Here is a 57,671-nt window from a genome sequence, read left to right on the forward strand (position 1 = left end):
CGGACACATGACATGCAACTAACCGACCAATCGTTTCAGCACTCAACAACGGCATATCGCATGGCAGCACAATGTACCGATCCGCCTCGACCGTTTCCATTCCTGATAAAATCCCAGCAACCGGTCCTTGTCCAGCAAACGCCTCCACATCTGTAATTACAAAAAGCTCACTTGGAAATGCATCCACTAATTCCGGCCGCGTCACAATGACAACCTCGTCACAAAACGGGCTCAATGCACGCAGGGACAACTCATAAAACGAAGCGCCATTCCATTTCGCAAAAGCTTTTGGCGATCCGAACCGTCTTGATAAACCGCCTGCTAGGAGGATACCAACCGTTTTCATCAGCCACCACTCACCGGCGGAATAAACGCACACACATCGCCCGAATGGATGACATCACCTTTCAATGCATACTCTTCATTCACCGCCACTTGAATCGTGTCTGCACCAAATCCAGGATACGTCGCCTCCGCCCAGTCCAACAGTTCACTGACTGTCATTGAATCGCGATGGAGTGTCTCCTGTCCTTTACCGGTCAATTCCCGCAGTCTCGCGAAATAATGCACTTGAATCATGCTTGCTCCACCCCCTTTTCCGGATACTTCTTTTGTGCCCCAATCCATTCTTCTCCGTCTTCCCAAATTTCCTTTTTCCAAATCGGAACAATTTCTTTAATCCGTTCAATCGCATATTCATTCGCTTCATATGCCGCCTTTCGATGAGGGGACGAAACCGCGATGACGACCGCAATATCCGAAATTTGCAGCTCACCGATCCGATGGGCAATAGCAACTCGGATGCCCGGCCATTTCGCTTCCATCTCCGCCCCGATTTGTGCAAGCTTCTTTTCCGCCATAGGTATATACGCTTCATACGCAAGGTACAACGTTTTTACGCCATGCGTCCACTCTCTCACGTTACCTGTGAAGATTGTGACGGCACCTGCTGAAGGGTGCAATACATAATCAGAATACTTCTGGATATCAATCGGTGTTTCGACAATTTCAAACGGTTTCATTGCCATTCCCCTTTCCGATCCACTCTATGAACCAGTCATCGATTTGTTCAACGTGCTCACGTGAATGAATATGTATGCACTCAACGTTCATTGGCGCATAACCGATGACAAGTTGCCGACCTTGCACGTGCCGAAGCGTTTCCCATTCCGCATCATCACGAACAAAAACGACTTTATCACCTACTTCTCCTTTATACCCTTCAATCAATAACACGTCGGGCGTTCCGTAACGAGCCAACTGCTTTAATTGCACAAAATCCGGCTCTTCATTCCAAACAAACTGCACGGCCCCGCCACCTGCTACAAGCGTGGCGTCAGCACCATTCGCCATAAACTGCATCGTGTCCGTTTTTCGATCCGGCATATCGGGTTTGCCACCATGTCCGTGATGCTTCAATACAGCAACCGTAAAGCCCTTCTCCTTCAATAAACGGATCCACCGACTCATAAGCGTCGTCTTCCCGCTGTTTTTGTAGCCGACGACATGGAGCGTTTTCATAACGTCCACTCACGAACGCCTTGTTCACTGCCAAGTAGGAGAATATCGACGACATCTCCCGCTTCATAACCGCGTGTTCCGCTCGGTAATACAATGAGACAATTCCCTCGTGCAATCGAAGAAACGGCATTTGATTTATTAAACCCCGCAGGTACTGCCACAACCCTATCCGGTGTGTATGTCCAAGTAGCACGTATGAACCGCGTAAACGGATTTGGTTTCGTGAAATCTTCGCCCAATGTCGCGGCCATCCTCGGCATATAAGGGGCTGTATCACCCATCATCTGAAGAATCGCAGGTCTCGTAAACAGCTCGAACCCCGTAAAGCACGCAGACGGATTGCCTGAAAGTCCGAACAGCAATTCCCCGTCCAACACCGCGACAGTCGTTACACTCCCCGGACGCATCGCGACTTTATTGAACAACACTTTCGCTCCGAGCCGCTCATAAATGACAGGCAAGTAGTCGTAATCGCCGACAGATACCCCGCCCGTCGTAATGAGGAAATCCGTCTCTTCCAGCGCCTTCTTCACGACTGTTGTGCAATGATCGAGCTCATCCGCCGCCATCCCGTAAGAACGGTACGCGATGCCCATCCGCTCGAGTTGTGCACGAATCATCGGGCCATTGGAATTGCGAATTTTCCCCGGTACAAGCGCTTCCGACACATCTAATAATTCGGTTCCTGTTGATAAAATACCGGCAACCGGTCGTTTCGCCACTTTCACTTGTGCATAGCCGAAAGTGGCAAGCAAAGCAATTGTTCCTGGATGAATAAGCGTACCCGCTTCGATCAGCTGTTCACCTTTCTTGCAGTCTTCACCTTGATAAGAGATGTTTTCACCTGACTCAAACGGCTTACGCAACGTGAATCCAGTAGCTGTTTCCACCGTCTGCTCCAACATGACAACAGCGTCCGCGTTTTCTGGCATTTGCGCACCCGTCATAATCCGATATGCTTCCTTTTCACCGATCGGCCGCTCTCCAACATAACCGGCACCAATTTCACCGACAACGTTGAAAGTGATTCTAGAATCGCCCGTCGCTCCAGCGGAATCGATCGCACGAATTGCAAATCCATCATAAGGCGATCGATCAAAAGGCGGTACATCATGTTTGGCGATAATGGGTTCAGCTAAAACGCGGCCATACGCATCTTCCAAATCAATTACTTCCGTACCAATAGACACCACTTCATTCATGACACGCTTCACAGCTTCTGCAACACGTATCGGCTTTCTCATTTCCACCATACGATTCGTCCCCCTTCTCTGCTATACTACGAATAGATTCAATGTATAAGATTATGTATGATTTTATTTACAACCCTCACGAAAGGAATGAACAACATGTCCGAACTCACACATTTTAACGAACAAGGTCGGGCCAAAATGGTCGACGTATCCGACAAAGCAGTCACAACACGAACAGCCATCGCCATTTCTTCCATCCGTGTAAATGCAGCAATCCATGCGCAAATAACAGATGGGACGAATAAAAAAGGAGATGTCTTTGCCGTTGCACAAGTTGCCGCGATCATGGCAGCTAAAAACACGGCATCACTCATTCCGATGTGCCACCCGATTCCATTAACAGGTGTAAATGTTCACTTCGACTGGCACATCAACGAAGCCGACAACCTTTACGAAATCCACATTCAAGCAGAAGTGAAGACGAAAGGTGTCACCGGTGTCGAGATGGAAGCCCTCACCGCCGCATCCGCAGCCGCATTGACCATATACGACATGTGCAAAGCAGCAGGAAAAGAAATGGTCATCGGGCCCACGATGTTAATGAAAAAAACAGGCGGCAAAAATGGCGACTTTGAGCGAACGACTGATTAATGAAGCTTATTTATCGGGTTCAATATAGAAAAAATTAACTCCATCACCGAAGCTTGGTCACTCACAATCCGAGAATTGTCGCCTCCATGGAATTAAAGTCAAAAGCCCTTTATGTAGGCAATCTACTTAGCATTTTCGACGTGCAAGTCTTTATCTCAAATGCTTTGTCAACTCGTGAACGATATGGTGCAATTCAGGGAGGATCAACTTATCCATCGCCAATTCTACCGCTTTGGAAGAACCCGGCAACGCAAATAACACCTTTTCCTCTATTGCACCCGCCGTCGCACGGCTTAGCAGCGCTTTGGATCCGACATCTTCCGTATAACTTAAAAATCGGAACAATTCTCCGAATCCATCAATTATTTTGGAGAATAAAGGCGTCACCGCTTCAATCGTAATATCACGCTTGCCGATTCCAGATCCGCCCGTGATGATAATTGCTTCAATTGTAGCATTTTTCGACCATTTTTTCACGATGTCTGTAATCTCTTCCTTTTCATCAACACAAATCTTGTAATCTTCAATCTGATGTCCAGCCGCCTCAGCCTTTTGGATAATCGTTCCACCACTTTTATCCGTTTCCTTCGTCCGCGTATCACTAACTGTCAACACAGCGATGCCAATCGAGCTTTTCTTATCCATTTCATGCAGATGTGACAATGATTTCACTCCTTTATCCAAACAATTGATGGTACAGTTTCCGTCCTTCATGCCGATCTCTTAATCCGTGAATTAATAAACGGCCGTTTTCAAATAACACACATCGATACCCTTCTGCGTGGAATTCAATGAAATACTTCGTTGTTCTATAGGTAGAACCAAGCCGTTTTGCCACACGTTCTCCATCTTGAATGGACAATCGTCGATTGCTAGCAGGAATGACTTGGACCGTATCTCTTCCGCAAAGCACCGCATAGTTTGTCGCTTCCGTTTGTTGAATCGATGGATAAGTTGGTGCCGCGCCACACGTTTCGCACTGGGCATTTTGCAAACGAGCGATGCCTGCTTCCACTTGTGTATTATGCCAAACATCAAAATGGAGAAGCTTTGTCATCATCGCATCCTCATTGCCCGTCAACCATTTCAACGCTTCCGCAGTCTGTCTTGCCGCCACTGTTTGTACAGCTGGCGCAATGATACCCGCCGTATCACACGTTTCATTCACAGCCGGAAGAACAGGAAGTAAACAACGAAAACAAGCAGTCTTACCAAGAATAAATGGAAAAACCGTCCCCGAACTGCCGACGCATGCGCCATAAATCCAAGGAATTCCACGCTTCCAAGCGACATCATTCATGAGCAGACGCGTTTCAAAATTGTCCGTCGCATCCATAATAATAGCTGCATCCTTGACGAGTTCTTCAAGAAGCGATCCATCAACGTGATCTAACACAGTACGAATCTCGCAATCTTGGCGAATCTCCTTCAGTTTTCTTGCTGCAGCAACTACTTTTGGCACGCCGTCCAACGCATCCTGTTCTGTAAACAATTGCTGTCGTTGCAAATTGGATATCTCTACATAGTCACGATCTGCGATGGTTAGCTTTCCAATTCCAGCACGTACTAGCATTTCCGCAATTGGCGAGCCTAATGCGCCACAACCAATGACAACAGCATGCGCTTGTTTTAACCGTTGTTGTCCCTCCTGCCCAATCGGTTTGAACAACGTCTGACGTGAGTATCGATTTTCCATGTCCTATTCACCCCCACATTCTCACTATTATCCAGCAATCGCGCAGCTTCGTTAATTGAATCATTCCCCGAATAAACCCTTAGTTTGTCGAAGGCATTTAGCGCGAGAGGAAACTCCACCAACAATAAATTCCCGCGCTACTACTATCAGCACATATCCAGTCAATCGCGGCATAAATCATTGGAACTCCGCATTAACTCGCCAATCGCGGCATACTTGACTAAAACGGCGCATATTCCACCAAAACGCCGCATACTTCTCAAAATCGCCGCATAATCTAGCTAAACGCCGCATATCCAGGCCGCCCTCTATAAGTAAACCCTTAGCTTGTCAAAGGCATTTAGCGCGAGAGGAAAGTCCAGCTACAATAAATTCCCGCGCTACTACTATCAGCACATATCCAGCCAAACGCGGCATAAATCAATGAAACTCCGCATTAACTCACTAATCGCGGCATACTTACTTATAACGGCGCATATTCCACCGAAACGCCGCATACTTCTCAAAATCGCCGCATAACTAACTAGCCTACACTTTGTACAATTCCTTCACCATTCAAAAAGTCAAAAACTTCTTGCGCAAGGCATATTCAACTAGCTCTGGCCGACTTTTCAACTGAAGCTTTTCCATCAATTTCGCCTTATGCGCTTCCACTGTTTTCACGGATACATACAACATTTCAGCGATTTCTTTATTGCCATAGCCTTTGGCGACGAGCGGCAAAATTTCAATTTCCCGTTTCGACAAAATCTTATACGGATCCGTTTCTCCATCCTGCTCTCGATTGTCAAGTCGTGTAACGAACGAATTAGCCATTGACTGCTGGATGTATTGTCCACCTTGATATACCGTACGAATTGCATGAAGCAACTCTTCGTCAGGCGCATTCTTCAACACGTAGCCCGACGCCCCGTTCTTCATGACGTGATGCAAGTATTCTTCATCGTCATACATCGTCAAGATAACGATTCGTGTTTCAGGAAAATTTTCTTTAATTTTCCCCGTGGCAATTAACCCACTTTCCCCGGGCGGCATGCTCAAATCCATCAACAAGATGTCCGGCTGGTATTTTGCCACTACATCATACGCTTCCAAGCCATCCGCCGCTGTCGCTACAACTTCCATATCTTTTTGGAAATTAAGGATATGCATGAAGCCACTGCGCACGACCGCATGATCATCTGCAATGACTATTTTCATGTTTTATCTCCCCCTTTCACAGGCACTTTCAGCAAGATGACAGTACCTTTCCCTACTTCTGACCGGATCTTAAATTCGCCATTCACAAGATCCGCCCTTTCTTGCATGCTATAAATACCAAGCCCCGTACCTTTCGGAGACATCTCTTGCATCTGGAACCCCTTCCCTTCATCCGCGACGAATAAATGAAGGTAACCTTCTTCCTCATGCAAACGAACGACAACTTCATCCACTTCCGCATACTTCAATGCATTAAAGACAGCCTCCTGGCAAACGCGGTAAACGACTGTCTCAATTTCATTTTCATAACGCTTCGTCTCTAAAGCTGCTTGAAAATTCACGTGAAGTCCATAATTCTTCTCAATCCACTTGAAATGCGTTCGGAACGCAGCCTCTAATCCTAAATCATCCAAAGTTGCCGGCCTTAATTCGACAGACAAGTGACGGATATCGTCCAACAAACGCATTAGCGATCCTTCTGTCTGTTGCACTTTCTGCAACACATCTTCTTCGATTGTCATATATTTCAACACACGCAAGTCGACTAACGAACTGAGCATCTCCTGCGCAACTCCGTCATGCAGCTCACGCGACAACCGTTTCCGCTCATCTTCCTGCGCTTTAATGACCCGTTTCATCATCATTTTCCGGTTCAACTCGTCTTGTGTCCGATACTGATCCGTCAAATCACGTAACATGAACACCCGAACACCCGTCGCTTCATCGATCGTCTGAATACTCGCCGAATAAGGAATGACACCCCTTCCCTTCGTCTCAAAATACACTTGAAACGAGCCAATATCCTGATTTGGTTCGGACATATAACACGCATGGCAAGTCTGCACTTCATCCGCACTCATATACCCTTTACACGTCCGACAAATCGCCTTCGTGCTCCCCGCCATCATTTGCTCATATACATCTTTCTCCAAGATATTTTCTGCTGCCGCATTCATCGACAGCACCTTCCCCTGCCGATCAAAAAAGAAAATCGCCTCATCCGACTTCCCATACAGCTGCAAAAGCAAATTGGACAACTGCTCATTCGACGCATTCATCATTTAAAAACTCCTTCACTCTTGGCACTCATTCTTAACGCACCCGAAAAATCGTCCTTCTATACAGAATATACCGCCTATAAATATTATTCAATGGCTTGAGTTGGAATCGTAACTACTAACGATGTAGTCGTTGCTGTAACAACGTGAGAAGTTCGAGATTCTCCGTTATCACCGTTTCCAAACACTTTACCACCGATTCTCGAGCCGTTACCACCGTTTCCAAGCACTTTACCACCGATTCTCGAGCCGTTACCACCGTTTCCAAGCACTTTACCACCGATTCTCGAGCCGTTACCACCGTTTCCAAGCACTTTACCACCGTCTCCACGAGTTAACCTCAGTTTTGAGACATCACTCTCTCTCCCTATCAATTATCCTCCTTTTCCCCTAAGAAATTTCGTAACAATACAAAAACTGTTATACTGAATAGAAAATAGAGATTTTTGTAGAAATGAGGAATGTTCCGTGTCACTCCAATTTATTAACGCGGAAAAAAGAATTCATGATGCAATCATTTTCCCTGCATTTGATTTATCAGTCATACCTGGGAAAACGGTGGCGATTTATTCAAGTGTAAATGTGCGTGAGCAACTGATGAACCTTTTACTTGATAAAACAAGATTATCTACAGGTGAAATCCGTGTCGATGAGCAGACAATCTCCAACCATAAACGACGAATTGGTTACTTCTTTTTACATGCCGGACTTTATGAACGATTATCAATAGAAGAAATGCTACGATTTACTAAGCGGATCTATGAGACTTCAATATGTATTGACGATGTAATTGAATTAACGCATTTGGAAACGAAGCGGAACATAAAAATTAAGCACTTATCCTATTCAGAGAGAAAGCGTGTACAACTTGCCTGTCTTCTCATCCAAGATTCATCAATCTATGTGCTGGAAGAGCCTGACCAAAATCTTGATTTGGAATCAAAACGGATCTTATTATCAACGATTGAACGACTCAAAAAACAAAACTTAACAACTTTCATCATTACAGGGAATATGGAGAGCGCCGTGACGATGGCGGATGAAATTTTCCGGTTAGACGAAAATGGGCTTCGTGCCATTTCTACGAAGCTTGCTATTCATGAAGAACCCTCCTTGGAACGTGAAGAAACGATACAGGAATCAATCGTTCCAGTTCGTCTCGAAAAAATTCCGACGAAGGTGAATGACAAAATCGTTCTATTTGATCCACCGGAAATTGATTATATTGAAAGTAATGACGGACAATCTTTCTTACATATTAAGGGAGAATCGTTTCCTTCCGTGTCGACATTAAACGATTTGGAGACAAGATTGTTGCCATTTGGTTTCTTTCGATGCCACCGATCCTATATCGTAAACTTACAAAAAGTACGTGAAGTCATTACGTGGACTAGAAATAGCTATAGTCTTGTGCTAGATGATAAAGACAAATCGACAATTCCTTTATCAAAATCCAAGATGATCGAGCTAAAAGAGATGCTTGGACTCTAAACCTGTTGGAAATTGTATTATTTCCTCGGAAATAATACGACAATTCCCACGCATTAAGCGCAAATTTTTCATCGCTAAACAGAGCATTGAAGAGACCAGTTTCAAGGGTTCTGTTTAGTGCTTTACTAGTTGCCAAAGTAAATGCTTTATTGTAGTTAAGTACCGTAACCCAATCCTACAAATACGGTACCCATCCATCACATGACGTAACCTATCATCGTTCCAAGCTTTTCAAGCAAAGGGTTCTCCATGTGCTATGAAACAACCATTTACTGTTCCAACTCAACCGTGGAAATAGCGTTTTTCACTCTACATGTGGCTAGACGTACAAAATTCCTATGCTATTATCCGTTCATTCAACTCTTTTTATGCTCCATTCAACTTCACGTGTGCTCTTTTCACCTGAATTCAAATGCACTTCCTTTTATCTTTGCTTATGCTAAGAGTACGAAATGAATTGCGTAAGCGATCGACTTAGGAGGATGAAAATGGACAACATAATTGAAGTGAGCGGTTTAGCGAAAGTTTTTGGGAATCAAACAGCTATTGAAAGTGTCGACTTTCATGTGAAGAGAGGAGAAATATTTGGCTTCCTAGGGCCGAGCGGATCAGGGAAAACAACGACGATTAAAATATTGACCGGGCAACTTACTCCTACAAATGGAGTTGCGACCGTATTTGGTGATCCTGTTGCTCAGATGAAGAAACCACAATACAAAAAACGCTTTGGTGTACTGACAGATAACAGTGGCTTGTACGGAAGATTGTCAATCCATGATAACCTTAAGCTCTATTGTGATTTATATGACCTGCCCCATTCAAAGATTAATGAAGTACTCGATACTGTGAATCTAAGAGAGGCAAAACAGAAAAAGGTTTCTACGTTATCGAAAGGGATGGCACAACGTGTGACGTTAGCACGGGCACTCATACACGAGCCGGAACTACTATTCCTAGATGAGCCAACATCTGCACTCGACCCGACAAATTCCTTGCATATCCACGAAGGTTTGCGAGCGCTTAATGTGAAAGGAACCACCATTTTTCTCACAACGCACGACATGCAAGAGGCAGAAGCGTTGTGTGACCGCGTTGCCTTTTTAAATAAGGGCAAAATTCAGCTGTTGGATCAACCAGATAAACTTAGAAAAATGTACTCTGATTCGACACTCACTGTCGAATTAGTAAATGAGGAGAAAGTAATCTTACCTGCAGGAGCTGAAGGTGCACAGCAACTCTTCGACTATATGAAGAACAACCAAGTTGTAACCATACACTCAAACGAACCGACGCTTGGTCAAATTTTTGTAGAAGTGACAGGGAGGAAATTGGCATGAACATTTCATTAAAACGTGTTAACGCAATCTTTCAAAAGGATTTCAAGGATTTTTCACGAAACTGGGCGGTTTCTTCCGTGTTATTCGTTCCGATTGGCTTAGGCTTTATGTATGGACGTGCAGGTGTGGAAGATCTCACCTCTCATTATTTATTAATCAACTTAGCAATGGCAATGGTAGCAACTTTCGTCCAATGTTGTTTAATTGCTGAAGAAAAAGAAAAGAATACATTGCGCGGACTGATGCTATCGCCAGCTAGTACAATGGAGATTATTGGTGGAAAAAGTTTGCTTAGTTTCATTTTGACGTTGGGCGTCATTGTGCTAACTTCGTATTTATCCGGATACCAACCGGCTGATACAGCAGTCATCGTTGTTGCTGTCGTGTTATCTTCTTTATTTTACATCGCGATCGGAACCATTCTAGGTCTCTATTCAAAATCGGTAATGGAAGCTTCATTGATTGTGATGCCTGTCATTCTCATCTTTTCGCTTGGATCGTTTATTACACAATTAGCGGATAGTTATCCAATTTTGAAATTCACTTTGTACTTGCCGAACATCCAACTCATTGAATTAGCGACAAAAGTGGAAGCTGGCGGTAGTTTCGGTGATGTACTTGTTGAATTAGGAATCATCGCTGCATGGGTCGTTGTGTCTTTCATTGTAACCAATATCATTTACAGAAAAAGGATGATAGATTAAGATGAAACAAGTTATAAAGCTATTCATAAGCTTTTGCATCGCTGTTCTTCTCGTGTTCATTTACAAAACTGTTTTTAACTAATCTGAGGTGTTTATTTTGAAAAATTTGTCGGCCTTTATGGTTGGTGGATTGATTGGGTTTTTGGCAGTCCTTTACTTCATCATCTACCCAGAACCGTGGTCCATCCGATCAGCGGCAGTCGTCATTGTAAGTCTTTTTGCCAGCATCTTTCTTGGCATTTTATTGCACGAAATGGGACACTTCATCGCAGGGCGTGGCCAAGGGATGCAGTTACTCAATCTAAGTGTCGGCCCATTCGTCATCGAACGGTATAAAGGAAAGTTGTATTTCCATCTCGTCCCCTCGGTTCTTGGGTACTTAGGCAGAGCCATGATGGTATTTCCTGAACAGTTGGATAAGCACATTATGCGTAAAAAACTCATTCGTTATGTCTATGGGGGACCTATCACAAACATTGTGCTAGGTGCCCTTTCACTCGCGCTTGCTTTCTTCACGTGGCACGAGCCATTCTTTCTTATCTTTGGTCTACTAAACATTCTGTTAGGCACAATGAACTTGAAGCCTGCTATGGCAAGCAGCGTCATGACGGATGGGTTGGTCTTACAAAAGCTGAAAACAGAGCAAGATACCGTCATGCTTACGGGGTATACCATGGCGACGAAAAGTTTGCAAGTGGAAGACGTGAAGGAGTGGTCACCAGCATTCATTCAGAAACTAGAATTACTCGTTCAATCCGACGACCCTATGAGTAAAATCTACTTGCAAACGATCGGGTATTACTATTTTCCGAATGAAGCAAGCCGCGTAACCGCCCTTGCGCAACCGGTTATTGACAATCTAGCCGTCAACAAACCTGACTATTATGCTGATATGGCTGCAATTACTTTTACGACAGCTTTGTTGTTCGAAGGAAAGCTGACAAGTCATCCAGGAGTCGAAGCACTTCTCCAATCAATCAGTAAAGTCGACAAAGTGATCGACTTCAAACGACAGGCGCTACAATTGTATCGACAAGGCGATCTAAACGGTGCAATTGGCAAGTTGCACGATGCACATCATGCACTTGGTAAATGGCATCCATTGTATTTACGTGGAGAGATGGAGAAACGGTTACTGTTAAATTTAATCAAGATGTTGGAAAATCGTCCAAACGAAGCTACCTATTTTAATTAATCATTTCCTTCAATCATCAAATCGCGTGAAAAATAGCCTCTTATATCCATTTCACGCGGTTTGCTGTTCTCCTTCTTTATACTTCGACATTTATCGACATTACATGTCGTCTGCTTCTTACGACGAACGATACGAGCTCATTTGTCTTCTTCTAGTCGTTTTATCTGATTCCTCAGTGCAATCATTTCCCTTCTAATGGCTTGCATTTGCTTAGACGTATCAATGCCTATTCGAACAGCATACGTAATGACAAAAAACACTGCGACGAGTGCAATTGCCCCTAAAAAGTAGATTTCCATCTCTCTTTCCTCCTAATTGTTGGTATTGATAGTTTATCATATAGATCCATTTCCTGTTAATTGAGATTCGCCCTTTAAATCTTCATTAACTAGCCTCAATTTGCACACAAAAAAGAAGGACCCCTTCCCACATCGAAAAGGTGTCCTTCCCTACTAGTCACTATACTCTACCTTACAAATCATCAAACCCGTTCAAATCGCTTGTCTTCACATACTGTCTCGATGTTTGCTCAAAGAAATCGGTTTTTGTATCGTCAAAACTATCGACATACGCGCGGATCCACTTCATCGGGTTATCCGTGTACGCTGGATAGATTTCGCTTAGTCCGAGCATACGCAACATTTTGTTTGCTCGGTATTTGACGTAGCCAGCCATTTCGTCCAAGTCGATCCCTTCGATTCCACCTAGCACATAGTTACTCCAGATGATTTCCTGTTCAACGGAGTGGCGGAATTGGTCGTAAATCCATTCCGTAAATTCTTCTGTATTGTAGGCAGGATTTTCGGCAAGGGTTGCGCGGAAAATGTCACTAATTGCTTTTCCGTGCTGTAACTCGTCGCGATTAATATACGAAATCATAGTAGACGTTCCGACCATCTTCTGGTGTCGTGCAAGATTGTAGAAAAACGCAAAGCCACTATAGAAGAATAGGCCTTCCAATAGCGTCGTATAGACCATCGCCTTTAAGACAGTTTCAATCGTCGGATTCTCTGCGAATTCGTTGTAAATGTCGACAATCCGTTCGTTTCGCTTCATGAGCACTTCATCGCTACGTCCCATTTCAAATGAAGCCATCTGCTTGTCCAATGTCGTGACGGATGATAACACGTAAGCATAACTGTGGTTGTGCTCACTTTCCTGATCGGCAATTGTTGCCATGATCGATTTTACCGAAGGATCAGTTGCAAAGTCTGCAATTTTCATCGCAATGACCGTTTGCGGTCCGTCAAGTGTCGCCAGCAAACCGATAATTTTCAAAAATGCTTCCTGCTCGGCTTTCGATAAGTTGCCGAACTGCTTAACATCTTGTGTCATATCGACTTCATTCGCCGTCCAAAATAGTGAACGGATTTTTTGTCGTAATGTATAGAAATGTGGATGTGCAAGGTCATTCCAATTCAGGATGCCGCTCGCTTTTCCACCAAAAATCGCTGTTGATTTATTTGGATTTGCTGGATTCAGCACTTTAACGCGTGTGAGTGTTTCCATTGTTGTAAAACTCCTTTCGCCCAGTCAATGACGGTCTGTTCTTGCGCGCCACGTGGACTTTGTTCAATTTTCAGGGGAGCCATGCGTGACGCGTAAAACTTCGCGAGCTTCACTGCAGCATTGCAAAACAGGTCGTCTCCGCCAAACTGCGTATCACCCGTTCCAAATACGTATACATTGTCCGGCTTATATCCGACGTCCAAGACAAAATCTTTCACTTCGTCCGGCGTCGCCCCTTTATCCCATGTGAATGAACCGACGATTATCGCATCGAATTGGCGGGGATCTGGTACAGGCCCTAAACCAATCCGATGCACAGTCACATCCATTCCTTCACGCAGCAACGTTTCCTCTACTAGTTCCGCCACTTCTTGCGTATTGCCGCTCCACGAAGCATACGCAATTAGGAATGACACCATTCGCACTCCTCAATGTCGGAAGCCGTCGAACGTGTATAATAGGTCGTTTTCATGCCGGACTTCCAAGCTTGCATATGCAAATCGAGCAAGACGGACGCACGGATGTTGTTCGGCACGTACACGTTAAACGAAATGGATTGGTCGACATGACGTTGTCGAGCCGCATTCTGCTTAATCGACCAACGTTGGTCCACAATATACGCGGAGCGGCGGTACACATCGTACGTGTTGTGGTCCAAATCCGGTGCAATGACCGGTAACTTGTAATCCTTTTTCTCCTCGTGATAAAACGGCTTGAAAATCGGGTCGATGGAAGCTGTCGAACCTGCGATGACCGAAGTTGAGCTATTCGGCGCAACCGCCATCAGATAGCCGTTTCGAATCCCGTTTGCTGCGACATTCGCACGTAGCTCCTGCCATTCTTCCGATTGGTAATCGCGTCTTTCGAAATAAGAACCAGTGTGCCAATCAGAGCCTTCAAACAATGGATAAGCCCCTTTTTCACTCGCCAATTCCATTGAAGCTTTAATCGTCAAGAAGGCGATTTTTTCATAGAGTTCATCCGCGTACGCCACTGCTTCATCGGATTCCCATTGAATATTTTTCAATGCTAACAAATGGTGCCAACCGAATGTTCCAAGTCCGATTCCACGGTAACGGGAATTCGTCCGTTGCGCTTGGACAACCGGAATTTTATTCAAATCAATGACATTATCAAGCATGCGCACTTGAATCGTAATCAATCTTTCCAAAACGTCAGCCGGTACAGCACGACCAAGGTTAACTGAAGACAAGTTACAAACGACGAAATCGCCTGGTTTTGAACGTGTGACGACAATATCATCTTCGAGCGTTACGGACTCAAATTGCGTCGCACTCATATTTTGCATGATTTCTGAACAAAGGTTACTCGAGTACACCATACCTTCGTGTTTGTTCGGGTTCGCCCGGTTTACTTCATCACGATAAAACATGAATGGCGTCCCTGTTTCCAGTTGGCTACGCATGATGCGCTTCATAATTTCAATCGCAGGAACTGTCTCTTTCGTCAATGAAGGATGGTTGACACATTCCTCATATTTTTCGCGGAAACTGCCTTGCCCTTTTGACTCGTCATAGAAATCTTCGAGCGAATACCCCATCACTGTACGGACTTCGTGCGGGTCGAATAAATGCCACTCGGCACGCGCTTCCACTTGTTCCATGAAAATATCCGGCATACAAACGCCTGTAAAAATATCATGCGCGCGCAGACGGTCATCCCCGTTGTTCAGTTTCAGGTCAAGGAATGTGAAAATGTCTTTGTGCCACACGTCAAGATACACTGCGATCGCACCTTGGCGTTGGCCAAGCTGATCGACACTAACTGCAGTATTGTTCAGTTGTTTAATCCATGGAAGCACACCACTGGATGCTCCTTTGAACCCACGGATAGAGGACCCACGTGAACGGACTTTCCCCATATATACACCAATTCCACCGCCATATTTCGACAAATTGGCAATGTCCGTGTTGCTGTCATAAATACCTTGTAAGGAATCATCAACCGTGTCGATGAAACAGCTTGATAGCTGACCATGTGGCTTCCCTGCATTCGACAAAGTAGGTGTTGCAACGGTCATGTACAAATTGCTCATCGCCCAGTACGCTTCAGCAATTTTCCCTAGACGATTGTCCGTTTCGTTTTGCATTAGCGTCATGGCAATGATCATCCAACGTTCTTGTGGCAACTCGACCGGTTGTTTATCAAAATTCACTGCCGCATAGCGATCCATCAGTGTCTTTAGCCCGATATATGTAAATAGCTTGTCCCGCTCCGGTTCAAGGAAACGACCGAGCTCATTCAACTCATCATGTGAATATTTTTCTGTCAGTACAGGTGTGTACAAACCTTGTTGCACCAGTTTTTCGACATTTTTCGCGAAATCTGTATACACTTCGACACCACGCGCTTGTGTTTGGCGTGCATACACATCATCTAAATAAATGCGTGCCGCGACGAATGTCCAATAAGAAGACGCCTCATCAATATTGCTCAAGCACTCCAGAATCATCGCTTTCGCCCATTCCGAACGGCTCGCTTCCGGATGACGCTCGTTCCAACGTTCGCTCGCTAGCAGTAATGGTTGTAATTTCTCCGTTCCGAATTCGGCTTGCAGCTTGTCCAGCAGATCAGCTCCGCTTGTCTGTTCACGCATGATTGTCAAAATAATCCCGCTCCTTCTATACTAGTTACCGGCGTTGCCGGGAATTAAAGAATTTAAGTGTTAATTAAAAATAAAAAAAGCCATGAGTCAACCTTCCCAAGGAGTCATCGCTTTGTTGTAAGTTGTAGAAACAAATCGGAACAATGCTTACATATAAGCATTACACGGATTCACTTCCACTTCTCAACCCCCGAAGAAAGTGTCGCTCGACGATGAATGGCAGGTCTACTGGCTGACGTTTCATCCTTCCGTCTCCCCTTCCCGCAACGTGCTTGTCACAGTGGTCATGAGGCGGTCGTCTACGTTCACAGTTGCGGGGACAGCTCCGACTAGCGGATTCCCTATTAAACCGAACTTGGTACCATTTCATCGCAAATACTATATATAGTGTTCTTTTCTCTTTAACTACCCTAACATGTTGTGTTCTAATCGTAAATAGCTAAAAAGTTATAATTGAATTTCAAACTTTCAAAAGGGCAGTAGGATTTTAGGGAAGATGATTAATAGAAACAGAAATTGTAAATGAGGAATAGTCGTAACGAATCGATTCATAAGGGGAACGTATATTTTTTGTTGAATTTTGTAGAAGTTACTTTTGAAGCAAAGAACATGTATGAAAATAATAAGGTGGATTTGACCTATTTTTTTGGTGGAGATTTGGGAGTTTTATTATGGGTAAATGGTCGGCTCGGAAATTGTCGAGCGGCGAGGGGATTAAAGGAGATTGTGCTTAATAATAGGGAGTTTTCCCGTTCTCACCGGTTCATGAGCAGTTACCACCGATTCGGACGGGTTTACCACCGATTCTAAGCACTTTACCACCGATTCGCCTGTTTTCAGTAGAATTCCAACTTCAACCTCTGCCCAGAAACAACCTTTTTCCCGTTATCACCGGTTCAAACGGGTTTATCACCGATTCGGAGCGTGTTATCACCGATTCTAACGGCGTTATCACCGATTCTCGAGCTGTTATCACCGATTCCAACCACTTTACCACCGATTCGCCTGTTTTCAGCTGTAATTCAACTTCAACCCCTGCCCAGAAACAACTTTTTCCCGTTATCACCGGTTCAATAGGATTTATCACCGCTCATCGGCACTTTATCACCGCTTGTAGACCGTTTATCAACGCTTATCAGCACTTTATCACCGCTTAACCTCTCTTTATCACCACTCGCCCAGTTTTTAGGCGACGATTTTATCCCAAACAAACAACCGCTCCTAAAACAGAGCGTTCGCAAATTGGAAACTCATTATCTATCAAATATATTTTTTGATTTATCATAATTTTATTGATAATAAACTCTTACTTATGTTACCATATTACTATTAATTACAAAAAAGGAGATTTTTAAAATGAGCTATAAGGTTTTTTTGTTAATGGTATCCTTATTCCTCCTTCTTTTCGGATGCTCACCCAATGACGAAGGCGAAGCAAAATTGCCTGGAGATACAGAGCAGACACTCAGTGAAACGTTAGAAAGACCTGAGATTTTTGTCGGTATTAAAGATCCAGAGGAAGAGGGTGGGGCCACTTATGCAATACGTGATAAATCTTGTTGGGAAGAAGAAGGAAAGGAATGCAATAACCTCCAACCTCATGATCCAGAAGAGTTAGTGAAAGGCTATCCTGCGATGATTGTTCAGCAAGAGGATGAACTTGTAATCATGAAGCTAAACTCGAGTTTTAACACCCCCGATGCAACATGGTATATAGATGAACCGGAGATTATCCAACATTTTAAAGGCGAAGAAACAACAGTTGAAACCATAGATGAGAACAATGGCAGCCACACTTTCAAAGCCCCTCAGGAACCGGGGAGATACTTTTTTTCCGCTATCCTTCGATGGAATGGAGAGATTAAGGGAGAAGCAATCTTCGCATTTTCTTTTTTCGTAAAGGAATAATTTCCATTGGAATCCATCTACTCGCAGTGCCTATTGACATCGCACTTCCATTTTGGTACATTCAGATACAATATCGATGATGAAGAGAGTAACGGTCTTTTATTTCTGTAGCGAGCTGGGGGTGGTGGGAGCCTGGTGAAGGGAGATCGTGAAGCGCACTTCGAAGATGCTTTTCTGAGTTCAGTAGGAGAAGCCGGTGTCTCGCCGTTAGGAGAAAGGGGCCTGGATTGCAGGCAATTTGAGTGGTACCGCGGAACAAGCTTTCGTCTCAATCGTTTGAGATGGAGGCTTTTTATTATGCCTAAAAAGGAGTTTAGGAAATGAAAAATGTGATTTTGGAAATTTTACAGTCCGTCAGTCCGATCCCGTTGGAAGAGCATGCGTTGGAGCGTCCTGCTTATGCACATCTAGGTGACTTTGCCTTGCCTTGCTTCCCATTTGCAAAGATCCTTCGAAAATCACCTGCAATGATTGCAGAAGAAATCGCTGCTTCTATACAGCACCCTTCCATTCGCAAAGCAGAAGCCGTGAATGGGTATGTAAATATATTTTTGGACCGAAATGGTGTTTCAAACGATATTTTGCATACGATTGTCACGCAAGGTTCCACTTTCGGATCGTCAAATGAAGGCAATGACGGCGTTGTGACAATTGATCTTTCATCACCAAATATCGCGAAGCCTTTTTCCATGGGGCATTTACGGTCTACGGTCATTGGGAATTCCATTGCTTTATTGCTGAAGAAAAGCGGGTTTAAACCTGTAAAGATCAACTATATCGGTGACTGGGGCACCCAATTCGGAAAGTTGCTAACTGCTTATCGGAAATGGGGCAATGAGCAAGATGTTCGGCAGGCACCTATTGAAACATTGTTGAAGCTGTACATCCGGTTCCATGAAGAAGCGGAGCAGGACGCTTCCTTGAATGACGAAGGCCGTGCTGCTTTTAAAGCATTGGAAGATGGCGATGCCGATGCGCTTGCTTTATGGAAATGGTTCAAAACGGAATCGCTGAAGGAATTCCAACGCATTTATGACTTGCTAGGTGTGGAGTTCGATTCGTATAACGGAGAAGCGTACTACAATGATAAAATGCTACCTGTCGTAGAAGAACTCGAAGAAAAGGGTTTATTAGTTGAATCTGACGGTGCGCAAGTTGTCGATCTCGGTGAGACGATGCCGCCTTGTTTAATCAAAAAATCAGACGGGGCTACGTTGTACGCCACACGCGACTTGGCTGCAGCAATCGACCGTAAAAACACGTATGATTTCGTCAAATCCATATACGTCGTGGGGAATGAACAAAGTTTGCATTTCACTCAAGTGAAGCATGTGCTCAGTAAGATGGGCTATGCATGGGGAGAAGAGATGCACCATGTACCGTTCGGGCTTATTTTACAAGGTGGAAAGAAAATGTCCACGCGTAAAGGAAAAATCGTTTTGCTAGAACAAGTACTGACAGAAGCGATTGAGTTGGCGCAACGGACGATTGAAGAGAAGAATCCGACACTTGCCAATCAATCCGATGTGGCAGAAGCTGTCGGGGTCGGGGCAATTTTATTCAGCGACTTGAAACAACACCGCAAACACGATATCGAATTCAACTTGGAGTCGATGTTGCAAGTCGAAGGTGAAACCGGACCGTATATTCAATATACGAATGCCCGCGCGCACTCCGTTTTGCGAAAAGCAGGTATGGTTGATTCATTCGAAGTGACTGAAGTGAATGACTACGAATGGGAAACGATTAAGTTGCTTGAGCAATTCCCGCAAGTCGTCAAGCGTGCAACGGACGAATTAGATCCCTCCATTATTGCAAAATATGCCGTCGATCTCGCACAAGCATTCAATTCGTTCTACGGAAATGTAAAAGTGCTCTCCGATACAGCCCAACTTCCTTATCGTACTGCACTCATCCATAGTGTGACCATTGTGCTGACGGAAGCAATGCGACTGTTAGGCATGCAAGCACCTCAAGAAATGTAAAAAGGAAAAACCGATCGTCCCGTCAGAGGGAGCGATCGGTTTTATTTGCGTCACAGTTCGTGTTTATCTTCCCAACAGTCCGCGCCTTTTAACCCAGGCACTGAACTTGCTTTAAATACGGATCCTTCCCTTGATTGCGTTGCGTAGAAAAATCATCCAACACTTTAAAAGCGACTTTCCCAAGCAACAGAATGACAACTAAGTTCAGAATCGCCATCATGCCCATGAATAAATCCGCCATACTCCAAACGATATCCACTTTCGCCAATGCACCAAACATGACCATGCCGAGAACCGCTACTCGGTACACTACCATCCAAGACTTATGCGCATTGATGAATTCAATATTCGTTTCACCATAATAATAGTTTCCAATAATGGAGCTAAATGCAAAGAACATAATAGCGATCGCAATGAAGTACGGCGCCCAAGATCCGACATGCACTTCCATAGAAGCCTGCGTCAAAATGATGCCACTTTCTTCACCTTTATCGTAAAGACCTGCAAGAATAATAATGAAGGCAGTCGCAGAACAAACAATGATCGTATCAAAGAACACGCCTAAACTTTGCACAAGTCCCTGCTTCGCCGGGTGTGAAACGTTTGCAGTTGCCGCTGCGTTCGGCACACTACCCATCCCTGCTTCATTGGAAAATAAACCACGACGGACACCTTGCATTAACGCTGCTCCGACACCGCCGCCTGCCATTTCCTTAATCCCAAATGCATGCTCAAAAATCAATGCAATCATTGCAGGAATTTCACTACTATTCATTAACACAACAAAGAGTGCAATTAAAATATAAAACGTCGCCATAACCGGTACGATCGATTGTGTCACTTTCACAATCCGCTTAACGCCACCAAAAATAATGACAGCCGTCAACAGAACGAGCGCTACTCCAACAGCCCAAAAAGGAAGATTAAACACATCATGAAACGACTGACTAATCGTATTCGACTGCACAGCGTTAAAGATGAATCCAAAACAAAGCGTCAATAAGATAGCAAAAACAATACCTAACTTGCGGAAACCTAACGCCTTTTCCATATAATAGGCAGGACCCCCACGGAATGTGTCGCCATCCTTCACTTTATACACTTGCGCAAGCGTACTCTCTACAAACGCAGTCGCCATACCAATCAACGCTATGACCCACATCCAAAAGACAGCACCAGGACCACCAATTCCGATTGCCAACGCAACCCCCGTCACGTTTCCGGTTCCAACCCGAGACGCCGCACTAATCGTGAATGCCTGGAACGCAGATACGCCATCATCGCTCCCCTTCTTCTCCACGATGAGCCGGAACATTTCCCGGAACAGACGAAATTGCACAAACTTCGTCCGGAACGTAAAATACAAACCGCCCGCTAATAAAAGCCCGATCAATATGTACGTCCACAAAAAATCATTGGCCGGTCCAACGAGCCATTCCAACACTTTCATCGTCATCACTCCTTAAGCAATAAATTTATCACATCTCCTTCGTCTTTACCCTATCTACATAAAAAATACCTCTTTTCAAATAAAAGCCTAAAACGCCGAGTCACACGGACACGACGTTTTGAGATGATTTCTATATATTGTGCGGGAACGAAGGAGTTGTCGTTATTGCGGGATGGAGTTAACAGATAGTTTCCTTTTACGATAGGTTGCATGGTTGTAGCTGTATTCCTCCGTTATCACCGGTTCGGAGGTGGTTATCACCGGTTCTCGAGTCGTTATCACCGATTCGGAGCACTTTATCACCTGTTCTCGAGCAGTTATCACCGATTCTCGTCACTTTATCACCGATTCGCACTTTTCCAGTCAGTTTCTCTCTAAGTAATACAGCATGGTGAAGGCATATTCCCGTTACCACCGATTCGCTGGTGATTACCACCGTTTCTCAGCAAGTTACCACCGATTCAAGCGACTTTACCACCGATTTGAGCCATGTTACCACCGATTCTAGACACTTTACCACCGATTCGCGTGCTTTCAGGGAATTTCCTACAAATCTCGTTGGGCTCAATCGGCTTTTTGCCGTTATCACCGATTTGAGCCCCGTTATCACCGATTGGGAGCACTTTATCACCGATTCTCGGCACTTTATCACCGATTCTCTTGTTTTCAGGAAATTTCCTACAATCCTCTTTTCGCCCATCTAGTTTTCCGGTTACATGGATTCCAGCCACTCTCCCCTATCGTTGCAAGAAACCTTATCACCGCCCACAAATCATTCCACCCCTCAAAAAGCTGCTTTCACTGTTTTACGGTAATACCCTACTGTCAAGAAGCAGAACATGATGTAAATGAGTGCGTAAATACTCATTGCAATCGACGCGGGCACAGTAATATCGGACATGAACATGAAAGATGCTGCCTTAATCGCAAAGATAGAGTGTAGCAGTCCAATCAGTAACGGTACTCCGAAGACAAATAGTTGTTTGCGAATAATGCCACCCATAATGTCTTGTACCGTGAAGCCTAACTGGCGCAACGTCGCATAACTTCTCTTCTCCTGGTCCGCCTCCGTCATTTGTTTGAAATACAGGATGCTGCCCGTCGAGATCAAGAAGACTAACCCTAAAAATCCGGCGATGAAAATGAGCAGGCCAGTCGCCTGGATGGCATTCTGATACATCGAGTAAAAATCGACGCCGCGAGCCCATGTGCCTTCCTCCCAGTGTTGGGTTCGGATTGCTGAAGCTTCAGCGAGCTGCTCCGGATTCACAATGTTGACGACAACAACATTCCATAGCTCGGCTTCCGTAGGCATGACTCTCTTGTATGCTTCATAATCGGCTTCACTTACGACAAATTGCGCTTCATATCGGTCGTTCAGCACATCCCCTTCTCCCGGTTTTCTTACCGTAAAGGCTTTCTCTCCATCACGCGTGTTCAAGAAGACGCCGAATGGAAAATGGATATCTTTTGCCATCACACTCATGGACGCACTGTGGTAGATGGCCTCTCCCTTAGCAGGCGTTTCAACGGAAAGACCCGCTTCCTGTAGCTTCTCGGCGCTTATTAAAATAGCACCGTATAGTTCATCCGACGAGCGAATGAAAGCAGGGAATACCCCTTTCTCATAACGGCCTCCTACATTGAGATACTCTATTGCCGTGGTCGTATAGGCAATACCCTCTTTTTTCAGTTCCTCTTCAAAATCCCCGACCTGCATATCTTCCGCATAAAACCGCGGAGACAATTCCCCTTCAAACATGAAGTCAAACGGCATCGCAAAGCGCGTCTCTTTTTCTGTCGAATAAAACAAAGAATATGCGCCAGCCAGCATCGTCAGCGTCATGGCAGACAATACCGTAATAATCGTCAACGAATTTGCGTTGCCTTTCATCCGGTGCATAATCGGCGCGATTGACAAGCTGTTGACCAATCCCAGATGACCTTGTTTCCGCTTGCGAATCTGGTAAAAGAGCCAGCTGATCGTCACACGGAAAATGAGAAAGGTCCCAAGGATGGTCGTTGCCAATACTGCGATCATATTGAAGAAAAGGAGTGTGTTCAGCATACGCCCCGACAGCCAATAGCCGAATGCAATAAGGGCGATACCAAGTAGTGCAAGAAAAGCCGATCGAAAAGTTTTTGGCTTTTTCGGATGTTCACCTTGCTTTTCGGCATTAAAAAGGCCAAGCAATGTTGTACGACGCACTGCAATAAGCATTTGCACGGAAGTTAGGATAATGATTGCAATGAACACAACAACCGTCTGCAAAACTGCCGTGTTCGAAAATGTCAGCTCAATAAATCCATCAAACCCAACTAATTTCATGAGCAACAATAAAAACACACGTGACACGAGGATGCCAGCACCGATTCCAATTGCCAACGCCCCTGCACTAAGCAGCGTATTTTCCAAAATTAACAGTCGTGCAACTGCACCTTTTGTTAGCCCGATCAACTGGTAAAGACCGATTTCTCGGCTTCTTCTTTTTAGAAAAATTGCATTCGCATAAACGACGAAAATCCCTGCTATAAACAGCAACAGAATACCTGCAGCCTTAAACGCAGTTCCCATTTTTCCACCCGATTGTTCAACAACCGCCGGATCATGCTGCAACGTAGCAAATACAAAATACAACACAACACTAAAAATGAGCGCAAAAAAATACAAATAGTAGTGCTTGATATTCTTTCGCATACTGCGAACGACGAGATCAAAGAGCGTCAACGCTGTCACCCCCGAGCACACCTTGCACTTTCAGGATTTCCTGGAAGAACGCTTGTCTCGTTTTATCACCCCGGTATAATTCGGAATAAATATTTCCGTCTTTCAGGAAGACGACACGGCTGCAGTAGCTTGACGCAACAGGATCATGAGTGACCATCATGATCGTGACACCACGTTGTTTATTCACATCTTCCAATGTTCCAAGCAGTGAAGAAGCTGATTTTGAATCGAGCGCGCCTGTCGGTTCATCCGCAAATACCATCGATGGCTTATTGATAAGCGCGCGTGCTGCAGACGTCCTCTGCTTCTGACCACCTGAAATTTCGTGTGGGTATTTATTCGCCAACTCTTTAATACCTAACAAATCCGCAATGGTATTGAACTGATCCTCCGCCACGCGCTTTTTCATCTTTCCGAGCGATACGGGCAATAAAATATTCTCTTTCACAGTCAACGTATCGAGCAAATTATAATCTTGGAAGATGAATCCTAGCTGATCACGTCTGAACGCGGACAGTTCACGATCTTTCATTTTCGAAATATCCGAATCCCCAATGAGAATCGATCCTTCCGTCGTGCGGTCAATTGTCGCAAGGACGTTCAAAAGTGTCGTCTTCCCGGCACCTGACGCCCCCATGATGCCAACAAATTCACCTTCCATCACACGTAAGTCGATACCTTTTAAGACGTGTTGCACATTCCCCCGTGAGCCGAATGACTTCCGAACATTTTGTGCATGCAATACTGTTTTATATGGTTCCATTCCGTTTACCTCCCTGTTTGCTATACCTTAATCTTACGTATCGTTTGGCATACAGTCGTTTGATTCACATGACAAACAGGTCGGTCAACGTTACAATGTTGTCACTTTCGTGTAGCATCAAATTCATTTTCCAGCGGGAACGTCATTTGCACCGTCGTCCCTTTGCCGATTTCAGACTTAATTGTGAGAAGTATACCGATTTTCATTGCCACTTGTTGGGCTAAATAAAGGCCAAGTCCCGTCGCTGCATTATGCAATCTTCCCGTATTTCCTGTAAACCCCTTATCAAACACCCTCGGCAAATCGTGTGCAGGAATACCTGGTCCTTCATCCGAAATGCACAATACCCGATGACCACTCGGTTTTTGATTTGTAGTAATTAAAATTGTGCCACCAGCTGGACTGTATTTTATGGCATTAGTTAGCAACTGGCGAATGATGAAACGGCACCATTTACTATCTGTAACAACCGCCAGTTCCTTTTCATCCAACTCAATCCCAATATTTTTTTCAAGACACCAAGGCGTCAAATCCCGTAATTCCGCTGTCACCAATCGACCAATCTCGGTGAGCGTGAGCACATAATCTGTTTCAAGCGAAGGCATCCGCGACATGTACAATTGCCTGTCAATGAGCAAATGCACCCGAAGCCATTCCGCTTCAATTTTTCGCATCGGTGGAAACTCACGATTGGCATCTATCGTCATCTTCATCGCAGTTAACGGCGCTTTCACTTCATGCACCCATGCCGCCGTGTAATCACTTTCGATGAGGTTTGCTGCTTTGATTTCAGATAGATTATTGAGCTGGTCTGTTGCAATTTGCCCAAGAAATTCATTCGTTAACTGATCGCGATTAAACACTGGTTCCGGCAACGCTTCCTGCCAATGCACATCATTTTCAGCTGCAATATGTATCAATTCCTTCATGTAAGACGTCTCTTTTTTGTAACGCCAGAAGAGAAAAATAACGAAAACCATAACCAGCAAGCCATTTAAATAAATCAGAGAACTCATCTCCATCGACAGCCCTTTATCCATCCAGATGAGCACATCCGTGAAGACAAGCGCACCGCCGAACAGCAAAATCCAACTTTTCATATCGCCTACATACGCTAAAAATTCCTTCACAACGTCACCGCCATATAACCCATTCCTTTTTTTGTGACAATCGCGTCACCGAGTCCGACTTCTGCGAGTTTCTGCCGCAACCGTGTAACATTCACAGTTAACGTATTATCGTTCACAAATCGCTCATCGTCCCACAACCTCCGAATTAATTCATCCCGCGAAACAATCTCGTCTTTATATTGAACAAGCACAGTCAATATGAAAAATTCGTTCTTCGTCAATTCCAAATCGATGCCGTCTTTCCGAATGACGCCCCGCTTCATGTCAATAACAGCACCATTCCACTCCAATACATCAACCGACTCCTCCGCATACGCATACGTCCGACGAAGCGTCGCCTGAATTTTCGCCAGCAACACATCCGTATGAAACGGTTTCTGGATATAATCATCCGCCCCCATATTCATCGCCATCACCATATCCATCGGATGATCACGCGACGACAAAAAGATGATTGGCACTTTTGAAACCGCCCGAATCTCCCGGCACCAATGGAACCCATCATACGCCGGAAGCTGAATATCCATAATGACAAGATGCGGTTTCGCCTCAATAAAAGCTTCCATCACCTGATGAAAATTCTCAGGCCCCACCACACGAAACGACCATTGGCCTAGTCGCTCTTGCAATGAGGTGAAAATCGCCTCATCATCCTCCACAATGAAAATCGTCATATCCATCCTTCGCACACACCCTCTCTTACTTGCATTATAAAGATGTTTAAGGGAAAATTCGCTCTGAAAGGTGGAGTGTTAAATAAATTTTACCCCAAACAACCTCATAACCGGCTTCTTCCAGTAGATTCTCCTCGTTATATTGCTAAATATATAAGGATTTCTCACTTACCACCGGTTCGCCGGCGTTTACCACCGATTCGCTGGCACTTACCACCGATTCTCAGCACTTTACCACCGATTCAAACGACTTTACCACCGATTCTAGGAACTTTACCACCGTTTCCCCATTTCCCTGCATATATCCTTCCATTTCAAATTAGTAAAATGAGAAAACTGTGCAAGACTTTATGATTTCCAATGAAAAAGCACACATTGCTGTGCGCTTTTTCTCACTCTTTTAATTGATAAGGATACTTATACACTCTGTCCCTATACGTACCTTTCGTCTTTAACTCCATCGATACCAAAAGGCGATGTGCAGTTTGCTGTCGATCTACATGAAGAAATGTCCTGCAATCTTTATTCCTCATCTCTCCACCAAACAATAGGAACCAATCACGGATTGCTTGCTCATGCGCTTTTCGACTGGTTTTCCCACAAGACAGACAACGCCAGCCTCCCGAGTATTTCTCCATCCCAAAACCCCCACACCCAGGACAAATCACACCCGTACGAATGTCTTGTTTGGAAATAGCATATGTACTACAAATTGGTGCAGGAATAAATGGACGATGACACTTCTTCAAGCTATTCAATAGCCCCCTAAATGCTTGATTATCCAACATAAGAGAACCTGTTGGAAGTTTGCGGATGAATGTGGGGACTGCATGTGGAAATAAAATGGGAACTTCCGTGTCAAACACTTCAATTCGCTGTTTTGCATACGCGAGGACGACGGCTCCATAAACAGGAAGCGACAAACCTCTGTTATTTAACCAATCCTCAAACAGCTCACAATTGCTCTCCAGCTGGGCAATGGGACTTTTAAATCCGCTCAACTGGCCGGAATCAGATTTGCGAATCAACTGCGGCGGATTAGCTGTTACCATTAATTCACCTGCAATATTTTTCACTTCGAATAACACTGCATACCATGGGTAACCAACAACGTATCCACTTGAAAAAGTGTGCTCGATACAAGCGATACATCATGAAAAACACCATACTCCATTGAAAAAGCATACCGTTCAAAAACCTTATCCAACTCCTGTTCACCACCAAATCCAGCTTGAACAGCGGCGAACTTTGCCTTCAAAATAGGCATCATTTCATGATATTCCGGCAATCGTCTTATTGCAGCATCCAATGCTTCCAACAACTGAGGCGCCATTCGCTTTTTAATAATAAATGCACTTCATCTCCATTCCTATACTCTTCTACTTACCAATCTACTTCATAAAGAACATTCAGTCAATTAAATCTATATTATTGATACACTAACATGAACTTGTTGAAGCATTAATTATTCTCCTATCTATTTTCGCGGGATCATCGGTACATCTCGTAGCACAGCGACAATAACATAAACTGTTCACCAGGACAGCTCCCAACAATCAGTCAACTCGATTGCACAACCAGGAAAGAGTATCTTGCTAGCACATTCCTCGCTTTTACATACAGCAATAAAATCCATTCATCCCCTACCTCTCCTTACATTTTTGTCACTACGCTATTTCACATAAAAGCTTGTGGTACAATTTAGATAACTTCTATTACAGGACGTGAAATCGATGTTCACTATTTTAATTGTCGAAGATGAAAAGAAAATCAGTGATTTGGTTGCAGCGGAGTTACGAAAATGGGGCTATACGGCACAAACAGTAGTAGATTTTGAAAAAGTAGAAGAGTCCTTTCAATCTACTAATCCCCACCTCGTCATTATGGATATTAACCTGCCCTACTATAATGGCTTTCATTGGTGTGAACGGATTCGTCGTCACTCAAACATTCCGATTCTCTTTCTATCATCTCGGACAGAAATGATGGATATGATGATGGCGTTAAACATGGGTGGCGATGATTTTATCCAAAAACCGTTTTCGATGGAGATGCTCCTTACGAAAATCCACACACTCCTGAGAAGATCCTACACCTATCATCAGGTGGAAACGCACGTCCTTACGCACCGAGATCTGACGCTCCATGTGAAGAAAGCAGTTGTTACGATTGATCATCAAGACATTGAGCTAACAAAGAATGAATTTAAGATTCTTTGCATTCTGCTTGAACATAAAAACCAAATTGTTCAAAGAGATGAGCTGATGACTGCATTATGGGAAGATGAGAATTTCATTGATGACAATACATTAACGGTCAACATGAATCGACTGCGGAGAAAATTAAGCGAAAATGGGATCGATGATTACATTCAAACGAAAAAAGGTCAGGGGTATATACTTGTATGAATGTTTCCTTTCGGCAGTATTTGACCTTTCAAAAGCGTGTAATCTCTTTGTATGTGCTGATCATGGCATTCATTACGATTATGCTCTATGTGGAACCGACAATGTCCATACATATTTCAAATGTTCTCTATATCCATGCTGTTTGTCTAGGCTTCTTTACTGCTTACTTAGCCATCGACTATTTTTTCACCAAAAAGCATTTCACAAAAATAACTGCTCATTGGAATGAAGGGATTTTTATCCCGGAAGGTGTCGGAGAACCCAATACATACGAGCAGCACTTATATATGCAATGGTTTCAAACAGTCAATGAAGAGCATCAACAAAAAATGCTTGCCATTATGCAAGAGAAAAAAGAATCGTTGGAGTTCATGACTTCGTGGTTTCATGAAATTAAAACACCGATCGCAGTCTGTAAACTCATTCTTGAACAAGCACCTAGTAACGTTGACACACTCAGCATTCAAGAGGAAATTTCACGTATCGAACGGAACGTGGAACAAGCCCTCTACTTTACGCGAACAGATCATTTTTCACAGGATTATCACATTCTACAAACTGAATTGGACAAAGTCGTTCGTACAATCGTTAAAAAACACGCTAAGCAATTTATTCAACGAAAGATCAAAGCAGATATTCAGTTGGACTCTACACAAGTGGAAACCGATTCAAAATGGTTAGGGTATTTACTGTCGCAAATTATATCAAATGCATTAAAATACAGTGCGGATGAAGGAACAATTTCCATTCATTCAGAAGAAGATCAAAAAGAAGTTCGATTGACCATCATCGACAATGGAATTGGCATATCAAAATCCGATATCCCTCGTGTATTCGATTTAGGGTTCACTGGTACAAACGGAAGAATTTATCACAAATCTACTGGTATGGGTTTGTACCTAGCAAATAAGCTAGCACATAAACTCGGACATCAGCTATCCATTTCATCTCAAGAACATCAGTACACGAAAATTACCATCCACTTTCCAAAAAGGCTAGATTACTATTCAATCGTTACGTAGGACAACACTTTGTTAAAATAAAAACCGTATAACACCAAGTTTTTACGACCTTGATGTCATGCGGTTTTTCATTACATTTAACTCGATATAGAGGTTCCTACGAATTTACAAGTTTATTCGCTGTCCATAAAGTTAATTTGTAATACACGCCATAAAGCAAAGAGTAAACAATTATGCAAGATACAACAGGTGTAATAAAGTTTATCGCCATTACATTCGCTAAAGCGCCAAGGATGACCGAACTATGTCCAATACCGATGACAAGCGGCAGCAAAAATAGGATGAACGTTTGTCTCGCAATTAGTTTTTTCACTTTCCTCTTACTTAAGCCAAGCTTCCGTAAAGCTTGATACCTTTGACGATCCTCCACAATTTCAGTCAGCATTTTAAAGTAAATAATACTTCCAGTCGCTGTTAAAAAGACGAGTCCTAAAAATCCAAAGACGAAGATGAGTAATCCATAAATGGATTGTGCAAGCTCATAGTTTTCCGAATAACTATAAAAACCCATTTGTGAATCAAATCCATGTCGAATCCCTTCTTCATAAGTAGCTCTCAACCTTTCCGTTAACGGGGCTGACTGTTCTTGATTTTCAACCTTTACGACTCGCGTCATCGTTCGGTTAAATTCCTCTCGCATCTGTTGAAATACTCCATCGTTCACGATCAGGACAGATGGTAGAACATCGTAGTTAAAAATAGATTCGATTTTATTCCCTACTACCTGTACTGGACTATATTCTTCATTCATACCTAGGGACAATGTTCGACCGACATTTTCATCTTCTTTTTGAGAACCAATAAAATTCTGCCCGAGCATGACTACATCGCCACTATCAAGAGTGGGGACAGGTTGACGGTCTAATTGGTCGGCAAGGTGATTATAGGTCGCAGCTGATAGGACTGCAAACTGCTGATCATAGTAATAATAGCCCCCTGGAATATTGTCCAGGTCATCTACTTGCCCAGGCACCATTACATACTCGAATACCTCATCAAAAAGGACAGGGTATTCCTTACTTTCCTTAAGAATAGCATTCATTTTCTCGTTAATGGATTCGTCTGTGACTTCAAACTGATAACTGAACGGAACGTGATCCTTCAATGTCTGCATCGTGTTATAGTACATCGTAACGGCAAATCCAAATGCGACAATCGTGATACCATTCAATACGGATATGACTGTAAGTATAATCGCATTCGTTTTAAGCCTGCTTTTCAGCTGGGTGAATGTAATTAAGTTCTTCCATTTGTAATATGCACCCTTCTTATTTTGTAAGATATGGACAAATAGCCCACTACCAGAATGAAACAATAAATAAGAACCCGTTACGATCAAAATGATAACCCCAAAGAAATTACGTCCAAAATGAGTATCCCAACTTTTCGAATCGTAGGCATGTAATAGACTCCAATAACTAAAACCAAGCAAAACAAACGCCAACACAGCAACGATACTAGATGGTTTTATTACTGTCTGGACTTTATTTTTCGCTTGAAACAGGTCAATAAGTTGAAAGCGATGAACGATCCGATTTACCTGGAACGAAGCTAATAGCATAATAAGCATAAACACAAAAACAGTTTGCACGATAGGTGCTACATTAACTGTGAAATGCACAACTATATTAATCCCCATGATTTTGAGAAGAATCATACTGAAAAACACGGAGAATATTTGCCCCAAGCCAATACCTACCCCTAATGAAAGAAGGCTCATCAACAAATTCTCATAAAATAGCATTCGACCGATTTCTGATTTTGTTCCCCCGACTAATGCGTAAAGACCGATTTCTTGCTTTCGATTTCGAATAAAAAATGTATTTGAGTACCATACAAAAATTGCAATAAAGACTAGCAATAAAATAGAAGCTCCCGTCAAAACAGGCCCCAACTTATCTTCTCTGCCAAATGCATCTGCAACTTGCTCATTATGTTGTAGGGAGACAAAAGTAAAATAGATTAAAACACTAAACGTGAGTGAAGCGATATAAATGAAATACCTTCCGAAATTATGCTTCAGGTTTTTCAAGACCACATCATACAAATTCATGGTTACCGCCCCCCATAGAGGAAAGTGTCGTCACCAATTGGTTAAAAAACTGTTTTCGATCCTTATCCCCTTTCACCAATTCCGTAAATAAACTGCCATCCTTTATGAAAATGACGCGGTCACAATAACTGGCTGCAAACGCATCATGTGTCACCATGAGAATTGTTGTTTGAAAATCACGGTTCAATACGTTAAAAGCATTTAGCAGATCCATTGATGATTTTGAATCCAAGGCACCGGTCGGTTCATCCGCTAAAACTAATGAAGGATTATGAATAATTGCCCTTGCCGCGGCGGTTCGTTGCTTTTGGCCACCGGATGTTTGATAAGGGTATTTATCCAAAATGGATTGAATGCCTAGAACTGTAGCGACTTCTGTAACTCTACTGTCTATCATTGCAACCGCTTGATTTGCAAAGGCGAGTGGCAATAAGATATTCTCTCGAATCGTCAAAGAATCTAGTAAATTGTAATCTTGAAAGATGAACCCTAAATTTGTTCTTCTAAATTCTGATAGTGGTTCATCACGTAATCCCGTAATATCTTTTCCGTTAATTTGAATGCTACCAAGTGTCGGTTTGTCAATTGTAGCTAAAATATTGAGTAACGTTGTTTTCCCTGCTCCAGAAGGACCCATGATGCCGACAAATTCACCTCTATGTATTGTTAGGTCCACTTCGTTTAATACCGTAAAAAGATTCGTTTTCGTTCCATACACTTTTTGAATGCCTCGAGCTATTAGTACACTATCCATTTGTCATTCCTCCAAACCTCTCTTGCTCTACTATAGCAAGCATATATGGAGATGAAATACTCTTCCATTGATTCAACGAACAAATCAACTCGGAGTCTTACATTTTCGTCACTATGCATACCAACCAATTTAGTTTTACAAGCCAAATTGCTAATGATTCTTTTAATCGTCTGCCTCCCCGAAAAGCATCTTCTCCATAAGCAGTTAAGCGTCTATAAACGAAAAATTGAGTAAGCCTATGTAAATGGCTTACTCAACAAGTACTAAGCAAACTGCAAATACTCCCATACATTCCCAAAAGGATCGTGAAAACTAATATACTTTCCTGGCGGGCAATCTTCCGGTTCCTCGATAATCATTTCCACATCGTGATCTTAAATTAGTATGGATACTCACTACCATGCAGTTCAATCATTCTTCGTAAAAAAAGCATTGTTTGATGTTCTTCAGCAAACCGCTTTTGCATCCACTCCACTTCACGATCCAGCAAAGTGCTAATCCGCTCTACCGCCTGCGCGTGCCTCTGTGGTGTGATGAACTCCATAATACCCTTCAATTCCGCCCCAACCTCTTCCGGCAAAGACTGTTCAATTGTCTTCAATCCCAACTTCGCACGTTCCGGTGCATATCGGTACAATAAAACTCTCCCTAGATGATAGATGACATTTGTTAGCATTTTAACTGACCAGATATCATTTCCTCGTGCAGCAGATTTTTTATATTGGAATAAAAACCAAGCCACATCCATGACATCATCTTCATATTCATTTTCCGTAAGTGTCAGTCCTTGTGTATGTACAAATTCATCCATAATACGGTGTGGATCGTAAAGCACGGTGAAATAGTCTCCGCCAACAAACGTTTCTTTTGTGACCGTGAATAAATCAATGTGCAACAAATTGTCAAATACAGCGATGATTTGAGGTGCGACAATGAAAATATCATCCCATAAAATCGTCTCTCGATACGCATGCACATGCTCTAATCGATTGGCAAGAAATTGTTTCTCATCCTTTTCGTTCACTACACAGTAAAGATCGACATCTGAATGGGCATCATGCTCGCCCCTTCCCATCGAACCTTTCAAAAAAACCGCTTGCACGAGTGGATCTCTTTTCAAACTCTCACTAATTTTCTCGACAGCCAATTCCTGCGGTAGCATGGCGCCCACTCCTTACTTGTAAACTTCTATATACTCCTCATAATCCAACACTTCAATAACATTCGACCAATGCAGCACCGTGCCGACAAAATCCTTTATATCCAAACCAGCCATACCATATGATTCAGCAGTATTGGTTGTACCCGTACCATCTTCGATAAATGTCACTTTGTAGCCTCGATCAAAAGCAGCAATTGCTGTAAACTGACAGCAAAACTCCGTATTGAAGCCAATAATAAATACGTGGTCTACATCTAACTTTTCTAACCGACTCGATAAGTCCGTTTCGAAAAAGGCGCTTGGTGTCTGCTTCTCAACGATACACTCCGCATATTCCTTTAACGAAGCATGCAATTCAGAACCTGCCGAACCTTTATAGAGAGAGCTTTCTTCCTCGTCATCCAAATGTCGGATGAAAATTACTGGCTTTCCTTTCCTCTTAAAATCTTCAATGACGTCTTTCATAACGGTTAATTCTTTTTGAAAATCTGCAAATTTCACAATCCCATTCTGTACGTCAATGACTAGTAAAGCTTCCATCAGCAACCCGTCCCCTTTACATTCAATTACGATAAGAATAACTTCTGCATAGTACACACTTTCTCCTTTAATTCATTTGAATAAAATGAGGAGTTCGAAAAACATTCTTTTCCTATGTAGAAAAAATTGTTGCGTCTTCATGGAAAAAGACATCCCCTCATTCCAAAGGAGATGTCTTCTCTTCATGCATATGAATGCAAAGCAGCAATCACAAGGTTCACGAATACTTGGTTAAATACAATGAGGCCAAACCCGATTATGCCCATCCACGCCGGCCGTTTTCCTTCCCTTCCTTTCGAAGTCCGTAGATGAAGGAATGCAGCGTAAAACAGCCAAGTGATTAATGCCCATACTTCCTTGGAATCCCACCCCCAAAAACGCCCCCATGCCTGATGTGCCCAAATCATCGCAAACAGCAAACCGCCTAACGAGAACAATGGAAATCCTACAATTACTGCACGATAAGTCATCTCATCCAAGACTGTTGGATTCACTTTCGACGTCAGTGGCTTTACGATCTGAATAATTTTCTTCTTTGTTATGAGTCGAATAAGACTATAAATACTAGACCCGAAAATGAACGCCCAGAGGATTGAATTGAGTTTTTTCGCATCAATGGCATTGGATATTTCGAGTCCTCCGACTGCCTTTTGATCATTTATTAGTACCGCCCCGTCATTTACAACAATGGCCGGCATTTTATAAACCGCTTCTTCCAAAACTCGTTCTCGATTCTCAAACTGTAGAACTTTTTTATCCAATGTCATTGAAAACGTCATTGAAGCAATAATAAAACCGACAACAACAACGAGGCAATACATCACAAATTCCAATCCTTTTGTATGCTTCGTTCTTTCATCTACATTGAGTACTTTGAGTAAGTAAATAATCCCTGTCACAAACGCAATAGAGAGTATGGCACTTGAAACCGCAACAGTAATTACGTGAATGGACAACCAATTGCTTTGAAGTGCAGGAATTAAAGGAGATGCATCCCTTGTAAACACTGCACCGTATCCCATAATGACAAGTGAAACCGGAATTGCAAATAGCAAAACAATTATTTGCTTATACATATGATACATGATGAGTGCACTTCCAATCAGCATGATGCCAAAGAAGGTCATGAACTCATACAAATTACTAACAGGTGCATGTCCGATTGCTATCCATCTAAGTACGAAGTAGAGAAGTTGCAAAGAAAAGGACAAGTACATCAGACTAACACCTATTCGGCTACCCCATTCGTTTTTGGATTTCAATGCGATTCCAACTGGTATAATAGAAATTACTAATAGGATAAATGCAAAAAACAGCGATTGATTACTTAATTCCAATAGTTCTTCTTTCACGTAACAAGCCTCCAACTCCTAAACCATGTATGGTTATGATCATCCTTCATTATAATCATGATAGAATTGGTTAAGGCTGTTTTATCTTCAACGTCTTAAAAACACTCCTGACCGTATAGAGGAGCGGCTACTTTGTGAATCGGAGGAGACATATGACGACCTCTTTCATTGCTTTCAGTCTATTATTTGTATCTTAGCAGAATCTACGACGCTATTCTTAGTTAATAAACTGTCTTTACCACCTATCATTCACGGGATACTTATCGTTGTTCTCATTGCATTTGTTTTGGTTTTTTATAAAAAATACTTATTTCAATACAAGGAGCCTTTAAGAATTTCAAGGCATTCTCAACTATTATTATTGCTTATCACAAGCATCACTTTTTTCGTTTTCTACGCACTTATTTTTATTCCAATGGAACAAGGGGATATCCAGATTTCCTCGGCTAATTTAGTTGCCTTATTTGTTTATTTTTTCATAATGATCGGCTTGACTACGATTCTATTACGTACCATTAGTAAGGAAAACCGACTAAACCAACAAATGATTGAGCAGCAGCAATTTACACAATATATGCAAGCATTAGAACAAGTGAACCGAGAGATGCAAACATTCCGACATGACTACGCAAATATTCTATTAACATTACGAGGGTACATAGAGCAAGAAGATTTGGCTGGCCTGCAAAAATATTTTAACGAACATATTAGTAGAGAAGAGCAACGTTCGTTGTTTAAGAACAAAATGTTTAGCCAGCTTGAGAACCTTAAAATGATTGAGTTAAAGGGGTTGATTGCTACTAAACTACTCTTTGCGGATGAATCACATATTCCCATGACGATCGAAATTCCAGAAACGATTCAAGACATCGCGATGAATCGTATACATTTGTCGCGTATTATCGGTATTCTTTTAGACAATGCCATTGAGGCTAGCACCTCTTTGAAAAATCCTAAAATTCATCTAGCTTTCATTACTATGCCAAACAAAGTCGTCATGATCATCGAGAATCGAACAACGTTGGATACAATAAACAGTAAAAAATTGTTTGAGGAAAAGACTTCAACAAAGGGCAAAAATCGTGGATTTGGTCTATTCAACGTTAGAAAAATATTGTCCAATTACGCGAATGTCACATTAAACACACGCATTGAAAATCATTCGTTTATTCATGAAATGACGATTGACGGGAGGGATTTTGGTGAAGGTTCTACTTTGTGAAGATGACACGCATCAAAGACAGCTTTTACATCAAGCCATTACAAACTATGCGCTATTTCATGAACCAAGTATTGAAATTGTCCTGTCTGCCAACCAACCAGATGAAGTGTTAACCTATTTGGAGAAACATCAAGCTGATTGCTACTTTCTAGATATCGAGCTGAATCACCGACTCAACGGGATGGATATCGCTGTGGAAATTAGAAAAAAAGACCCGCTAGCGACGATTATTTTCATTACGTCACATGCCGATCAATTAAAAATGACATTCACTTACAAACTAGCCGCACTGGATTTCATCGTGAAAGATACGCCCAGTCAAATCAGTTCGCAAGTTGTTGACGTGCTGCAAGTTGCATTCCAAAAGTATAAACAGCTCGGTGAATTTGATCAATCATCAATGGTGCAAATTAAAATTGGCGAACGTATTAAGAACATAAAGCTTCAAGATATTTATTTCATTGAAACGTCTTCAAGTCCACATAAGCTTGAATTGCATGAGAGAAATGGATACTACGAATTTTACGGTAAACTGATAGACTTTGAACAGCTAGGAGAGTCTTTCTTTCGATGCCATAAAAGTTTTTTAATAAATCTTCAGCATGTAGTAGAACTACATACGAAAGAACGCACAGTTACGATGGCAAATGGTGCAGTTTGCTCAATTTCCTTCCGTCTGTTTCGAGAATTGCAGCGAAGACTGTCGTTATGCCAATAAAATTTTTAGTCTTTTTACATATTTAGACCAAGAGTTTTCTATGAAAATAGAAGAAACGAATTTAGATAAGTCTCTATACTACGAAGAAATTAAATAATATTCATACGATTAGCTTTTTCTTCAACTATGTGTTATTCTTAAGAAGAATTATTTTTGTTCTTTTATCGAATGGATATTAGGATTTTGCTTTTCGTCTAAAGTATTTGAGCAAGAATAGTAACACATCGTGTGGAAATCCACACTAGGAGGTAATATTAATGGAACAAGGTACAGTTAAGTGGTTCAACGCAGAAAAAGGTTTTGGATTCATCGAGCGTGAAGGTGGAGAGGATGTATTCGTACATTTCTCAGCAATTCAAAGCGAAGGTTTCAAATCTTTAGACGAAGGTCAAAGTGTAACATTTGAAATCGAACAAGGACAACGCGGCCTACAAGCTTCAAACGTTCAAAAAGCTTAATTACGGCTAAAAAAAGACCCTCGTGTAGGGTCTTTTTTTTATGTTCTCAACTATTTTTCTCCACTTTAGTACCAAAGCTTCTAAAGTGATTCCTAGGAATTTTACCAAGAAATTTTTCGCGAACACCACTTCATGTAATTTCCAGTCACTCTATCAACATTGACAAATCGCAAATGTAAAGCGATATCTTTCTCACTACTCTATACTCGAGTTAATCTTTGCTCTAAATAAACTTCGATGTGTACATCAATTCAAAAAATCCTCCCATACTACAGTGCAAAAGGAGGTTTTTTTCAATGAAGAACATTCAGCGCAAAAACGCGAATAGTAATGTCATCAATGCCAATGGGAAAGAAGAAATATCGATGGAGCTTGCAGAGCTCGGAAATTTACATCCGAAGCAAGAACCCATGACGCCGAACCAGCGCGAGAAATCCGAGCGCGAAAAGCCGAAATAAACGCAGCGTCCTACGCTCGTTCAAAGTTTCGATATTCAATTTGAATAAAACCGGTGCATGATGACTAGCATCTGCACCGGTCCTCTATTAGCGGGTTGCTTCCACCCGATATAAAAACAATGCCATTTCACCACGCGTAATCCGTTCGCCGGTCCCAAATCGAGTGGGCGATTTCCCTTGCGTCACATTATTTTTCAATAAAGCATTTACCGCTTCTTCATAGCGTGGCGCTACATCTATAAAAGGATGCTCGACACCTACCACTGATAACCCATATGCCCGTTTTAGGAGCAACGCCATTTCACCACGTGTCATTGTATCATCCGCACCAAAATGGGTTGCTGATTTTCCGTTTGCAATGTTTGCAACCTTTAACGCATTAACCGCTCCCCATGCTCTTTTCGGTACATCCAAATAGGTTGTAGTTGTTGAATCTGATTGATCCAACTCCAATATTTTCGCAAGCCAAATCGCTGCATCCACGCGTTTTATGTTGTCATATACGCCAAATTCATTTTTAGTAATGCCATTTGTCACTTCTTTATCCGCCAAGAACGTGACTGCCGGCATATACCTACCTGTTACATCTTTAAAATCCACTTCTGCTTTAAATGACATCGTGTACACGCCACTTTGCCAAGAAACTTGTGCAAAAGGAACGAAATAATAGACGCCTTTCGGGAGTGCAATTCTTTGAGTGGAAGCTTCAGGATGTCCGTTACTGCCACTACCTCTATGTGAAGCATAATTGATACTTATACCATCCGTTAATTGGTAACCACTAAATTCCGATGAGAAATTGATCGTTACATACCCATCAAATTTCATATCTATCTTATAGTAGTCATAGCGATCTGTATAACTTAAAAAGCCCGTGTACATTTTCGGATCCATTATCGAGATGGGCATTGCGGTAAACTTGTTATTATTCGGTTCAATTTCTTCATTATTTGCAGGCATAAACGAAACAAGCATTTCATAAATGCCTTGATTGGAACCATATCCCATTATATGAATGTAGTACGTGTCCGCCTCAAAGTCTTGATGCGTTTTCCATGTAACTGGTGTTCCTTCATAATATCCTAATGAATCCCGAGAAATCATGTCTCCCTTTGCATCGTAGAATTCAACAGTTCCGCTACGCATTTGGGAAACGATATCCAGTTTCAGCCGACCTGCTTCCTCTACCTCTACTTTATAGTAGTCATGATGATCGTTTGCGCTAATAAACCCACGGATCCGCTTTCCATTTAGTTGAATCGGCATCGCCTCGGTGAACGTCTGATTTGGTTCAGTTTCCGTATTGTGTACTGGATTAAATGCTACAGCCAGATCATATTTCCCAAAACTTATTTTGTTATTGTCTTTAACAAATACAGTATACACACCTGGTTCAATATTTACTTCCTTTTGTAAAACTTGAGGATTTCCAACACTACCGCCATTTACCCACTCGTATTCGCCCACAAGTTCATTGTTGGAATCTCTTAATTCCAATAGGGCTGAAGAAAAGTATACCGTGAAATTAATTGTGAGTGTTCCTGCCTCCTCAGCAGTTACAGTGTATGCTTGACTTGAAGATTGTTCGGTAATTTCACCAGTGACAGTTGTATTAAACGGAAGTACCGTATCGGCTTTTACTGTCTTAGGTAGTGGAAATCCAAACAAAAATAGTGATAGGACAAGTACTAAGATGCTAGCTTTCTTCATGGTGTTTTACCTCTTTCTTTTCCTAAACATTACTGCTATCAACTCATTAAGAATCCAATTCGTATTGAATACATGCTACGAGCGGAATGATTGATGGCATTCATTTTACACATTAAGTCCTGAATAGAATAAATGAAAAACCGGTGCTGAATCCATCCGATCCGCACCAGCATTTCCTCTTATTTCGTTTGGTCTGCCCGGTGTAAAAATATCGCCATTTCTCCACGAGTGATCGCTATATTGGTACCGAACTGATTGGGTGATTTCCCTTGCGTAATGTTGTGTTTCAAAAGCGCTTTGACCGCATCTTCATACCGTGGCGAAACATCGATAAATGGCAGATGCACACCGTCACCGGATAACTGATACGCTCGTTGGATCATTAACGCCATCTCCCCGCGGGTCATCGTATCATTCGCTCCGAAATGGGTTTTCGACTTGCCGTTTGCAATATCCGCTTGTTTTAGAGCATTTACCGCTCCCCAAGCCCTTTTAGGCACGTCCAAATACGGCGTACTCGCTGAGTTTGAAGTATCCAACTCTAACATCTTTGCAAGCCAAATCGCTGCATCCACTCGTTTAATCTTTTCATTCACTCCGAAATAAAAGGGCGTCATTCCATTGGTAACGTCTTTATCCACCAAATAATTAACTGCTGTAGTATACCTGCCCGTTACATCCCTAAACATAAGCTTTTCTTTACTTTCAGGTTCAGCTGAAAATGCAAGCGTATAAATGCCGCCTTGCCAAATCGCACCCTTCATCGGCACGACATAATACGTTCCTTTTTTGAGCTGCTGTTTCCGAGTCGACGTTTCAGGAATTCCTACCGCACCGCTACTCACATATGAATCGTATGGTACATCTTTTTCATCGATTAAATGATAGGCACTAAACTCTGAAGAAAATTCAACCGTCAAATATCCATCGTAAGGCATCTCGATTTTGTAATAGTCCTTTGTATCGGTATAACTCAAAAATCCCTTATGTGTCTTTAAATCGTTTAACTGAACTGGAGTTGCAGTCGCCATCGAATTATTCGGTTCAACCTCATCCGTATTAACAGGTGCAAAAGAAACGAGCATTTCATAGATTCCATGATACGTATCATTGCCGGTTACACTGATATAGTACGTACCTGCATCAAAATCAATATGGGATTTCCACAGCAATGGTAATCCATTATAGAAACCTAAACTTTCCCACGTAACAGTTTCTCCATTTGCATCATATATCCGAACCGTACCATTCATCATTTGGGAATCAATTTCGAGGAATAAACGACCCTGCTCGACCAATTCGATTTTGTAATAGTCTTCCGTATCATTCGCGCTAATGAATCCTCTAATTTTTTTGTCATTCACTTGAATCGCCATAGCTTCAGCAATCGATTGATTCGGTTCAATCTCCGTGTTGTTCGCTGGATTCAATGTAACTTTCAAGTCATAGTTACCATAACTTGTCCTATTATAATCTTTCACAATTACAGTATACACACCAGGTTCAAGATTGACTTTTTTATTAAGATTTGTTGGATTTTCTGGACGTCCATGAAAAACCCCTTCAAAATTACCGATTCGTTCATTTTTGGAATCTCTTAATTCAATTAATGCAGCCGAAAAATAGACGTTCACATCTATCGATAAAATGCCTGCTTCCTGAACAGTTACTGTATAAGCATCCATTGGTTCTTGTTCAGTAATGGATCCTGAAACAACTGTATTCAGTGGCAGTGATGTATCGGCTTTCGCAAATGTTGGAAGAGCGATCACAGACAAAAACAGTAAAAGAGTAGGTACGATGATGTTAATTTTCTTCAAGATGTTTCCTCTTTCGTATAGAATTTTCTTTCCTTTTTATAGTACAGCACACTTCGTACATTCGGCAATACAAATTCCAAAAATTAACAAGTTACCTAGTTAGCATTATTTACTAATCTCCGAGCAAATAAAATAATTGTTCCTCACACTAAAAAATCGCAAATTTGGACAAGTTCATTGGATACCTCTTCTCTATAATCATATCGAGGAGGAAAAAATATGAATGTATTTAATAAGAAAGATCCATACGCTGTTTACTTGTTCACTTGTTTTTCATCACAACTATTTTTCACGTATATCTTTACTGTCAATTTGTTATACCATGTACAAGTTGTAAAGCTCGATCCACTGCAACTCGTTTTAGTCGGGACGGTTTTGGAGCTGACGGTTTTCCTATTTGAAATTCCAACTGGTGTACTGGCAGACGTGAAAAGTCGAAAACTCTCTCTCATCATTGGCTACTTCTTGATTGGATTCGGATTCATCATTGAAGGGCTGTTCCCTCTGTTTGCGGCAGTTATCTTCTCGCAAATTGCATGGGGGATTGGCTATACGTTTACAAGCGGCGCCCAGCAAGCTTGGATCGCAGACGAAATTGGGGAAGAAAAAGCATCGCTAGCATTTATGAGGGGAGCAAAATTTGGGCAGCTTGGCCAGATTATCGCCATTCCGCTTAGCATATTGACAGGCTATCTCATGATAAACTTACCGATTGTCATTGGTGGAATTTGCATGCTTGGACTAGCGATGTACTTACTGTTCTTTATAAAAGAAGACAACTTCAAACCTCTACGACCAGGCAAACGGGTTTCTACGTGGAAAAGCATGAAGGGAAATATGCAGAAGATCGTTGTTTATTCCAAAGCAAGTTTTGTCATGAGGATGTTGCTCTTAATCGCTTTGTTCATCGGATTGTATAGCGAAGGATTCGACCGCTTATGGATGTCACATTTCATCGACGTTTCCGCTTTAGCTTCATTATCAAACGAACAATTAGTCATTTTCATGGGCGGACTTCAATTCATTGTTGTCTTACTTTCTTTCACTGCACTTCACTTTATTAACCGCAGTGCGATTCTCCTGAATTTACGACCTATTTACCATACCCTTTTCGTTGGAAGCACGCTCATTGTCGCTTCTCTCATCGGCTTTGCATTCTCGACATTTGTTGTGAGTTTACTCATCTTTTACGTCATCGTTCAAGTAACGAGACAAGTAATGTATCCGTTAGAGGATATTTGGCTGAATAAAATCATCCCTGACTCATCAACACGGGCCACTTTCTTTTCCGTAAAAGGCCAAGTCGATGCCATTGGCCAAATTGGCGGTGGACCAATTATCGGATTGATTGCATCACGATTCGCTGTGAAAACTGCCATCGTAGCAAGTGCTTGTTTCGTTATGCCTGTGTTGTATTTCTATACAGTTGTGTTAAAAAAAGACAAAGCGTGAACCACTCACACTTTGTCTTTTTCCTTAATTGGCACATATATTTCCATCGTTATTTTCTCATAAATCCAGTCGTGGCAACGTTCATCGTAATATTCAAAGTCATAACCTTGCTCGTCCACTTCGTAAGACGATTGCGGCAGCCAATCTTCCAATATGAATTTCCACGTTCCTTTAATAGCAGGAACAAAACGATCCACATCTACTGGAGGAATTTTAAATACCGCATACGTCGCTGGTTGTATATGCAACTTTTTCAGACCTTTAGGAAGCTTGGCATCCTCATGGTCATAGTCGACGGCAAATAAATAAGTGAACGTATTATCCGTTTCTCTCGCATTCAAGTTCACGCAATACTCTCCATGTTTCTTCGGAGCTAATTGTTCATACAACATCGTTTCAATCGCCTCTTCTGGCGCGATACGCTGATCCCAAAATGCTGGAGCATCCCTCGTATAAAACACGTTATCCAATCGACTTTTATACGTTTTTCCTGCAATCGTAAAACCCGTTTTCTGAACGATTTTCGGTTGCATGACAATGCCTCCGACTTCTTTTTGACGGAAATTCATTAAATCTAGCTTAGGAGGAAATGACGTTGGACAATGTAATCGGTATAAGTTCGGGGGACTCCCGAAAACTCGTTTAAACGCTTTCGTAAAGCCTGAGTGTGTTTCGAATCCATATTCAAGCGCAATATCAATCACTTTTTTTCCGTTTACCAACTCGAATAACGCATGCTGTAGTTTTCGCTTAACGACATAATCCATTACGGTATAACCGATATGCTCGTAAAAAACGCGGTAAAAATGAAAAGGAGAATACCCACTTATTTTCGCCAACTCGTCTGGTTTAATCTCTTCCTTTATACGTTCTTCAATCGTATCGATGACCTTTTGTAGTAACTGTATTTGTTGGATAGAAAACACCTGCCTTGTGCATCTATTTGTTGCTCGATGTCAATTATACGCGTTTAACGCCTCCAGGTCAGCGGTAAATCAGCCCTTTTCCCCATTTCTACTACCACTTGTTGGTCGACAGAAGCTATTAGCTATCATACTTTTGGTTATAATTAACTACTATTAGTGCTTCATTATAAGAAGCGATTTTTTTTCTCGCATAATCGATAACTATACTAACCCAAAAGATGAACAAAACGATGCCGGGACAAAACATAAAAAAATGCATGAAGGCAATTTTGCCGACTTGCATTTTTTACTACTTTCATAGTGTTTCATTTTCATATCCAAGAGTGGATCGGAGCGGAAAAAGGCCGACTCCTCGAAAATGCTGACGCATTTCCTTCGTGCGATGCTTATTCGAGGAAGCCTATTCAATGTCCTGCGGGATTGTAGCGCGAATGTTGAGACCCCACAGGGAAAGCCGTCACGTAGAACGGCTTTTGCGAGCAAAAGCGGAGCGTTGGGAGCAAGGATGCCTTAATTTCCGCAAAGTACGCAGAAATACGGCAAATCGAACTCTTCGTTGTTCGATTGGCTCAAGCGCGCCCCGCGGAAAGCGTGCCTTTTGGAGTGCAGAGGAACGGTCTATTTATAGCTTTGTCACAGCCTCGTTAACTAGTTTTGTAATCGACGGAACAGGTTAAGCTTTACACAATCTTACTCGTATGAATCTTCCTCGATGCAAGTATATATAGAACCACTGCCACGCCAAGCGTAACCGGAATCGCTTGGTACCATAGGTGATCATTTTGCAACAGAATCATATTGCTCGGCAGCAAGTTTGCAAATGGATTGAACCAGGAGAACGGCCCCCATGTCACAAAAGTAGAAATAAAATAGCCTGCTGCCAATGTTAAGAGGAGGACGGCCAATGTTGCAAGCGTTTGCTTAAACAACAGGCTGTACAACAAATACAAAGCAATGACCATGATGATCGCGACGGAAACGATAAGAAGACCCTTTGTCATATAGCTGGAAATCGTCGTAAATTCGATGGCATTGTTTTTTTCAAGTAACACAGGATAATTGAAGCTTCCTTTTTTACCAAACGCGAATCCAATCAATAATGCCGACGAGAGAACGACACCCAACATGACGATGTATAATAATACGGCACTCCAAAATTTACTCATGATAATCTTCGTTTTCTTTAGTGGTTGTGTAAACAGTTGATTGATCGAGTGATTCTCATACTCGCCGGATAAAGATTCACCAATGATGAGTATTAGTAAAATGAACGCCCCGAAATGGATTAACAAGTCTACAATTTGCTTCATGAAATTCGGTAACGCCATACTATAAACAGCATGTTCAGGAGGGATGCCTTCCTTCAACAACTTCTCATTCATCGCTATACTTTCACGAATTTCTTTATCGGATAGAGGAAAATCCCCGCCCTCTTTTTTATAGGCAAGTGTATTTGCGTAAATCTCATTTTGCAACGTCAATTTACTTTCCCAGTCTTTAGACGAAGCGATGCCGATCAATTCGTATAATTGGTCCCTAATTTCAGAATTCATCTTTTGCAGTTTCAATTGTTCTTCATTTTCAGGGTCATTTTCCAAGGCGATTCGATGAGCTCTTGCATTTGCCTGACTCGCCTTTGATTGACTATCAATTCGCTTATTTTCTTCTTTCACAATATACGACTGAAAAGTGACATTGCGGACAAACAGCAATGCGATACCAATGACAAGAAGTGACATGATATAGAGGAATCTTTTGCTAAAGAAGATTTTTTTGAATTCAAATAGCAACAGTTTCATCTGTCTTCTCCTTCGCAAACAATTCTTGGTACCGTTTTTCCGCACCAATTTTCTTCGTCTCGATGGAAGTAATCGTAATTTCATTTCGGTTCATCAAATCCAGAAACTCTTGCAAAATCACTTCTGTTTCTAAAAAGACGATGATTCCCTCATGCATTGTAAACTGGAAGCCAGCCTGCTTTAACGTTTCAACTGCTTTTTCAGGATGGTCGACAGCCACATAATATTGATTTGCCGAGAAATCTTGAAGGGATTCCTTCAATAGCGCACCATCTTTCATGAAATAAATGATATTCGTCAATCGGTCGATCTCGTCAAGATTATGCGAGGATAGAATGATTGTTGTTCCTTCTTTATATAATTCCAACAGGATATTTCGCATATTAATGGCACTTGTTGGATCTAGCCCGTTTAATGGTTCATCCAGCAACAATAATTTAGGTTCATTAATAATCGACATGGCGAGGAGTAAATGTTGCTTCATACCAAGTGAATAATTCCTCACTCTTTTTTTCATATAGCTTGTCATGCCAACCCGATCAGTCACTTTTTTAATGTTGGACAATGGAATTTTCTGCACGTTGCAAATGAATTTCAAGTGGTCGTAACCGGTCAAATCCCCATATAAGATTCGGTTATCCTGCAAATAAGACACTTCATAAAAGATGGATGCATCCGTATTTTTCTTCCCTACCAACTCAACACTTCCTTCGTTAAATGGAAGCAAATTCGTCATACAGTTCATTAATGTCGTTTTCCCCGCACCATTCGGACCGACAAGCGCAATAATTTGAGGAGTATCAATCGTAATATCGATTCCTTTTAATACCGGTTGTTTTTTATAGTGTTTTTTCAAATTGGAAACATTAACAATCATCATGCCATCCCCCTAATCTTTTACTTATCTCTGACTCTTATATTGAAAGAGTGAGAGCATATAAGTGGCTACTAATAGAACCCCACTACAAATAGCTAAAACCATCATCCCAGTCGTATAAGTAAAGTTAAAATTCTTCAATGTTGCTGCGAACTCCATCGTGACAATGTCCGTCGTCGAAAAATAATGGAAAGGTATATAGTGCGCAAAACTCGATAAAATGGACTGCTCTGCTAATTGCACACCTATCAAAATCGTAAGTATTGTCAGTCCAAGCGCGAGTATCATACGTTTTGCCAGGATTGAATAAAGGAACAATAAAGAATAACAGAACAACAGCACCATGAAAAACAGGAGGGCTGACTTCAGGATGAAAGTTCCCATATTGATAAATTCAAATGCATAATCCTCGCCATACACAAGCACCGGATAATCCCAGTCCCCCAAACGGTCAAAGATCGCACCTAGTACGACCGATATCGCCCCTATACCTACTAGAAATACAAAACTTACAAGTAGAATCGCTATGAATTTGCCGACCAAAATGCCGTGCCTGTTAATAGGTTGTGTACGCAAAAGATGAATAGATCCATTTTTGGCTAACCCTTCTTTTGTGACGACATCCCCAAACAGAAGTGAGAAGAACACAACCCCTCCTAAACTAAAAAGAAGGCCGGCGACATGTTTTGCATAATAAATACCTGTCGAAGAATATTGATTGCTATATTTTTCGACGATTTGTCTCAGAAATTCATCATCTCCAACACCCGCCATCGGATAATACAAGTCATAAGCCGTTTTCCATGACACGTCCCACAACCAAAATACCGGTTCAATCTCTTTTTCAATCAACCAATTGTATTGTGCTCGTCTCGTCTCCATTGTAAAAAGTGTTGGGAAAGAAGATGTATAATATTGCCTACTTACAATATTGCTATCAAGATCGGGCGGTAAAAGTTCAATTTGATGATTCATTACAGCAGGCCAATCATGTTTTTTATAAGCCTCCACTTCATGTCTATGCTTTTCATAGACATTGTTGAAAATCTCATATTCAGTTGTCCCTTCTTCTGTCTCCGCTAGTTGTTTTTCCATTGAAGTTAACGTACCTTCAAGGTTAGAGACTACCTCATCCAAACGGGTCGTATTTATGTAAACGAATACATAATAAGCTATAAGAAATAATAATAAAATGAACGAAAACGTCCTGAAATACTTTGTCTTAAAAATTTTACTCACTTCAAATTGAACCATCCTTAACCACATAGAATCCCCCCTTCAGTTGTTCCTTAATCATATTACTAGTAGATCGAACAAAGAACAGATTGCAACTCCTTTTCAACGTCTTACTACACATAGTTCGACATTTAAAGTGGTTACTCCTTCCATTTCCTGAATAATTTTATTGTTTGTTCATTTTTTTGTAATAATACGAAATTAATATTCTAATTAAATGGAGTTGATGTTGTGAGACGTATAGTCTTTATTTCTTTTTTAGTAATGTTTCTATTGTTAATGTCCGCCTGTTCAACTGAAAAAACCAAGGAAGTACCATCACCAAGTGAAGAATACCTAGAAGAAAGTGGATATACAGGAATGCCTCCCACACCCGGAGTGACCGTTAACAATGATGTTGCCTCAATCAGAAGAGATAGATCTTGCTGGGAAAAACCGGATAAAAAATGTAACATAGTACATGTTGAGGACTTTAGTAGCCTTTTATCAGGGACGAGAACTATGCGTGTCACTCCTGGAGAAGAAATACTCTTCTCACTACCCACTAATCCTGGAGTACCAAATGAGCTAAGAGGACTTGATAATATTGAAATTGATCTCATACAATTTTTCAAAGGCGAGGAATCTTATGTGGAACACGACGGAAAATCGTTTAATGCACCTCAAGAACCCGGAAAATACTATTACTCGGCCGTCGTGAAATGGATCGGCGACATTAAAGGCGAGGCCAGTTATGCATTTTCTATATTAGTGAAATAAGGGCTACAAGTAATAGTAAAAGCTGTACATAAAGTCGGCTTTCAACTTTACGTACAGCTTTATAATTGTCTTTTACTCCCTTAATTAAACGAGTTAAATAAATGTGTATCGCCAGTAAAAATACACTTAGAATTACGCCAAAACAACATCTGTGTGCAATCATTTTCTACCTGCTCCGTTTCACTACATACACCATCGAAACACTTCTTGCATGTAACGGAATTTCATCCCAATCCCCATACACCTGTACAATTTCAAATCCGTTTTCCTGTAACAATCTGTTCATTTCTTGCGGGTATGAATACCGCAGCAAAATTCCATCTTGCGACTCGGCAATTAACGTGCCGTCCCGATAAACTTTCCGATTGGTTTGACAGTCGAGTATTTGTGTCAGGTGGTCATACTTATCACGGGAACTCTCGATCACTTGATTGCCATCTTTATCGACAAATTTCTCTTCATATTCATCAAGTACCGACAACTCTTGCAAAATTGGATTGCGGGTATCGAATATAAAAACCCCATCCTCTACTAGATGTTTTCGAACTGATTGCAATAAAGCATTCTGTGCTTCATTCGTAAGAAAATGTTGAAAGGAATTTCCCGTCATGAATGCTAGTGAAGCTTTTACAGGAATGTCCAACTGTGTACAGTCCTGTTGAACAAACTCAATGGACAGGTCTAGTTCTTCCGCCTTTTGTCTTGCTCTCTTCAACATCCCTTCATGCAGGTCAACACCAATTATGCGAAAACCTTTTTGTGCCATCGGAATCGTTAACCTTCCTGTGCCACAAGCCAATTCGACAATTGGTTCATCTTGCTTCGCCCATTTTAAAATCGTATGTAAATCCTTCTGGTATCCTTCATAAAGATAATCATACATTTCAGGGTCAGCGTATTTCTCCAAGTTTGCATTTTGATTGATCATAGCTGCAAGCCACCTTTTTCATATACTAAATTCCACAGCATCTTCATCTTCAATTCGGATGTGAAAGCATCCTGTTTTTGTACCGACAATCTGTCCGTCCTATTTAATAAAACCTGTTTCCAATGTCACGTTTGTTAACCAATACGGTCTATGTATATATTCCCTCCTCATATGCTTGCACTGAATTCTAGCAAGTGTTTATTGTTATTCGGGTTGTTCTGAACGATTAGTAACTTATGTCGATGTGGTTGAAGGATTTCATTCATTTTATCGCGCCGTACCTCAAAGTACTTTGTCCATTTATACATGTTGCGCAGCATTTGCACATTCGGTTCATACGCACATGCTTCCATTCCCATCACTTGCTTTATATGTCTGCTCAAAATCCGCATTTTCCGTTTCCATAACGGGGGATCCAACCAAATGACAACATCCGCCATATCTAAGAGGATGTGATAGGAAGGGCGGTACACCCCTTCCGCAATCCAGCTTCCTGCAGCATCCATTTCCTGAATCACCTTAAGTTGTTCATCTAGCGATCGTTTCACCCGCACATCGTCCACAGTACGGTAAACGACAGAATCCAGTTCAATAAAAGGCAAACTTGTTTGTTTCGATAGTTCTTTGGCGTAAGTCATTTTCCCGCTTGCAACAATCCCCATGATAAAGATTTTCATAGCTGTCGGTACCACCTAACGGCTTGTCTCTCAATCTCTGACGCAAATTCTGCCTTTCCGTCTATATACGCATCAATATCGTCTGGGAATTGATGCGCCAACCTCTCTTTTAGGTCTCCATACTGCTTAGCTATGTTTGGATGAACACGCAAGTAGTCCCGAAATGCCAAGTGTCTTTCAATGTCGCGAGAGCCTTGTTCGTAAATATGTACATGATGCGTGCGCTCATTTCCGCCTTTTTGAAAGTAGCGGCGTCCGGGAATCCCATTTTCACCCTTTGCTTCATAGCCAATACGGTCCATTTCGTCTGTATACTTATCGATCAGTGAAATATCCTTTACCACAGGCATGATGTCGATAATCGGTTTAGCAGCCAACCCGCATACAGATGTACTTCCGATGTGGTGGATGTCGATTACTTCAGCGCCGAAAATGGCTTGTAATCGTTTGGATTCGGTCTCAAAATCCGACTTCCATTTCACTGAGTAAGGTGTTACTTCAACTTTCCGTATGTCGATTCACCCCTTACTTATATTTAGTTAATAATTCATCAGGAATATGACAATAATCATTCGGACACCTTGTTAACCGATCTTGATGTTCTTCTGCACTTCTCACATAGTTTGTAAGAGGTAATACTTCAACAACAATACGGTTCCAATCCTCTCTTCCGGCAATAAATTTCTTCGCCTCTTTTAAGTGTTCAGGGTTTTCACTATATACTCCTGTTCTGTATTTCACCCCTACATCCTGGCCTTGTTTATTCAAACTGTATGGATCAATAATCTCAAAAAAATAATTCATTAAGTCGCTAATCGTTACAATTGTTGGATCGAATCCTGTTTTTACACATTCGGCGTACCCATCATATTCTCCGTCAAGTGTGTGACTTGTTCCGTTAGCTCTTCCGGCTTCAGTAAATGTAACGCCCGGTAATGTTTTGATAAAAGCTTGTACGCCCCATAAACATCCCCCTGCGAAATAGACAATTTCCATATTGACTCTCCTTTTTGTTTAATAAATACTATTTCTCTGAGTAGGGTTTTACTTCAACTTTTCGTATGTTGTTTCGCCCCTCGTCTTATAGATTGGCTTTGGGAATTTTTTTTCAAAAAAGGAGGAACGTTTGCATAAAACCGTTTCATAATAAAAAAGCCCCTATACAAAGGGCTGCTGGAATTGGTGACTATGCTTCACCTGGAAATAATATGCCAAGAATTATTATATTATTTTGATCCTTTTCATAATAAATCTTGAATTTCCTAATAACGATTCGAGATAAACCCTTATAGAAACCAAACTCCTCTGTGTATGTTTTTTAAATTCATCTCTTAAGGATTCCTCAATAGCTAAAATCAGTGTAAATATGAATTCCAGAGTCTCCTCTGGCGTGAAATGTTCACTCCTAAACTGCATGAGCTTTTCTCTAACAGCAGGAAGCCAGATTATATTTTTACTACCCACTATTCGAAATCCTTTGCAGAAAGTGAATTTAATAGTTGTGAAGTTGACATACCTTTTCCTGTTTTATATTCATTTTTACTTTCTTCAATCATTTGTTTAAGCTGAGGGTTATTTTCAACATCAGTTTTGATTGAAACTTCATCCTCTTCCTGTAGGACAAGGGTGAACTTTCCCTTCCCTGGAAGAGAAAATTGTAAAACTGAATTATCACGATTCATATTTGCTATGTGCTTCATAAGCTCTTCTGATGATTCAATATATCCCATAAAATCACCACCGCCTTTAATTTTCTATATTATAACATAATTCATGTTCCTATATTCTAGAGTTTCAATTTAGCCGTTAAAGTGAGGAGAACTTGTGCCCAATTGGATAGCAACAGTTCATAGTAGCACGATAAGTTATTATTTAAAGGATAACCCTTCTTCCTCTAATGAACTTCTCATAGTAGGCAAGGAAGCTGGTCCAATCCCATGAAGTTTCAGGATTTCCTTTTCCGTGTACTTCGAAAGTTCTTGCAAAGTGTCAATTCCTTCGTGAATCAGTGCATTTCTTGCGGGCGAACTGAGTTTCGAAAGGAAGCCACTTGCAGGTTTATTTTCCTTATTACAAGTAGGGCAACTTGTGCATTCACTACTTTTGTAAAACGTATGTCCTTTTTCACAAACCTTTACTATTTTTTCTGCTGTCAATATAATACCTCCAAATTTTTCTCATACTAGCACCCATCCGCAGAATCACAACTACTGTAAACTATTATCTCTTCCATCCTAGATTTTACGTTTCCAATAATCCCATGCGTTCAAGTACTCCTCCAAATCATATGGATGCACCTTTTTACAAATCCCAATCCGTGTGTATAACTGAAAAACGACTTCCTCAATAAGTCGAGATGTTGATATCTGTACATTCTCTAGTAGTGAAAACGAGGATAGCAAGGTTTCCATTGATAAATCATCCGGAGACGAGCAAAATGCATAGGTGAAGTCATACAGGACAGGACCAACCATCGGCGACGGATCAATGACACCCACAAGATTATTGTCTTGAAAGACAAAATTATGAACGCCTGTATCGCCGTGAAGATAATACTTCTCCTCCTGGGATTCATCCACAGCTAGTCTCTCAACAATACCTTTCATGCTCACATAATCCTCATTCGGCAATAAATCCCCAATGTTCTCATGCGCATATTCTAAGCTTTTCCTGTTGAAATCAAGCCATTGGTGACGAGGTTCTCCCCCTAATCTACCCCAAGCTGATGATGCATCTACTTTTTCGTAATGATTAAATAAACCTTGAACCAATCGCTTCATCCATACAGACTTCAATCCACGGTTGACGTGTGTATGTCCTTCTATGTAGTCATAGAGAAAAAAGTGCTTTTCTGGATCGACATAATGCACTTTGGGGAATAGGTCGATATGGGCATACGTGGTGAAAAAACGTTCAACCATTTCGATTCCATTCGGATGATCATATTTAAGCGTATAAAGTGGCGTATTATTTTCCGAAATGACATATACCTGTCCATCCGTTGTTCCGCTACGTAACTCATTGTTGTTATAGTTTTTATTTGGAATGATCCCCATGTCTATAAACGCTCTTACATTTTGGTTAACTGCGAAAGACCTTTCATTCCACATATCACTTTTGCATTTTGCAATGTCCGTCATTAATGCCCACTTCCTCAAATCCATTTTCTGTATAAAACGTCCTTAACTTCGGATGATTTGAAACGCAATCAAGACGGATTGTTTTATCGAGGTTTACTTCAATCCATTCTAATAGTTCTTGACCAATCCCTTTCCCCATATAAGCCGGCCGTATCGCTAGCCGGTGTAGATATAGGACATCCTCATGATCTTCGCTCCCCCAAATGTGTTGATCCCATTCACTTTGTGTTGCATAGAGCGTAAACGTAGCAATCAGTTCACCATCCAACCAGACCGCATATGTCGCTCCATCTAAGATAGCTTGTCGAATTTCTTCATCTTCTCCACCTGCTAATAAAAACCCCCACTGGTTAACTTCTTTAATTTTTAGCCAAGCTGCCACTTCTTTTAATAATTGAGTAACGGGTACAATTTCGCCCTCTGTTGCTTTTTGAATTTGATAGTTTCCCTTCAACATACTTGCCCCCTTATCTTCTTACTACTTCTCTTTTAAAAAGATATAATCCTCTTTTTCGAACAAAATTAAAGGAGATTCCTGTAGAAATATCGAATATATATTCCCATAAGAGAATGGGAGGAGCATTTAAATGAGTATTGATTCATTGGCAATAAACAAAAAAAGTTGGGATGAGGTTGCCCCGCGATTTTTCGGTCGAAATCCACTTCCGGAGTATGGACCGCTCGCCCTGCGGGAAGATGATTTGCACTTACTAGGGGAAATTACAAATGCCAAGGTGTTGGATATTGGTTGCGGAAGCGGCCATTCCTTACAGTATATGGACAAAAGAGGTGCAGCCGAGCTATGGGGGGTAGACCTGTCAAAGACACAAATTGAAACGGCAAAGGGTCTGTTAGCAGACTGCAACGCACCTGTTTATTTATTCGAATCGCCGATGGAGCAAAATCCTGGTTTACCTGAAGAGTATTTTGATATCGTCTATTCCATATATGCACTAGGATGGACAACTGATTTAGACAAAACACTTGCGAACGTAGCAAAGTATTTGAAAAAAGGTGGTCTCTTTGTTTTCAGCTGGGAGCATCCTTTACACAGCCGTGCGCGTTTTGAAAATGGAGCCCTTCATTTCAAAAAATCCTATCACGAGGAAGGCCCTTATGATCATGAAGCATGGCATGCACCTGCAATCATGCAACAGTACAAAGTAAGTACATATTTGAATACATTAATCGAGTGTGGATTCGAAATCGAGAAGGTCATAGAAGACGTTTCATTGACGGAGGAGGATCGGGAAAGACATGCGAATCGTTGGTATTCTTTTGAGAAGGCGGAGATGCTTCCGACGACGTTGATCGTTAAAAGCAGGAAGATGTAAATATTATTTATAGAAGGATGTTTCAGTTTCAGCATGTTACTATAAAGGCAAAAGTTCGCTTTTAATTAACCGAACTCTCGCCTTTATGGTTACTTCTTTCTTATTCATTGTCAAATAAATCATTCTCTGAACTGCACCATCTTCGTTTCGTAAATCACTTATTAAAAATCCCTTCCAATGGCTCCCAAGGAAAAATGGTCGCTTCAAATTTCTCTTCAATCACCGCTGGGTCATTAGAAGCAAAACGTTTTGCGTCTTCCAAACTTTCAACCTCAAGAATAATTAGCCCACCTGTGTGATCCATGAACGGCCCTCCTGCCACCAGAATCCCTTCAGCTAACGCTTCTTTCACATATTCTCGATGAGGTACGAGCCCTTGTTCCCAATGCGGTAGACCATCCTTCCATGCCTTTCCAGTTGTGAAATGAATAACAAATTTTATAATAATCTCCTCCTACTCCACCTATTTACTTCTACATGACTTTCAACAATACCTCTCTCTTTCGAAGTATTTAAAAGCTCCAATCCATCCCAATAGACAAAACCACATAATACCAAGCATCGTGCAACTTGGTTTCATGTGGTTTTTCATATTATTTAATGTGTTTCTTGTACAGCGTAAATCAAGAAAGCACCTCTGTTCATTAACAGCAAAGGGGCTGTTAACAGTTGGTTCTAAGGTAGTATCCGTTAAGTGGTTTCTTTTCTATCCTCTTGTCAGGGTGAGTATTTAACGAAGATGGAATGAGAAATAGGATGCTTTCCACTTATGGTTGTACGCGGATATCCCGGATTTCCACAGCACGGAACGGACCAATGACTGTCCCTCTGTTTGGGGTTGAACAAGTTTCCCTATCCGCCTGTACACGTCCACAACCTCGGTTGCGACCACATCCGCTATCCACGTGATCTTTTTTACCACAGCAAGCCATGTTAACACCCCCTTCGTTCTTATCGTATTCAAGAAAATGATGAACGGACGGGCAAGTCATTATCGGTTTTTCGTCTACCATGCATCACCCATTTCTCATCACTTTCTTTTAAACACGTTCCATAATGGCGAGTTTGTGTTTCTCTCTTCCTGCTCAATGGTTACTTCTGGAATAACTTTTGCGGAGGGTGTGGATGAAGGTGCATCTTGTACAGGTGTTGCAGTTTTTCGTACGACTTCCTGTGTAGCTCCTTCATGGTTTCGCCATCTATCTATTTGTCGTTTTTCTTCATGTTCTTCTCCATCTTGTGTATGTGTCGCTTTAATGGATGCAGCCGTAACATGTGTAGGAGGTGGATAGTTGTAGCGATTGTGCAGTTGCTTTTGAGCCATTTCCATTGGCAGTTGATTGGCCATATGATGAAGTTGGCGGAATGATGGGACAGATGATTTCGATGCCGCTATGTGATCAACGTTTATATCCCCAGAAGAACTGCTCTCTTCAAGGTCCGCTACTTGCGTAGTCAACTCTTTAACGGTCTCTTCTATAGTAGTCACTTGTTTCGATAGGAAACGAAGTCCTTCTTCCAGCATTTTCGCCATTTCCTCCAATTGACCGTTCTGGGCTTCCACGCTTTTTTCGACTTTCCCCATCCTTCTCTTTAGATGAATGTCGGTTGTCGAACTATCCTTCTTTAATGAAGCAAGTGCCTGGCGATACCGCTCAATCTTTTTATTCAATTGTTCAATTTCTTCGTCTCGACGATCTTGTTTATCCATGAGTTCCCCTCTTTCAATTCCTTCTTGTCATTCCTATCTTATTACTGTGCGGATTATCCTGTGATTCCTGTCATATTTAATCCAACATGAAAGAATTCCAACTCGACCTTTTCTTTTGCCTAAGCAACTGTCGTCAAGGTACATATGATACGAATGCAAGGCTATTTAAAATACGGAGGTGACAATATAAATGAAAGAGAAAGTTCGTCCTGACCAGGAATTGATTTGTATTAATGTCGACAAGGTGTATGACTGGGTATTAAAAGAAAATACTTTTGATTTCACACCTCAAAGCCCATTGACATTCCCATCTGTTCCAGCAGGTGCTGATTTCCA

61 protein-coding genes, 1 pseudogene, 1 riboswitch and 1 other annotated feature (2 of these 64 running past the window's edge) are annotated in these 57,671 nt (G+C 41.8%); of the genes and pseudogenes, 17 read left to right on the forward strand and 45 right to left on the reverse strand.

The window, feature by feature from the left end; genetic code table 11:
• The 5 genes in view from ACVHUV_RS01520 to ACVHUV_RS01540 are tightly spaced (each overlapping or abutting the next) and all read right to left on the reverse strand, a layout consistent with a single transcriptional unit that may run on beyond the window.
• Positions 1 to 346, reverse strand: partial view of a molybdenum cofactor guanylyltransferase gene (locus ACVHUV_RS01520; protein ID WP_462085886.1) — the 5' portion only. 245 nt of this gene lie to the left of the window's left edge; only the first 346 of its 591 coding nucleotides appear in the window; the start codon lies at positions 344 to 346; the stop codon falls past the left edge of the window.
• Positions 346 to 579 carry a molybdopterin converting factor subunit 1 gene (moaD, locus tag ACVHUV_RS01525; RefSeq protein ID WP_462085887.1) on the reverse strand — a complete coding sequence of 78 codons (234 nt, stop codon included), beginning with the start codon at positions 577 to 579 and terminating at the stop codon, positions 346 to 348. Before moaD ends, ACVHUV_RS01520 begins: the two co-directional genes overlap by 1 nt.
• Positions 576 to 1,022 carry a molybdenum cofactor biosynthesis protein MoaE gene (locus ACVHUV_RS01530; protein WP_462085888.1) on the reverse strand — a complete coding sequence of 149 codons (447 nt, stop codon included), beginning with the start codon at positions 1,020 to 1,022 and terminating at the stop codon, positions 576 to 578. Before ACVHUV_RS01530 ends, moaD begins: the two co-directional genes overlap by 4 nt.
• Positions 1,009 to 1,521 carry a molybdopterin-guanine dinucleotide biosynthesis protein B gene (gene mobB, locus ACVHUV_RS01535; protein ID WP_462085889.1) on the reverse strand — a complete coding sequence of 171 codons (513 nt, stop codon included), beginning with the start codon at positions 1,519 to 1,521 and terminating at the stop codon, positions 1,009 to 1,011. Before mobB ends, ACVHUV_RS01530 begins: the two co-directional genes overlap by 14 nt.
• Complete coding sequence (locus ACVHUV_RS01540) at positions 1,518 to 2,774, reverse strand: molybdopterin molybdotransferase MoeA (protein WP_462085890.1); 1,257 nt, start codon at positions 2,772 to 2,774, stop codon at positions 1,518 to 1,520. Before ACVHUV_RS01540 ends, mobB begins: the two co-directional genes overlap by 4 nt.
• Positions 2,775 to 2,870: 96 nt before the next feature.
• Between ACVHUV_RS01540 and moaC the strand changes: the two genes are divergently transcribed.
• Complete coding sequence (gene moaC / locus ACVHUV_RS01545; protein WP_462085891.1) at positions 2,871 to 3,365, forward strand: cyclic pyranopterin monophosphate synthase MoaC; 495 nt, start codon at positions 2,871 to 2,873, stop codon at positions 3,363 to 3,365.
• Between the two features lie 150 nt (positions 3,366 to 3,515).
• Here moaC and ACVHUV_RS01550 read toward each other — a convergent pair whose 3' ends face one another.
• The 5 genes from ACVHUV_RS01550 to ACVHUV_RS01570 form a co-directional block, all read right to left on the reverse strand.
• Positions 3,516 to 4,010 carry a MogA/MoaB family molybdenum cofactor biosynthesis protein gene (locus ACVHUV_RS01550; RefSeq protein WP_371391052.1) on the reverse strand — a complete coding sequence of 165 codons (495 nt, stop codon included), beginning with the start codon at positions 4,008 to 4,010 and terminating at the stop codon, positions 3,516 to 3,518.
• A 31-nt stretch (positions 4,011 to 4,041) separates the two neighbouring features.
• Entirely contained in the window at positions 4,042 to 5,061 is a 1,020-nt protein-coding gene (locus tag ACVHUV_RS01555) for a ThiF family adenylyltransferase (RefSeq protein ID WP_462085892.1), read from the reverse strand.
• A gap of 555 nt (positions 5,062 to 5,616) precedes the next feature.
• On the reverse strand, positions 5,617 to 6,261 hold the full coding sequence (locus ACVHUV_RS01560) for a response regulator (RefSeq protein WP_462085893.1): 645 nt from the start codon (positions 6,259 to 6,261) through the stop codon (positions 5,617 to 5,619).
• Positions 6,258 to 7,319, reverse strand: a complete 1,062-nt coding sequence (locus ACVHUV_RS01565; protein ID WP_462085894.1) for a sensor histidine kinase — start codon at positions 7,317 to 7,319, stop codon at positions 6,258 to 6,260. The genes ACVHUV_RS01560 and ACVHUV_RS01565 overlap by 4 nt, the downstream gene beginning before the upstream one ends.
• 86 nt (positions 7,320 to 7,405) lie before the next feature.
• On the reverse strand, positions 7,406 to 7,693 hold the full coding sequence (locus tag ACVHUV_RS01570; protein ID WP_462085895.1) for a hypothetical protein: 288 nt from the start codon (positions 7,691 to 7,693) through the stop codon (positions 7,406 to 7,408).
• Between the two features lie 94 nt (positions 7,694 to 7,787).
• Between ACVHUV_RS01570 and ACVHUV_RS01575 the strand changes: the two genes are divergently transcribed.
• The 4 genes from ACVHUV_RS01575 (at position 7,788) to ACVHUV_RS01590 (ending at position 12,046) form a co-directional block, all read left to right on the forward strand.
• On the forward strand, positions 7,788 to 8,810 hold the full coding sequence (locus ACVHUV_RS01575) for a LytTR family transcriptional regulator DNA-binding domain-containing protein (protein ID WP_462085896.1): 1,023 nt from the start codon (positions 7,788 to 7,790) through the stop codon (positions 8,808 to 8,810).
• A 488-nt stretch (positions 8,811 to 9,298) separates the two neighbouring features.
• The gene (locus tag ACVHUV_RS01580) at positions 9,299 to 10,147 is read left to right on the forward strand and encodes an ABC transporter ATP-binding protein (RefSeq protein WP_462085897.1); all 849 of its coding nucleotides are present in this window, start codon (positions 9,299 to 9,301) and stop codon (positions 10,145 to 10,147) included.
• On the forward strand, positions 10,144 to 10,851 hold the full coding sequence (locus ACVHUV_RS01585; protein WP_462085898.1) for an ABC transporter permease: 708 nt from the start codon (positions 10,144 to 10,146) through the stop codon (positions 10,849 to 10,851). Before ACVHUV_RS01580 ends, ACVHUV_RS01585 begins: the two co-directional genes overlap by 4 nt.
• A gap of 97 nt (positions 10,852 to 10,948) precedes the next feature.
• Entirely contained in the window at positions 10,949 to 12,046 is a 1,098-nt protein-coding gene (locus ACVHUV_RS01590; protein ID WP_462085899.1) for a M50 family metallopeptidase, read from the forward strand.
• Positions 12,047 to 12,183: 137 nt separating this feature from the next.
• On the opposite strand, the gene ACVHUV_RS01595 is transcribed toward ACVHUV_RS01590, so the two are convergent.
• The 5 genes from ACVHUV_RS01595 to ACVHUV_RS01615 form a co-directional block, all read right to left on the reverse strand.
• Positions 12,184 to 12,345, reverse strand: coding sequence for a hypothetical protein (locus ACVHUV_RS01595; RefSeq protein WP_462085900.1), 162 nt, complete (start codon positions 12,343 to 12,345; stop codon positions 12,184 to 12,186).
• 172 nt (positions 12,346 to 12,517) lie between these two features.
• On the reverse strand, positions 12,518 to 13,555 hold the full coding sequence (locus tag ACVHUV_RS01600) for a ribonucleotide-diphosphate reductase subunit beta (protein WP_371391022.1): 1,038 nt from the start codon (positions 13,553 to 13,555) through the stop codon (positions 12,518 to 12,520).
• Positions 13,525 to 13,974 carry a flavodoxin gene (locus tag ACVHUV_RS01605; RefSeq protein WP_462085901.1) on the reverse strand — a complete coding sequence of 150 codons (450 nt, stop codon included), beginning with the start codon at positions 13,972 to 13,974 and terminating at the stop codon, positions 13,525 to 13,527. The genes ACVHUV_RS01600 and ACVHUV_RS01605 overlap by 31 nt, the downstream gene beginning before the upstream one ends.
• A complete protein-coding gene (locus ACVHUV_RS01610; RefSeq protein ID WP_371391051.1) occupies positions 13,959 to 16,172 on the reverse strand; it encodes a ribonucleoside-diphosphate reductase subunit alpha in 2,214 nt (737 codons plus the stop codon). Before ACVHUV_RS01610 ends, ACVHUV_RS01605 begins: the two co-directional genes overlap by 16 nt.
• A gap of 210 nt (positions 16,173 to 16,382) precedes the next feature.
• A riboswitch (cobalamin riboswitch) is annotated at positions 16,383 to 16,562 on the reverse strand.
• Positions 16,563 to 17,251: 689 nt separating this feature from the next.
• Entirely contained in the window at positions 17,252 to 17,392 is a 141-nt protein-coding gene (locus tag ACVHUV_RS01615) for a hypothetical protein (protein ID WP_462085902.1), read from the reverse strand.
• A 145-nt stretch (positions 17,393 to 17,537) separates the two neighbouring features.
• On the opposite strand from ACVHUV_RS01615, the gene ACVHUV_RS01620 reads away from it, so the two are divergent.
• A complete protein-coding gene (locus ACVHUV_RS01620; RefSeq protein ID WP_462085903.1) occupies positions 17,538 to 18,089 on the forward strand; it encodes a hypothetical protein in 552 nt (183 codons plus the stop codon).
• Between the two features lie 67 nt (positions 18,090 to 18,156).
• Positions 18,157 to 18,363, forward strand: a binding site (T-box leader).
• Between the two features lie 46 nt (positions 18,364 to 18,409).
• Complete coding sequence (gene argS, locus ACVHUV_RS01625) at positions 18,410 to 20,074, forward strand: arginine--tRNA ligase (protein ID WP_462085904.1); 1,665 nt, start codon at positions 18,410 to 18,412, stop codon at positions 20,072 to 20,074.
• A gap of 50 nt (positions 20,075 to 20,124) precedes the next feature.
• Here argS and ACVHUV_RS01630 read toward each other — a convergent pair.
• The 8 genes and pseudogenes from ACVHUV_RS01630 to ACVHUV_RS01665 form a co-directional block, all read right to left on the reverse strand.
• A pseudogene (locus ACVHUV_RS01630) lies at positions 20,125 to 21,524 on the reverse strand (alanine/glycine:cation symporter family protein).
• 461 nt (positions 21,525 to 21,985) lie between these two features.
• Entirely contained in the window at positions 21,986 to 22,255 is a 270-nt protein-coding gene (locus tag ACVHUV_RS01635; RefSeq protein WP_462085905.1) for a hypothetical protein, read from the reverse strand.
• A gap of 53 nt (positions 22,256 to 22,308) precedes the next feature.
• Positions 22,309 to 24,261, reverse strand: coding sequence for an ABC transporter permease (locus ACVHUV_RS01640; RefSeq protein ID WP_462085906.1), 1,953 nt, complete (start codon positions 24,259 to 24,261; stop codon positions 22,309 to 22,311).
• A complete protein-coding gene (locus ACVHUV_RS01645) occupies positions 24,239 to 25,015 on the reverse strand; it encodes an ABC transporter ATP-binding protein (protein WP_462085907.1) in 777 nt (258 codons plus the stop codon). The genes ACVHUV_RS01640 and ACVHUV_RS01645 overlap by 23 nt, the downstream gene beginning before the upstream one ends.
• Positions 25,016 to 25,116: 101 nt before the next feature.
• Positions 25,117 to 26,145, reverse strand: a complete 1,029-nt coding sequence (locus ACVHUV_RS01650) for a sensor histidine kinase (protein WP_462085908.1) — start codon at positions 26,143 to 26,145, stop codon at positions 25,117 to 25,119.
• The gene (locus ACVHUV_RS01655) at positions 26,142 to 26,825 is read right to left on the reverse strand and encodes a response regulator transcription factor (RefSeq protein WP_462085909.1); all 684 of its coding nucleotides are present in this window, start codon (positions 26,823 to 26,825) and stop codon (positions 26,142 to 26,144) included. The genes ACVHUV_RS01650 and ACVHUV_RS01655 overlap by 4 nt, the downstream gene beginning before the upstream one ends.
• A 386-nt stretch (positions 26,826 to 27,211) precedes the next feature.
• On the reverse strand, positions 27,212 to 27,871 hold the full coding sequence (locus ACVHUV_RS01660; protein ID WP_462085910.1) for a nuclease-related domain-containing protein: 660 nt from the start codon (positions 27,869 to 27,871) through the stop codon (positions 27,212 to 27,214).
• A gap of 20 nt (positions 27,872 to 27,891) precedes the next feature.
• Positions 27,892 to 28,137: a hypothetical protein gene (locus tag ACVHUV_RS01665; protein WP_462085911.1), complete on the reverse strand. Its 246-nt coding sequence runs from the start codon at positions 28,135 to 28,137 to the stop codon at positions 27,892 to 27,894.
• A gap of 415 nt (positions 28,138 to 28,552) precedes the next feature.
• Between ACVHUV_RS01665 and ACVHUV_RS01670 the strand changes: the two genes are divergently transcribed.
• Positions 28,553 to 29,227 carry a response regulator transcription factor gene (locus tag ACVHUV_RS01670; RefSeq protein WP_462085912.1) on the forward strand — a complete coding sequence of 225 codons (675 nt, stop codon included), beginning with the start codon at positions 28,553 to 28,555 and terminating at the stop codon, positions 29,225 to 29,227.
• Positions 29,224 to 30,249 (forward strand): sensor histidine kinase, encoded by a 1,026-nt coding sequence (locus tag ACVHUV_RS01675; protein WP_462085913.1) that lies wholly within the window; start codon positions 29,224 to 29,226, stop codon positions 30,247 to 30,249. The genes ACVHUV_RS01670 and ACVHUV_RS01675 overlap by 4 nt, the downstream gene beginning before the upstream one ends.
• Positions 30,250 to 30,346: 97 nt before the next feature.
• On the opposite strand, the gene ACVHUV_RS01680 is transcribed toward ACVHUV_RS01675, so the two are convergent.
• The 5 genes from ACVHUV_RS01680 to ccsB form a co-directional block, all read right to left on the reverse strand.
• A complete protein-coding gene (locus ACVHUV_RS01680) occupies positions 30,347 to 32,302 on the reverse strand; it encodes an FtsX-like permease family protein (protein ID WP_462085914.1) in 1,956 nt (651 codons plus the stop codon).
• A complete protein-coding gene (locus tag ACVHUV_RS01685) occupies positions 32,289 to 33,056 on the reverse strand; it encodes an ABC transporter ATP-binding protein (RefSeq protein WP_371391008.1) in 768 nt (255 codons plus the stop codon). The genes ACVHUV_RS01680 and ACVHUV_RS01685 overlap by 14 nt, the downstream gene beginning before the upstream one ends.
• Positions 33,057 to 33,435: 379 nt before the next feature.
• Positions 33,436 to 34,218, reverse strand: coding sequence for a nucleotidyltransferase domain-containing protein (locus ACVHUV_RS01690; protein ID WP_462085915.1), 783 nt, complete (start codon positions 34,216 to 34,218; stop codon positions 33,436 to 33,438).
• Positions 34,219 to 34,230: 12 nt separating this feature from the next.
• A complete protein-coding gene (locus ACVHUV_RS01695) occupies positions 34,231 to 34,758 on the reverse strand; it encodes an isochorismatase family protein (protein ID WP_462085916.1) in 528 nt (175 codons plus the stop codon).
• Between the two features lie 182 nt (positions 34,759 to 34,940).
• Entirely contained in the window at positions 34,941 to 36,110 is a 1,170-nt protein-coding gene (gene ccsB, locus ACVHUV_RS01700) for a c-type cytochrome biogenesis protein CcsB (RefSeq protein ID WP_462085917.1), read from the reverse strand.
• 490 nt (positions 36,111 to 36,600) lie between these two features.
• On the opposite strand from ccsB, the gene ACVHUV_RS01705 reads away from it, so the two are divergent.
• From ACVHUV_RS01705 to ACVHUV_RS01720, 4 genes are all read left to right on the forward strand, one after another.
• Positions 36,601 to 37,332 (forward strand): sensor histidine kinase, encoded by a 732-nt coding sequence (locus tag ACVHUV_RS01705; protein WP_462085918.1) that lies wholly within the window; start codon positions 36,601 to 36,603, stop codon positions 37,330 to 37,332.
• Entirely contained in the window at positions 37,313 to 38,050 is a 738-nt protein-coding gene (locus ACVHUV_RS01710; RefSeq protein ID WP_371391001.1) for a LytR/AlgR family response regulator transcription factor, read from the forward strand. The genes ACVHUV_RS01705 and ACVHUV_RS01710 overlap by 20 nt, the downstream gene beginning before the upstream one ends.
• Positions 38,051 to 38,307: 257 nt before the next feature.
• Complete coding sequence (locus tag ACVHUV_RS01715) at positions 38,308 to 38,508, forward strand: cold-shock protein (RefSeq protein WP_317946839.1); 201 nt, start codon at positions 38,308 to 38,310, stop codon at positions 38,506 to 38,508.
• 296 nt (positions 38,509 to 38,804) lie between these two features.
• Positions 38,805 to 38,966, forward strand: a complete 162-nt coding sequence (locus tag ACVHUV_RS01720) for a hypothetical protein (RefSeq protein WP_462085919.1) — start codon at positions 38,805 to 38,807, stop codon at positions 38,964 to 38,966.
• A gap of 87 nt (positions 38,967 to 39,053) precedes the next feature.
• Here the strand turns inward: ACVHUV_RS01720 and ACVHUV_RS01725 are convergent, their stop codons facing one another.
• The gene (locus tag ACVHUV_RS01725; protein ID WP_462085920.1) at positions 39,054 to 40,676 is read right to left on the reverse strand and encodes an S-layer homology domain-containing protein; all 1,623 of its coding nucleotides are present in this window, start codon (positions 40,674 to 40,676) and stop codon (positions 39,054 to 39,056) included.
• A 179-nt stretch (positions 40,677 to 40,855) separates the two neighbouring features.
• Positions 40,856 to 42,496 carry an S-layer homology domain-containing protein gene (locus ACVHUV_RS01730; RefSeq protein ID WP_462085921.1) on the reverse strand — a complete coding sequence of 547 codons (1,641 nt, stop codon included), beginning with the start codon at positions 42,494 to 42,496 and terminating at the stop codon, positions 40,856 to 40,858.
• A 219-nt stretch (positions 42,497 to 42,715) separates the two neighbouring features.
• Between ACVHUV_RS01730 and ACVHUV_RS01735 the strand changes: the two genes are divergently transcribed.
• Positions 42,716 to 43,948, forward strand: coding sequence for an MFS transporter (locus tag ACVHUV_RS01735; RefSeq protein WP_462085922.1), 1,233 nt, complete (start codon positions 42,716 to 42,718; stop codon positions 43,946 to 43,948).
• A gap of 5 nt (positions 43,949 to 43,953) precedes the next feature.
• Here ACVHUV_RS01735 and ACVHUV_RS01740 read toward each other — a convergent pair whose 3' ends face one another.
• From ACVHUV_RS01740 to ACVHUV_RS01755, 4 genes are all read right to left on the reverse strand, one after another.
• Positions 43,954 to 44,874, reverse strand: a complete 921-nt coding sequence (locus tag ACVHUV_RS01740; protein WP_462085923.1) for an AraC family transcriptional regulator — start codon at positions 44,872 to 44,874, stop codon at positions 43,954 to 43,956.
• Positions 44,875 to 45,554: 680 nt separating this feature from the next.
• The gene (locus ACVHUV_RS01745) at positions 45,555 to 46,673 is read right to left on the reverse strand and encodes an ABC transporter permease (RefSeq protein ID WP_462085924.1); all 1,119 of its coding nucleotides are present in this window, start codon (positions 46,671 to 46,673) and stop codon (positions 45,555 to 45,557) included.
• Complete coding sequence (locus ACVHUV_RS01750) at positions 46,654 to 47,550, reverse strand: ATP-binding cassette domain-containing protein (protein WP_462085925.1); 897 nt, start codon at positions 47,548 to 47,550, stop codon at positions 46,654 to 46,656. Before ACVHUV_RS01750 ends, ACVHUV_RS01745 begins: the two co-directional genes overlap by 20 nt.
• A gap of 24 nt (positions 47,551 to 47,574) precedes the next feature.
• The gene (locus ACVHUV_RS01755; protein ID WP_462085926.1) at positions 47,575 to 48,816 is read right to left on the reverse strand and encodes an ABC transporter permease; all 1,242 of its coding nucleotides are present in this window, start codon (positions 48,814 to 48,816) and stop codon (positions 47,575 to 47,577) included.
• A gap of 201 nt (positions 48,817 to 49,017) precedes the next feature.
• Here ACVHUV_RS01755 and ACVHUV_RS01760 point away from each other — a divergent pair, with 201 nt between their 5' ends.
• A complete protein-coding gene (locus tag ACVHUV_RS01760; RefSeq protein WP_462085927.1) occupies positions 49,018 to 49,545 on the forward strand; it encodes a hypothetical protein in 528 nt (175 codons plus the stop codon).
• Between the two features lie 166 nt (positions 49,546 to 49,711).
• Here the strand turns inward: ACVHUV_RS01760 and ACVHUV_RS01765 are convergent, their stop codons facing one another.
• The 8 genes from ACVHUV_RS01765 to ACVHUV_RS01800 form a co-directional block, all read right to left on the reverse strand.
• Entirely contained in the window at positions 49,712 to 50,473 is a 762-nt protein-coding gene (locus ACVHUV_RS01765) for a class I SAM-dependent methyltransferase (RefSeq protein WP_462085928.1), read from the reverse strand.
• A 167-nt stretch (positions 50,474 to 50,640) separates the two neighbouring features.
• A complete protein-coding gene (locus ACVHUV_RS01770) occupies positions 50,641 to 51,150 on the reverse strand; it encodes a P-loop NTPase family protein (protein WP_462085929.1) in 510 nt (169 codons plus the stop codon).
• Positions 51,147 to 51,662 (reverse strand): GrpB family protein, encoded by a 516-nt coding sequence (locus ACVHUV_RS01775; protein ID WP_462086840.1) that lies wholly within the window; start codon positions 51,660 to 51,662, stop codon positions 51,147 to 51,149. The genes ACVHUV_RS01770 and ACVHUV_RS01775 overlap by 4 nt, the downstream gene beginning before the upstream one ends.
• A gap of 13 nt (positions 51,663 to 51,675) precedes the next feature.
• The gene (locus tag ACVHUV_RS01780) at positions 51,676 to 52,146 is read right to left on the reverse strand and encodes a peptide-methionine (S)-S-oxide reductase (protein ID WP_462085930.1); all 471 of its coding nucleotides are present in this window, start codon (positions 52,144 to 52,146) and stop codon (positions 51,676 to 51,678) included.
• A gap of 467 nt (positions 52,147 to 52,613) precedes the next feature.
• Positions 52,614 to 52,880: a hypothetical protein gene (locus ACVHUV_RS01785; protein WP_317946897.1), complete on the reverse strand. Its 267-nt coding sequence runs from the start codon at positions 52,878 to 52,880 to the stop codon at positions 52,614 to 52,616.
• 138 nt (positions 52,881 to 53,018) lie between these two features.
• Positions 53,019 to 53,306 carry an RNA polymerase alpha subunit C-terminal domain-containing protein gene (locus ACVHUV_RS01790; protein WP_317945053.1) on the reverse strand — a complete coding sequence of 96 codons (288 nt, stop codon included), beginning with the start codon at positions 53,304 to 53,306 and terminating at the stop codon, positions 53,019 to 53,021.
• Positions 53,307 to 53,384: 78 nt separating this feature from the next.
• On the reverse strand, positions 53,385 to 54,290 hold the full coding sequence (locus ACVHUV_RS01795; protein WP_462085931.1) for an aminoglycoside phosphotransferase family protein: 906 nt from the start codon (positions 54,288 to 54,290) through the stop codon (positions 53,385 to 53,387).
• Positions 54,262 to 54,744: a GNAT family N-acetyltransferase gene (locus ACVHUV_RS01800; protein ID WP_462085932.1), complete on the reverse strand. Its 483-nt coding sequence runs from the start codon at positions 54,742 to 54,744 to the stop codon at positions 54,262 to 54,264. Before ACVHUV_RS01800 ends, ACVHUV_RS01795 begins: the two co-directional genes overlap by 29 nt.
• Positions 54,745 to 54,877: 133 nt before the next feature.
• Here ACVHUV_RS01800 and ACVHUV_RS01805 point away from each other — a divergent pair, with 133 nt between their 5' ends.
• A complete protein-coding gene (locus ACVHUV_RS01805; protein WP_462085933.1) occupies positions 54,878 to 55,624 on the forward strand; it encodes a class I SAM-dependent methyltransferase in 747 nt (248 codons plus the stop codon).
• Positions 55,625 to 55,778: 154 nt separating this feature from the next.
• Here the strand turns inward: ACVHUV_RS01805 and ACVHUV_RS01810 are convergent, their stop codons facing one another.
• From ACVHUV_RS01810 to ACVHUV_RS01820, 3 genes are all read right to left on the reverse strand, one after another.
• Positions 55,779 to 55,976, reverse strand: coding sequence for a YciI family protein (locus ACVHUV_RS01810; RefSeq protein ID WP_371390986.1), 198 nt, complete (start codon positions 55,974 to 55,976; stop codon positions 55,779 to 55,781).
• Between the two features lie 415 nt (positions 55,977 to 56,391).
• Positions 56,392 to 56,556 carry a hypothetical protein gene (locus tag ACVHUV_RS01815; RefSeq protein WP_371390985.1) on the reverse strand — a complete coding sequence of 55 codons (165 nt, stop codon included), beginning with the start codon at positions 56,554 to 56,556 and terminating at the stop codon, positions 56,392 to 56,394.
• Between the two features lie 98 nt (positions 56,557 to 56,654).
• Entirely contained in the window at positions 56,655 to 57,335 is a 681-nt protein-coding gene (locus ACVHUV_RS01820) for a zinc ribbon domain-containing protein (RefSeq protein ID WP_462085934.1), read from the reverse strand.
• A gap of 190 nt (positions 57,336 to 57,525) precedes the next feature.
• Between ACVHUV_RS01820 and ACVHUV_RS01825 the strand changes: the two genes are divergently transcribed.
• Positions 57,526 to 57,671, forward strand: partial view of a BMQ_0737 family morphogenetic spore coat protein gene (locus tag ACVHUV_RS01825; RefSeq protein WP_462085935.1) — the start only. It continues 514 nt past the right edge of the window; only the first 146 of its 660 coding nucleotides appear in the window; the start codon lies at positions 57,526 to 57,528; its stop codon lies beyond the right edge, outside the window.

This window comes from Sporosarcina saromensis (assembly GCF_054901285.1).

Coding starts and splice junctions, on each gene's coding strand:
- ACVHUV_RS01645 (WP_462085907.1), bottom strand. CDS start 25,015: ATGGAACCATATAAAACAGTATTGCATGCACAAAATGTTCGGAAGTCA.
- ACVHUV_RS01585 (WP_462085898.1), top strand. CDS start 10,144: ATGAACATTTCATTAAAACGTGTTAACGCAATCTTTCAAAAGGATTTC.
- ACVHUV_RS01745 (WP_462085924.1), bottom strand. CDS start 46,673: ATGAAACTGTTGCTATTTGAATTCAAAAAAATCTTCTTTAGCAAAAGA.
- ACVHUV_RS01680 (WP_462085914.1), bottom strand. CDS start 32,302: ATGAATTTGTATGATGTGGTCTTGAAAAACCTGAAGCATAATTTCGGA.
- ACVHUV_RS01610 (WP_371391051.1), bottom strand. CDS start 16,172: ATGCGTGAACAGACAAGCGGAGCTGATCTGCTGGACAAGCTGCAAGCC.
- ACVHUV_RS01725 (WP_462085920.1), bottom strand. CDS start 40,676: ATGAAGAAAGCTAGCATCTTAGTACTTGTCCTATCACTATTTTTGTTT.
- ACVHUV_RS01770 (WP_462085929.1), bottom strand. CDS start 51,150: ATGAAAATCTTTATCATGGGGATTGTTGCAAGCGGGAAAATGACTTAC.
- ACVHUV_RS01720 (WP_462085919.1), top strand. CDS start 38,805: ATGAAGAACATTCAGCGCAAAAACGCGAATAGTAATGTCATCAATGCC.
- ACVHUV_RS01815 (WP_371390985.1), bottom strand. CDS start 56,556: ATGGCTTGCTGTGGTAAAAAAGATCACGTGGATAGCGGATGTGGTCGC.
- ACVHUV_RS01620 (WP_462085903.1), top strand. CDS start 17,538: ATGAGCTATAAGGTTTTTTTGTTAATGGTATCCTTATTCCTCCTTCTT.
- ACVHUV_RS01715 (WP_317946839.1), top strand. CDS start 38,308: ATGGAACAAGGTACAGTTAAGTGGTTCAACGCAGAAAAAGGTTTTGGA.
- ACVHUV_RS01565 (WP_462085894.1), bottom strand. CDS start 7,319: ATGAATGCGTCGAATGAGCAGTTGTCCAATTTGCTTTTGCAGCTGTAT.
- ACVHUV_RS01765 (WP_462085928.1), bottom strand. CDS start 50,473: ATGATCAATCAAAATGCAAACTTGGAGAAATACGCTGACCCTGAAATG.
- moaC (WP_462085891.1), top strand. CDS start 2,871: ATGTCCGAACTCACACATTTTAACGAACAAGGTCGGGCCAAAATGGTC.
- ACVHUV_RS01755 (WP_462085926.1), bottom strand. CDS start 48,816: ATGTGGTTAAGGATGGTTCAATTTGAAGTGAGTAAAATTTTTAAGACA.
- ACVHUV_RS01560 (WP_462085893.1), bottom strand. CDS start 6,261: ATGAAAATAGTCATTGCAGATGATCATGCGGTCGTGCGCAGTGGCTTC.
- ACVHUV_RS01600 (WP_371391022.1), bottom strand. CDS start 13,555: ATGGAAACACTCACACGCGTTAAAGTGCTGAATCCAGCAAATCCAAAT.
- ACVHUV_RS01690 (WP_462085915.1), bottom strand. CDS start 34,218: ATGCTACCGCAGGAATTGGCTGTCGAGAAAATTAGTGAGAGTTTGAAA.
- ACVHUV_RS01780 (WP_462085930.1), bottom strand. CDS start 52,146: ATGGAAATTGTCTATTTCGCAGGGGGATGTTTATGGGGCGTACAAGCT.
- ACVHUV_RS01785 (WP_317946897.1), bottom strand. CDS start 52,880: ATGGGATATATTGAATCATCAGAAGAGCTTATGAAGCACATAGCAAAT.
- ACVHUV_RS01675 (WP_462085913.1), top strand. CDS start 29,224: ATGAATGTTTCCTTTCGGCAGTATTTGACCTTTCAAAAGCGTGTAATC.
- ACVHUV_RS01540 (WP_462085890.1), bottom strand. CDS start 2,774: ATGGTGGAAATGAGAAAGCCGATACGTGTTGCAGAAGCTGTGAAGCGT.
- ACVHUV_RS01750 (WP_462085925.1), bottom strand. CDS start 47,550: ATGATTGTTAATGTTTCCAATTTGAAAAAACACTATAAAAAACAACCG.
- ACVHUV_RS01685 (WP_371391008.1), bottom strand. CDS start 33,056: ATGGATAGTGTACTAATAGCTCGAGGCATTCAAAAAGTGTATGGAACG.
- ACVHUV_RS01580 (WP_462085897.1), top strand. CDS start 9,299: ATGGACAACATAATTGAAGTGAGCGGTTTAGCGAAAGTTTTTGGGAAT.
- mobB (WP_462085889.1), bottom strand. CDS start 1,521: ATGAAAACGCTCCATGTCGTCGGCTACAAAAACAGCGGGAAGACGACG.
- argS (WP_462085904.1), top strand. CDS start 18,410: ATGAAAAATGTGATTTTGGAAATTTTACAGTCCGTCAGTCCGATCCCG.
- ACVHUV_RS01555 (WP_462085892.1), bottom strand. CDS start 5,061: ATGGAAAATCGATACTCACGTCAGACGTTGTTCAAACCGATTGGGCAG.
- ACVHUV_RS01550 (WP_371391052.1), bottom strand. CDS start 4,010: ATGGATAAGAAAAGCTCGATTGGCATCGCTGTGTTGACAGTTAGTGAT.
- ACVHUV_RS01530 (WP_462085888.1), bottom strand. CDS start 1,022: ATGAAACCGTTTGAAATTGTCGAAACACCGATTGATATCCAGAAGTAT.
- ACVHUV_RS01805 (WP_462085933.1), top strand. CDS start 54,878: ATGAGTATTGATTCATTGGCAATAAACAAAAAAAGTTGGGATGAGGTT.
- ACVHUV_RS01735 (WP_462085922.1), top strand. CDS start 42,716: ATGAATGTATTTAATAAGAAAGATCCATACGCTGTTTACTTGTTCACT.
- ACVHUV_RS01695 (WP_462085916.1), bottom strand. CDS start 34,758: ATGGAAGCTTTACTAGTCATTGACGTACAGAATGGGATTGTGAAATTT.
- ACVHUV_RS01595 (WP_462085900.1), bottom strand. CDS start 12,345: ATGGAAATCTACTTTTTAGGGGCAATTGCACTCGTCGCAGTGTTTTTT.
- ACVHUV_RS01670 (WP_462085912.1), top strand. CDS start 28,553: ATGTTCACTATTTTAATTGTCGAAGATGAAAAGAAAATCAGTGATTTG.
- ACVHUV_RS01820 (WP_462085934.1), bottom strand. CDS start 57,335: ATGGATAAACAAGATCGTCGAGACGAAGAAATTGAACAATTGAATAAA.
- ACVHUV_RS01655 (WP_462085909.1), bottom strand. CDS start 26,825: ATGGATATGACGATTTTCATTGTGGAGGATGATGAGGCGATTTTCACC.
- ACVHUV_RS01605 (WP_462085901.1), bottom strand. CDS start 13,974: ATGGTGTCATTCCTAATTGCGTATGCTTCGTGGAGCGGCAATACGCAA.
- ACVHUV_RS01660 (WP_462085910.1), bottom strand. CDS start 27,871: ATGGTAACAGCTAATCCGCCGCAGTTGATTCGCAAATCTGATTCCGGC.
- ACVHUV_RS01795 (WP_462085931.1), bottom strand. CDS start 54,290: ATGACGGACATTGCAAAATGCAAAAGTGATATGTGGAATGAAAGGTCT.
- moaD (WP_462085887.1), bottom strand. CDS start 579: ATGATTCAAGTGCATTATTTCGCGAGACTGCGGGAATTGACCGGTAAA.